Source organism: Lacinutrix sp. MEBiC02404, from assembly GCF_053601575.1.
This window is the reverse complement of sequence record NZ_JBSHNV010000165.1, coordinates 115343-173013: the sequence shown is the minus strand read 5'-3', so window position 1 is coordinate 173013 and position 57671 is coordinate 115343. Positions and strand designations below refer to the sequence as shown.

Sequence of the window (57671 nt, the reverse complement as noted above, 5' to 3'; positions counted from 1 at the left end):
CTGTCTTCTCACTCGTATTACGCTTGTACAAATCGATAGTAGTAGTACTTGCTAAAGCATTCAATTCACTAGAAGTACTAGACATTGCAGCACTTAAAATAACCGCCAATAATAAACCAATCAATCCTCTTGGTAAGTTGTTTAAAATAAAGTGAATAAACACATAATCTTTATCGTTGCTTTCCACTTTTACTTGTTGTGCTTCACCAGCTTTATCAATTAAAAGTTTTGCTTCGTTTCTAATATCATCACTTGCTTGATTTGCAAGATGGATGTAGTTTTTTAACTGTTCACTTTCTTCCGCAGTATATTTATTTATTAAGATTTGCTTGTCGTTAAATATTTTTTCTTGTTCTAGCTGAAGTCCTTTGTATGCTTCTGCATATTCCGAATTTAAAACGACCTCCGTTGCTGTCGGATTAAAATTCATTGGCGCAGGATTGAATTGATAAAACACAAATACCATCACACCAACTAGTAAAATAAAGAATTGCATAGGTACTTTTAATAGACCGTTAAAAATCAATCCTAATTGCATTTCTCTTAGCGATTTACCAGAAAGATAACGTTGCACCTGACTTTGGTCGGTACCAAAATAGGAAAGCATTAAAAAGGTTCCACCAATAATTCCAGACCAAAATGTATAGCGATTATTTAAATTGAAAGAGAAGTCTAAAACCTCCATTTTTCCGCTAGCTCCAGCAATATCTAAAGCTTTAGAAAAAGTAATATCTGCAGGTAGTTTATTAATGATTAAAACAAAAGCGATCACCATTCCTGTGAAAATCACAACCATTTGATGTTTTTGTGTTACGTTTACAGCACGTGTACCACCAGAAACAGTATAAATAATTACTAGAACTCCAATAATGATGTTTAGTAATAATAAATTCCAACCAAGTACCGCAGATAATATAATTGCCGGTGCAAAAATGGTGATTCCTGCTGCCAAACCTCGTTGTATTAAAAATAAAATTGCCGTTAGCGTTCTTGTTTTTAAATCGAATCTAGTTTCTAAAAATTCATAAGCAGTATAGACTTTGAGTTTGTGATACAACGGAATAAAAACCATGCAAATCACAACCATGGCTATTGGTAATCCAAAATAGAATTGCACAAAACCCATTCCGTCATTAAATGCTTGTCCGGGAGTAGAAAGAAAAGTAATAGCACTTGCTTGCGTTGCCATTACCGATAAACCAATGGTCCACCATTTAGAGGAATTTCCACCTTTTAAAAAATCTTGAACGTTTTTACTGCCACGCGTTTGCCATGTTCCATAACCAACAATAAGTAATAAAGTACTAATAAGTACAATCCAATCTAATGTTTGCATAATTTATAGTGCTTTGGTTATAAAGTAAAAAACAAGGATATAGATTGCGTTGGCTACAAGTACTAGTGTGTACATGTTACTCCATTTGTATTTTGGTTGGTTCATTACAGTTAGTTTTAAAGATGATTTGAAACGAAGTTATTCTAGGTCGCACTTGTTCAAAGTTTACGACAAGCTCATATGGAAATTTAGTGCTTTATTGCGTTTTCGGTATTCATATTCTCTTTACCAATACTCAACATATTTGCAAATAAGCGATACGCTCCAGAAACGCCAGCAGGAAATTCTCTAAAGAAACTCAATCCGGTGTATATATAATATCCTTTTCCGTGCTTGGCAACTAGTAAACTTCCTTTTTTTGCAGATTCTCCTTTATCATGCATCGATAAAATAGGGGTGAACTCCTTAGACCATTTGTCTGGGAAATATAAACCACGTTCTTGTGTCCAACCTTCAAAATCTTGTTCTGTTATTTTATTCGGAAAATTAAGTAACTCATGATCGGGTTTTAACAAAGTTACTTTCGCATTTTCGTCGGTTACACGATCTCTAGAAAGTTCTAAAGAATACGGAGCAAGTGCTTCGGTTTTTAATCTATGGTTCGTGTTGTATTGCACAATCATGTTTCCACCATTAGCTACAAAATCAAATAAAGCTTGTTGTTTAAATTTTAAGGTTTCTACCGTATTGTATGCTCTAATACCCACAACAACAGCATCAAATTTGCTTAAAGTTTCTGCGTTTATATCGTCTGGTTTTATAGTAATAACGTTATAACCAATTTGTTGTAAACTTTCTGGAACCACATCTCCAGCACCTTCAATATATGCAATGTTTTCACCTCTTTTTTGAATGTCTAAACGAACGATTTTACTTTCACTTGGTAATAGAACCGTTTGAAACGGAATGTGGTCATAGTCCATTTCAATAAGCTCTTTGGTGTATGTCTTTTCACCAACGTGAACCATCGGCGTTATTAATCCTTCACTTTGATTTTTTGGAGGAATAATAGTAAAAATTAAAGTCTGCTCTTGTCCTTTATACGTTATTGAGAATTTTTGTTTCTCCGGAAAAACGCTCCAATCTTTAGGATGTGCAATTTCTACAAATCCTTCTAAATTATCTCTTCCTGCGCGAACAACTACCGGGATTTCTTTTTGTGAATCATTTTCAAAAATGATTACTTTTTCTGTGATTTTAGCGGAAGCTTCGGGAGTGATTTCAAAAGGCTTATACACTTCGCCTTTTACAGGATCGTTGGTTTTGTAGATTATTGGCTTTGTGAAACTAATAGGAACATTATTAATATTTAAATTAAAAGTCACATTAAAATAACGTGGTGTTTCGGGCTTTCCAATGAGGCTTTTATCATCCACTTGATACATGCCAAGCGTTCCTTTTTTTGTTAACCAATATGGCGTGGTTACTTCTTGATTTGCTTTTACTGTAAAGGATTTTTTAAGTGCTAAATTTTCGTTTTTTGCTAATATTTTTTCTTCGGAAACAACAGCGTCCTCATTAATTTGTATCCCTTTTAATTGTACGTTTTCAGAAGCTCTATTAATAAGCTCCAAGTTTAAATTTACCGTTTCATTTGCTGTTGCGTGATTGTTTTCAGCTACTGCTTCTAAGTATAATCCTGCACAATTGTAGATGAGGTTTTTAATTTCTTCGGATTTAATTCGTTTCCAATGATTATCCTCTAATTTTTCAATTAATGTATATGCTTTTAGTAATTCTGGAATGGAAGCGGAAGGGTTTGTAAAATCGAAATCTTTTTCTACTTGGTATAAAATGTTTCCTATAGCATTTCCGCCAGTAATACGATTCCATGTGGTATCAATTCCTTCAAAAATATTGGATTTATCCGAAGGCATTTCCCCTTTAATCAATTCGATATATTCCATTTGGCTACCACGAGTTCCTGTGTTACCAAATCCTTGTGATTTATGCTGACTTCTACTTAAGGAAGCAATTTCAGTATTACTCAATCCGCTAGACGCATAATATGCACCAATATCAAAGTTTAAAAGTTTGCTTTTATCGGCTTTATCAAATTTTTCTTGACTTCCATAAAACCACCAAGAGGTATTAAAAAATACACGTTGTGCCTGCCAAACGCTAGTGTTATTTAGTTGGCTTGGGTACTTTGATTTGTCGTTTGTAATATCGAATGCCTCCAAGCTCAACATTGCAGAACTGGTATGATGACCATGTGTAGACCCTGGACTTCTGTGGTCAAATCGATTAATAATAATGTCTGGTTTAAATTGTCTAATAGCCAAAACAACATCACTTAAAACTTCTTCTTTGTTCCAAATAGCCAATGTTTCGTCTGGATGTTTGGAATACCCAAAATCGTTAGCTCTTGTAAACCGTTGTTCGCCTCCATCTATATTTCGTGCCGTAAGTAATTCTTGGGTTCTTATTACACCAAGAAGTTCTCTAATTTCTGGACCAATTAAGTTTTGTCCGCCATCACCTCGAGTCAGCGATAAGTAAGCAGTGCGTGCTTTTACATGATTTGCCATGTACGAGATTAAACGTGTATTTTCGTCATCTGGATGTGCAGCAACGTATAAAACAGATCCTAAAAAATTAAGTTTTTTTATAGATTCGAAAATCTGGGAAGCGTTTGGTTTTTTAGGTTGTTGTGCTTGTGAGCTTGTAACGGTAAATAGAGAAATAAAAAAATAGAGTAGTAGCTTGCGCATCATTTTAGTTAGTTTAGTAACCAAATATAAAAAAGATACTAGCGTGTAGAATGGTTTTAGTCTTTATTTAACTTAATATTTAGATTAGGTCAGAGCCATGTTCAAAATCTTCAATAGCATCTTTTTGAATTAGTGTTACCGCTTTTTGTAAGATGAGGTTATTGGGATAGGTTACTAAATCACCATTATCTTGTCTTAGATGTAATTGAAAAGCTCTAATGTCTTCTATAATAGCTTCTATTGGGAAATCTTTATCGTGAATTTGAATTTTATCTCCAACTTTATACGGAAAAGAGAAAAACATAATTACTCCAGAAGTAATATTACTTAATATAGACCAAATTGCAAAAAGGGCGATTCCTATTACAGCAAAAACAGAAGAGAATACTAAAGCGAGATCTTCTACTTGTGCACCAAAAATAAAAGATTCTATAAGTAATCCAATAAAAAATAAGGTTACCGAAGTATATCTATTTATTAATTGAATTCTAGCTTTGTTTATTTCTGATTTTCTTCCGATTTTACGAATAGAAATTTTTAAAATAAACGATAAGACTAGTAATAAGCCTATAACAATTAAAGAATTTATTAGTTGGTCGTTATAAGTAGCAAAAAAATCTTTCATTAAAATTTATATTTTATTTCCACGAAAGTGGTAATCCTTATTGAAAGGCAAAGATAATTCAGATTTTGTTCTAAAAGAAACAACTTGTGATTAGTTTACCATTTCAAGAAGTGTTTGATAAACCAAATGAAGTGGTAGTCCCATTACATTATAATGAGAACCTTCAATTTTTGTAATTCCGATGTAGCCAATCCAGTCTTGAATGCCGTAAGCGCCTGCTTTATCGTACGGTTTAAAGTTATCTAGGTAGTAATTAATTTCTTCATCAGACAACTTTTTAAAAGTTACTTTGGTGACATTACTTACTGTTTTTTCAGAAGTTTTAGTCGTAAAGCAAACCGATGTAATTACTTCGTGGGTTGCATTGCTTAAAGATTTTAATATTTGAAATGCTTCGTCTTTATCTCTTGGTTTTCCTAATGCTTTTTTGTTGTGCCAAACAATGGTATCACTAGTTACTAAAATATCTTTTTCTTGTAAACCTTCTTTAAAAGGAAGGGATTTTAATTGCGCTAAATAATCTGTGATTTCAAAATGGCGAAGTTTTTCGGGGTATTCTTCAATAACAGGTTTTAATTGTATTTGGAAGTCTAGATCTAAATCTTTAAAAAATTGTTGTCGTCTAGGCGAAGCAGATGCAAGAATTAGGTTGTATTTTTTTAGTTTTTCTTTCAGCATTATTTTAGAATTAAAGGATAAAGTAGCATAGAAAGCATTCCGAAAAGCATAACAAACTTTAAAATAATACTTATATGGGTGTAGTCTTTCTTTGCTTTAGCAGAAAATATTTTGATACTACTATAAATAAGAGGTGCTATAATTAGTAATAAAAAATAGGCTACCGCGAGTTCTTGTTTATATAAAAAGGTAGTGACGTAATAAACAACGGCAAGTATTGGAATTAACGAAAGAACAAAAATGATTTTATTTGTACGATCTCTTCCAATGGCAATTGGTAAAGTATTCATCTGTGCTTTATAGTCACCATCAATATCTTCCATGTCTTTTACCATTTCACGAATGAGGTTTATAATAAAAGCGAAAAAAGCGTAGTCTAAAATAATCTTGAAAAACGTGAATTGTGCATCTTTATTAGAAGCTGTTATGGCAGGAAGTAAATCGAATATACCAACAATAATTAGGCTTAAAGCGACTAAAATAGAAATCACAATATTACCAATAAAAGGGAGTCGTTTTAAATAAGAAGCATACATATAAAGCAGTGCTGAGATAATCACGAACAACGTAAAAAACGGACTTTTACCAACCATATGTGATAAGTAAAAGCCAAGACCAACACCTATAATATTAAGTGCAAAGAATAGATTGTATGCTGTTTTTTCTGAAATAGATGTACCAACAATTACGCGATTCGGTTTGTTTACTAAATCGGTTTCCACATCATAAATATCATTGATTATATTTCCGGCTGCAGCCAAACAAAGCGTTGCTAAAATTAATATAGAAATACCTAAACCGTGTAATGTAATGGTAACTCCGAAAGGCTCGAAAAGCGCATATTTAATGAGTAACTGTACTAAAAGGATCAGTAAAAGGTTTTTCCAGCGAATAAGGTTTAGAATGCTAAGCATTTAATGAAAAGTTAATAAGGAATAATTAATAATGTTGTCACTAATACACGAATGTTTTTTTTACTAAACACTAATCATACTTGGCATCAAAACTTCCATTCCATTTTCCTTGTACTTTAAGTACTTGCTCAATAACATCACGAACAGCACCTTTTCCACCATTTTTATGTGAAATATATTTAGAAATACTTTTAATCTCTGGAACAGCATCCTGCGGACAACAAGGTAATCCAACCAATTTCATAACTGGAAAATCTGGTATATCGTCACCCATATATAAAGCGTTTTCTAATTTTAAATCGTGCTTTTCTAGGTAATCGTTAAGTTGCTCCGTTTTATTATGCGCGCCAAGGTAAATATCTGTCAGGCCTAAATTCTCTAGACGTTTTCTAACACCTTCATTACTTCCGCCAGAAATAATGCATACATGATATCCTTTATCTACCGCAGTTTTTAAAGCGTAACCATCTTTAATATTCATGCGTCTTAGCATCTCACCAGAAGTAGTAATAGTTACTGTTCCATCTGTTAAAACACCATCTACATCAAAAATAAATGTAGTAATTTGATTGAGGTATTCTTTATAGCTTTTGTCTTCCATCGTATTTAATTTTTAATAGATTTTTCTGTTGATTTTACAGCAGGATTATGTGTTTTTTGTATCGATTTAGTAAGTAGTTGGTAAACTTCTTTGTGGTGTTTATCGGTTAGCGCTTTTAAATGTTTTTTTATCGTCTTTTTGTCATTGCGTTTTGCAGGACCAGTTTGCGCTAGAAAAGGAGAAACTTCATCTAGTTTCCTAGCAGTTTCTTTAATTAATGGTTTTAGAATTTCAAACTCTGCACCTTGAGATTCTGTGATTTCATGCGCTAATCTATAAATCTGATTGGTGAAATTATTCACAAAAACAGCAGCCAAATGCAAAGCAGCACGTTGATCACTATTTACTTTATGCGGCTGACTACCAATAGCTTTTGCCAATTTTTTTAATATTGGAAGGTCTTCTTTGTTTTTAAGCGCTTCTAGACATAAAGGAACATCCGAAAAATCTACATTTGCCGCTTTGCTAAACGTTTGCAACGGATAGAAAACACCTCGTTTGTTTTTTTTGTCAATAGCATACAAGCTTACACTACCAGAAGTATGCACCACTAATCTGTTTTCAAATGGAAGTTGTGAAGATAAATCGGCAACGGCATCATCGCTTACCGCTAAAATATAAATATCTGCTTCTACTAAATCCTCTAAATTATCTGTAATTGCAACTTTGGTTTTATACTTTTCAATAGTTCTTAAATTTCTATTGTACCATTGCTTTACAGTTACTTTCTCCGCGTTTGTAAAAGCCTTATATAAATGTGTTGCTACATTTCCTGCGCCAAGTAATACTATGTTAATCATTTTGCTAAAATAATAAGAATAATCAATTACTAATTAAGAATATTTAATTCCTTTGTTTAAAAATAAAGACTTAATTTCGAATACATGAATAAATCCGATATAAATACTCGAGAAGATATCTTTTTATTAGTTTCCAATTTTTATGAAAAAGTAAAAGTAGACGAAAAGCTTGGGCCATTTTTTAATGATACTATTAAAGATTGGGAAGCACATCTAGACCATTTAACTAGTTTTTGGGAAACCAGTCTTTTTATGACCAAAAAACTAGAAAAAAAATACCATGGCAATCCTTTAGCGGCACATGTTAAAGTGGATAAAAAATTTAATCATACTATTGATAATTTACACTTTGGCATATGGCTAAATTTATGGTATCAAACTCTAGATGAGTTGTTTGAAGGTGAAATTGCAGATAATGCAAAAAGAAGAGCGCGAAAAATGGGCACTTTTATGTATATGAATATTTTTGCTGCGAGAGGGAAGGAGTAGGCATTGTTGCTTAAATAGTATGCCGTATGTTATGATAAAATTCTTATTACAGATTTAGCGCCGCAATAACTACTTTGTGAATTTACATCTTTGGAAGTGCTTTAACTTCTATTTCATGTTTCAAATGATGTTACAGTTTTAACTTCAATTTTAACTTCATTATTGGTTTTAAACAAACAAAAATCTGTAAATTTGCACGAGCAAAAAAAAGCTTGTTATTATGTTAAAAAAACTCTCCAATATTCTGTTTTCAACTAGACTAACTGCTATACTTTTTATTCTATTTGCAACCGCAATGGCTGTTGGTACTTTTATGGACGCAGGAATGGATACCTCGCCAACGCCATACAGTAGAAATTTAGTATATAACACCTGGTGGTTTGAGGGAATTATGCTATTTTTTGTTATTAATTTTGTTGGAAATATTTTTAGATTCCGATTATATAAAAAAGAAAAATGGGCAACATTAATATTGCATTTATCTTTCATCTTTATATTATTAGGTGCATTTATTACACGTTATGCTAGTTTTGAAGGTATGATGCCAATTCGTGAAGGAGCTACTGAAAATAAATTCTTATCCCAAAAAACATACATTACAACTTATATTGATGGAGACTATGAAATTGATGGTATTCCACAACGATTACCAGTAGAACGTGCGGTAGATTTTTCGCCTCGTTTAGAAAATAGTTTTGAAGTAGATGTTCGTTATAATAACCAACCAGTTAGTATTTCTTTAGAGAAATTTGTTGGAGGAGCAGAAGAAGATATAATTCCAAATGAAACTGGAGAAGAATATCTTAAAATAGTGGAAGCAGGAGGAGAAGGACCTCATAATCACTTTTTAAAATCTGGAGAAGTACAAAGTATTCATAGTGTTTTAATAGCATTAAATAAGCCAACCAAAGGAGCCATAAACATTACGCAAGAAGGAGATCAGCTAAACATTAATTCGCCTTTTGAAGGAGAATATATGACTATGGCAACCATGGCAACAGGAACCTTAGTAAAAGACAGCTTGCAACCATTAATTTTACGTTCTCGTTATGTAATTGGTAGTATGCAAATGGTTTTTCCTAAACCTGTGGTAAAAGGAGATTTTGGTATTGTGCAAAAATCACAAATGCTAAAAGGTGATGAAGATGGTATTGTTTTAAAAGTAACTGCAAATGGGGAAACCAAAAATGTTGGATTACTTGGTGGACCATATAAAAATAATGCTTTTAAACAGGTTAAAATAGGAGGTTTAGACTTTGCATTCCGTTACGGAGCAAAGGTTTTAGAGCTTCCTTTTAATATTAAATTAAACGATTTTATAGCAGAACGCTATCCTGGAACAGAAAGAAGTTATTCTTCTTACGCTAGTGAAGTAACGGTTTTGGATGAAAATGGAGGGGACTTCGATTATAGAATTTTTATGAATAATATTCTAAACCATGGCGGTTATAAGTTTTTTCAATCAAACTTCGATCCAGATGAAAAAGGAACCATTCTTTCTGTAAACCATGATTTTTGGGGAACTTGGATTACCTATTTAGGATATTTCTTATTGTACTTTGGTATGATAGCTATATTCTTTTCTAAAGGATCTAGATTTGGAGACCTAAGAAGACATTTAGATAAGATTAAAGCGAAAAAAGCAAAATTACTTTCCGTAGTGTTTCTTTGTTTTGCAATGCAGACTTTTGCACAAGAAGAGCAACACCAAGCGCCTACAGGAGCACAAATTGATTCTATTTTAATCGCTAATGCGACACCAAAAGAACATGCCGATAAATTTGGACGATTAGTTATTCAGGATTTAAGTGGTCGTATGATGCCAATGAATACATATGCATCCGAGTTAGTTAGAAAAATACATCATAGCGAAACGTATGCAGGATTAACACCTAATCAAATATTACTTTCTATAAGCGAGAGTCCGTTGCTTTGGTATAACGTGCCAATTATATACCTAAAGCCAATGCAAACAGATTCGCTTAAAACTATTTTAGGTATTCCAAAAGATAAAAAATATGCAACTATTGTAGATTTCTTTGATGAAAACTTAAGCTATAAGTTGAATCCGTATTTAGAAGATGCGTATAAAACGAAATCACCTAACGGGTACCAAAAGGAATTAAAGTTAGCAGATCAACGCGCAACTATTTTGTCTAATGCGATTGAAGGATTAACACTAAAAATATTTCCAATTCCGGAAGACGATAATAATAAGTGGATCTCTCCTTTAGAATATAGAAAAGAAGGTTACAAAGAAAAAATTACAGATTCACTTTACGGAAACTTTGTGAATTCTGGATTTTCAGCATATTTATTTACTTTAAATAAAGCGAAACAATCTGGAGATTACTCGGAAGCTGAGAAATTATTAGAATCCTTTAATAAAACACAGCATAAATACGGAAGTACGGTAATGCTTAACGACAATAAGATAAGCGCAGAGATTAGCTATAACAAATATAATATCTTTAAAAAACTGTATCGTTATTACTTGTTAGCAGGATTTTTAATGTTTGTGTTTTTAATCACGCAAATATTAAGTAGTAAAAGAAAAGGTATCGATGTTGCTGTAAAAATTAGTAAGTGGCTAATTATAGCTTTATTTATTATTCATACTGTTGGTTTAATAGCACGTTGGTATATTTCTGGTCATGCACCTTGGAGTGATACCTATGAAACCATGTTATATGTAGCTTGGTCTGCAATGTTATTTGGTTTATTCTTTGGAAGAAAAAGTGACTTAACCATTGCTTCTACCGCATTTGTAGCTTCTATTATTTTGTTCTTTGCGCATCAAAACTGGTTAGATCCAGCGATTGCAAACCTGCAACCCGTTTTAAATAGTTACTGGTTAATGATACATGTATCTATTATTGTAGCTAGTTATGGACCGTTTGTTCTAGGAATGATTTTAGGAATCGTTTCTCTTATCTTAATGATTGCAACTACAGATAAGAATAAAGAAAAAATGTTAGTCAATATCAAAGAGTTGACCATTATAAATGAAATGGCTTTAACGGTTGGTTTAGTGATGCTTACTATTGGGAACTTTCTTGGTGGTATGTGGGCAAACGAAAGTTGGGGAAGATATTGGGGTTGGGACCCTAAAGAAACTTGGGCTTTAATTAGTATTATGGTATACGCGTTTGTAATTCACATGCGTTTGGTTCCTGGACTTCGTGGTCGTTTCGGTTTTAATCTGATGTCTATAATTGCTTTTGCAAGTATCATGATGACCTACTTCGGCGTGAACTTTTATCTAGCAGGATTACACTCTTATGCAAGTGGAGATCAAGTAATGAGCGTCAAAATTATAGGGATTTCTTGTGCAATGGTAACCCTATTAGGTTTCTTTGCGTATAGAAAGTATGCTAAGTTTTATAAGAAATAAACTATAAAATATTCCAGATGAAATTTTTAAAAGAGTTTAAAGAGTTTGCCGTAAAAGGCAATATGATGGATATGGCAATCGGTATTATTATTGGAGCATCTTTTAATAAAGTAATAGATGTGCTAGTAAAGAAGGTGATGATGCCGCCTTTGTCTTTAATGACAGATGGTTTAAACTTTCAAGATAAAAAGTATATCCTTCGGGATGCAGTAGTCAATAGTGAAGGCGTGATTACAACCAATGAGGTTGCCATGGAATATGGGACTTTCTTTGAAGTCTCTCTAGATTTTATAATCGTTGGAGTAACCGTGTTTTTAGTGGTAAAGGCGATGAATCGATTGCGCACAAAAGCGCACGACGAAAAAGACACAACAGTGGCTACTCCCAAAGATATTGAGCTTTTAGCAAAGCTCACCGATTTAATGGAGGAACAAAATAAATTACTAAAAGCTACTAAAAATTAAGGTAATTTAATAGGCTCTTTGTCTAGATTAAGATCGTCAAGCATATCTTGTGTAAACTTGTAATGACCACGACGTGTGATTACTTTAAATCTATCGTCTTTCATTCTCGTTAAAACATCTAAAAAGCGCCATTTAGATTTTAAAAGAGTAGGTTCTTCACTTTTTAAACCAATTTCAAAATAGTGTTTTCTTCCTGCTTTTTCGGCTACAATATCTGGCGTTATTATAGTATCCGTACCTTGACTTTTTTTGGTGTAAGACTTTGGAGTTTCATAACCTTCTACATCTGCTTGAATGTTATCAAAGCCTTTGTTTTCTAGGTATAAGATGCTTTCTTTTAAAAAATCTAAATTTACGTGTTTGTCTGCTGTTGTCATAACGTGCAAGATACAAAAAAATAATAAAAGAAACCCAATCTGTAAAATAATTAACAAAATATAATTCGCTGATATGCAGATGGTTAAAATTTTATTTTTAACCAAAAAAGGTAGTGATTTAATTGGGGATAGGGCTTAAAACTTTAATATTTAGAGGTCTATGTGCTAATTTTAAAATATTATTATTTTTAGTTAAATGGAAGAAAAGCAGCTTTAAAAGTTGTTTACTTCTTCTATTTCTCCAGCTTTTACTTTTAATAATACATCTCCAATTCGTATTCTTACCAAACGTAAAGTTGGGTAGCCAACTGCGGCGGTCATTTTACGTACTTGTCTAAATTTACCTTCCGTTAGTGTTATAGAAACCCAAGACATTGGTCCGTGTCTTGCATCTCGAACTTTTCTATCTGCTAAAGGAAAAGCATCTACTGTAGATATGCTTTTCACTTTACAAGGTTTCGTGGTATATTTTGCACCATGTATTCCAATTTCAACACCTTCTTGTAATTGTTTTATAGCTTCCCTAGTAATTATTCCATCCACTTGTGCGTAATATTCTTTTTCTACTTTAGCGCTTCGTATGGTTTCACTAACTTTTCCGTTAGTAGTTAAAAGTAGTAAGCCTTCCGAGTTTTCATCCAATCTGCCAATGGCCATTGTTCCTTCAGGGAAATCATATAATTCGCCTAACAAACGTTTGTTCTTCCGCTTATTTTGATTGTTTATTAACTGACTTAAATAACCATAAGGTTTGTGAAGTATAAAATGCTGATGTTTGGTGATTGCACTCAAATTAATGTAGTTTTCTTGTAGTAGCAATGTACTTACTTTATTTATAATGCTTAGATGTTTATTGCATAAAATAAAAGTTTATTGAAATGTGGGGAGCAAAAGGGTTTATTAAAAGCAAAAAATATTTTACATTTACATATGCCAAAACCTAAAGGATAAGGCAGAGCGTTAAGAAAGCCTCTAGTAGAGGCTTTTAGCGAATGAGCCAGCTGGCGCGAAGGAGAATTGCGTTAAAAAATATAAATATGCCTAAACCAAAAGGACAAAAAAACACAAAGAACAAGAAAAAGCACTCCAAGCTTATCGCTAGAAAAGTGAATAAGCAAAAAGCAGAAAAAGTGTTACGTAAAGAGCGTCTTAAAGAAATAGTGAAACGTGCTAAAGGAGAAGCGGAAGATTAAGCCGATTTGTACATTACACGATTCTTACTAAGGACTTTCTTTTAACCAACGGTTTGCCACAATTTTTCCATAACTTTATAGCATAAAAAGCACTGCAATTATGGAAAATAATAAACTAGGTATCAATACCGTTTGTACACATGTTGGCGAAACACCAGATACGCAATTTAAAGGAGCGGTTTCTCCAATGTTTTTATCTTCATCCTATGAGTTTATGGATGTGGATGTTAAGCGATATCCGAGATATTTCAATACCCCAAATCAAGAATATCTAACTAAAAAAATTGCAACTTTAGAGCATGCAGAAGCTGCAATGATTTTTGGTTCTGGAATGGCAGCTATTAGCACTGTTTTGTTAGCTTTCTTAAAAGCGGGAGATCATGTGGTGGTGCAAAATGATATTTATGGAGGAACACGAAATTTGATCGAAAAGCATTTTGAGGATTATAACATAGCATTCACTTTTACGAAAGATTTGAAAATTCCTTCCTTTAAAGATTGTATACAGTCAAACACCAAACTTATTTATATTGAAACACCTTCTAATCCGCTTTTAAAATTAGTAGATATGGAAGCTGTAGCGACTTTGGCAAAATCGGAAAATATTTTGTCTGTAATAGATAATACGTTTGCTAGTCCTATTTTACAAAACCCAGTAGATTTTGGAATAGACATTGTTTTGCATAGCGCAACCAAATATTTTGGAGGCCATAGTGATATTTGTGCCGGAGCTGTTGCAGCAACGCAAGTACATATAGATAGTATCTGGAGAACAGGAATTGCCCTTGGTGGAAGTCTGAGTGATTTTACTGTTTGGATGCTAGAACGAAGTATGAAAACCTTAGCCATTCGTGTAAAAGCACAACAACGCAATGCAAGAAAATTAGCCAAGTTTTTAGAGGCACATAAAGCGATTGAAAAAGTATATTATCCTGGTTTGAAAAGTCATGAAAATCATGAGATAGCAAAAAAACAAATGAAAGGTTTTGGAGCAATGCTTTCTTTCGAATTAAAAAAAGAAATAGATGCAGAAGCATTTTTAAAAGCACTTAAACTTATAAAGCCTTCTATGAGTTTAGCAGGAGTAGAAAGTACGATGTTACTTCCCGCAAAAACGTCACATTCCTTATTAACTGCCGAAGCTAGAAAAGAACAAGGAATAAAAGATGGATTGATTCGTTTTTCGGTAGGAATAGAGTCGAAAAAAGATTTGATTAATGATATGGAACAAGCTATAAAACAAATTACGAATGCATAAAAAGAACAAACATATAAAAGGGTACGATTTTGAAACACTTTTGAAGGAGTTTCCTAACTTAGAACCTTTTGTTTTCACAAATACCCACGGAACGCAAACGATAGATTTTGCAAATCCGGAAGCAGTAAAAACACTTAATAAAGCATTACTAAAAACGTATTACAATATTGATTATTGGCAATTTGCAGATGCGCATTTATGTCCGCCAATTCCTGGTCGTGTGGATTATATTCATCATTTAGCAGCGTTGTTAAAACCTTATAATTTTAAAAATGAAATACAAGCTTTAGATATTGGTACAGGCGCGACTTGTATTTATCCTTTACTTGGTTTTTCGGAATACCAATGGCATTTTGTAGGAACAGATGTAGAAAACGCTTCCTTGAAAAATGCACAAACTATAGTCGATAAAAATAAATTGAATGCTAATATTACTTTGCGTTTGCAAAAGGAAAAGGCACATGTATTAAATGGAATATTAAATCCTAAAGATGCTTTTATGGTTAGTATGTGTAATCCTCCTTTTTATAAAGACGAAGAAGAGGCGCTTGAAGCGACACAACGTAAGTTAAAAGGTTTAGGGAATGAAGGGAAACAAGCCGTTAGAAATTTTAGCGGAACCGCAAGCGAGCTTTGGTTTACTGGTGGCGAAAAAGCCTTTTTACACACCTATTTATATGAAAGCTCTTTACATAAAAATAATTGCTTTTGGTTTACAAGTTTGGTTTCCAATAAAGCTTTAGTGAAGTCTATGCAGAAATCACTGAAGAAGTTAGGAGCAACGGAAGTAAAGGTAATTAATATGCAGCTTGGTAATAAAATAAGTAGAGTAGTAGCTTGGACCTTTTTAACTAAAGAGGAACAAAGTAAGTGGTTGGTATAGATTTGTCATTCTGACTAAAATGGAGGAATCTTTAAGTAGATTTCTCGATAAGCTTGAAAGACGATGCAGTTATTCGTAAACAAATTTTTGAATTGCGACTAATACCCAAATAATATAATTAATTGTAATTTTGTAATAGTTTAAAATAAGGCGATTTCCGATTTCTCGCAAATAAAAAATAAATTTTCAATGAAACTAGATATATTAGCTTTTGGTGCACATCCAGATGATGTAGAATTAGGTTGTGGTGGTACTATAGCAAAAGAAATAAAAAACGGAAAAACGGTTGGTATCATAGATTTAACGCGAGGCGAATTAGGTACTCGTGGTACAGCAGTAACTAGAAAAGAAGAAGCTGCAAATGCTGCTAAAATTTTAGGCGTAACGGTACGTGAAAATCTAGGTTTTGCGGATGGTTTTTTTGTAAACGACAAGCAACACCAATTAGAAATAATTAAGATGATTCGTAAATATCAACCAGAAATTATTCTCTGTAATGCTATTGACGATAGGCATATTGATCACGGAAAAGGAAGTCAATTAGTTAGTGATGCTTGCTTTTTAAGCGGATTGATAAAGATTGAAACCAAAGTAGAAGGAAGCCTGCAAGCACAGTGGAGGCCAAAGCAAGTATACCATTATATACAATGGAAAAATATCGAGCCAGATTTGGTAGTAGATGTTTCCGGATTTGTAGATATTAAAATGGAATCTGTTCTGGCATATAGAACACAGTTTTTTGATGCCAATAGTAAAGAGCCTGAAACGCCTATTTCGAGTAGGAATTTTACAGATAGTGTAGATTATAGAGCTAGAGACCTAGGAAGATTGATTGGAGTAACACATGCAGAAGGCTTTACCACAGAGCGTTATGCCGCTGTAGATAGTTTGTTTGATTTAAAGTAATAGTAATCTTGCGTTTAGTTTTGAAATCCTATTCGTAAACAAGTAATGAATTGCGCTACTTAGTTTTAAATTAAGAATACATTTAAATACTTTTTTTCTTTTAAGAAAAGGAGTTGGAAAGGATATAAAAAAGGATGTGTTTTGTGAAAATGACTTCCCATTTTATGAGAAGGCTCGAATTTCTTTAAAACGGCATCCATTATCTGTAACTAAAGATAGGAGCAAGTTGTAACGCTATTGTGCTAACAACGAAGCTATAAACTAAAGTTTACTGTGGGTATGAATTCTGTTTTTTAAGGAAAGAAAAATAAGTTTATTTTTTTGTAATAATTTTGCAAAAAAATCTTTGCAGTAATTACTAAATGATTTACATTTGCACTCGCATTCTTAAAGAATGTTTATGGTGGTTCTACACTTGTTAGTTGGAACGTCCTTTTGGAAAACTTTTAAAGTTTGAAAATAAAATGGTTGCTTATTAACCCTTGTTGGTTAGAGCGTTCCTTTAGAGAAACTTTTTTAAAGTTTTAAAATAAAACAACATGGTGATTGTAGCTCAGTTGGTTAGAGCATCGGTTTGTGGTACCGAGGGTCGCGGGTTCGAATCCCGTCTTTCACCCAAAAGCAAAAGCTTCTCTTTTTTAAGAGAAGCTTTTTTTGTATATATAGATTGCTATTTTATAAACTATTAAAATTCTTATACCATGAAGAAAACAACGATACTCTTAGTGCTAACGCTCATGATCGCTTCCTTTTGTAATGCGCAAGAAATGGCATTTAAAAGACATTCCTTTACGGGATATACATTTTATGAGGATGGAAATAAATTAGCACTTAATGCCTTAATTGAAAAGGTAGAATCGAATGCCGAAGTTTTGCATTTAGTAAGAAGTGCGAAGTCTAAAAGTATTTTTGCTTCGGTAATTAGTTTTTCTGGAGGTGCTTTAATTGGATGGCCAATTGGTGATGCTATTAGTGGTGGTGATCCTAATTGGGTACTTGCAGGAATAGGAGCAGGATTGGTTATTGTTGCCATTCCTCTTGGATCTAGTGCTAATAAAGATGCTAAGAAAGCGGTGGCGTTATATAATGCGACTTTAAATGCGACGTCTTTTAAAACGTTTAAACCAGAATATGAAATTATAGCGAATGGCACCGGAATTGGTTTGGCTATGCGTTTTTAGTTTCTATAAAATAGCGTAAAAAAAAAGGAGATATAAAATAAAATTTTATATCTCCTTTTTTGCGTTAGCGATGGAACGGTTTGTTTGAGCTCCTCGTAGAGAGCGAGTAGTGAGAGCGCGACCCTTGGGTAACGCCCAAATACTAATTCGCTTTATCTACTGTTATTCTGTTTTCGCGATTTGCTAGTTCCCAAGCGGTATAGAAAATTAAACGCGTTCTGTTTTCTAATAAATCGTATTCTATTTTATCTGGTGTATCCGTTGGTTTGTGATAATCGGCATGTGTACCATTGAAATAAAAGATTACAGGTATGTTGTTTTTTGCAAAATTGTAATGGTCACTTCTGTAATAAAAACGGTTAGGATCATTGTCGTCATTAAAGGTGTAATCCAAATCTATGTTACAATATTTAGTGTTCATTGCTTCGGAAATGTCATGCAATTCGGTACTTAATTTATCGCTTCCAATTAGGTAAAGATAGTTTCTATTGGTTTTTTCACGTTTAGGATCTGTACGACCAATCATGTCTATATTTAAATCGGCAACGGTATTTGCTAATGGAAAAATTGGGTCTTGATCTGCGTAATATCTAGAACCTAATAATCCTTTTTCTTCTCCTGTAACGTGTAAAAATACGATAGAACGTTTTGGACCTTGCCCATTTTTCACGGCATTTTGAAATGCTTCTGCAATTTCTAACATAGCCACAGTACCAGAACCATCGTCATCTGCGCCATTGTATATTTCACCGTCTTTGATCCCTTCGTGATCTAAATGTGCGGATACTATTATATATTCTTCTGGTTTTTCACTTCCTTTAATGATTGCTACTACATTTTCGGATTGAAATTGGGAAACATCATTTTTAAAGTTTATATCCACTGATTTTGCTAATGTTTGTGTCTTTTCTGCCGTTTCTATATCGCTATATATTGCTTTAGCTAAATTGGTGTTTATTATAAAATAGTAAAAATCATCTTTTTTATCTACTAAGTCCATTCTTCCTCGAGAACTACCATAACGTCTGACTGCAAAATCAAAATTATCTGGGTTGTAAAACAGAACTGCTTTTGCTCCTTTGTTTTTTGCTACATCTCTTTTTGCTGCAAATTCTTGTCTGGTGTTAGACCATTTTGAAGAAGCGTCTGTACCAGAAATAGTATAGTTACCATCTGCGTTTTTAGGTTCGCCAGCTTTTATAAGTACTACTTTACCTTTAACGTCTAAGTCTTTGTAATTCGTGTAGTTTTCGTCATCGATACCATAACTTACAAATACAATGTGGTCTGCTTGAATGGTACCATCTGGACTAGAAGTTACAGAAACAAAATCCTCTAAAGCTGTGTAGGATGTGCCGTTTATTGCTAGTGCTACATTTGGTGTTTTCATTGTTTGTAATGGTACTTCTTGAAAGTAATCATTGTTTGGTAATGCCGAAGGAATACCTAAGCTTACATAATGATTTTTTAAATATTCGACTGCTTTCTTTTGTCCTGGTGCTCCTGTGTTTCTACCTTCAAATTCATCGGAAGCATAGGTGTAAAGCGCTTCTTTTAGCTCTGCGGAAGTGATACTATTTGCATAGGTTGTAACATCTACCGCTTTCGTGCTATTGGTAGCTGTTTTGTTTTGTGAGGTTCCACAGGAAATAAGTATCGTGGATATACCAAAAATGAAGAACATTTTTTTCATAAGATTTTGTTTTAGTAAAATGAGTTGGTTTTGATGTCTACTATTATAGATAGTAATCTACTATATTACGAAAAAGCGAAATAATAGCGGAAATAATCAAAAAGGTTTATTAAAATTTTAACAAGTAGAATTTAAAAATCGGTATTCATCAATAGTCTATTTTCTTGATTGGCAAGTTGCCAAGCAGTAGCGAAAATAAGTTTGGTTCTTTTTTCAAGAAGGGAGTAATTTATTTTATCTGGTGTATCTGTTGGTTTGTGATAGTCATCGTGCTCGCCGTTAAAATAAAAAATCACAGGAATATTATGTTTTGCAAAGTTATAATGATCGCTTCTGTAGTAGTATCTATTACTATCCTCTTCTTCATTATATTTATATTCTAAATGTAAGTTAGTGAGGTTCTTGTTTGCTTTTTGGTTTACATAATGTAGTTCCTTGCTTAGTCTGTCTGCACCAATAATATATATGTAATTCGGATTTTCTTTGTGGAATTTATCTACTCTTCCTATCATATCAATGTTAAGATTCGCAATGGTGTTTTCTAACTTAAATACTGGGTTTTTTGTGTAGAAAAGGGATCCTTGCAGTCCGATTTCTTCGGCTGTAAGATGTAAAAAGAGGATACTTCTTTTTGGCTTAAAGCCATGTTGTTCTGCTTTTTTAAATGCTTGCGCAATTTCTAACATCGCTACAGAACCAGAGCCATTATCGTCTGCTCCAAAATATATTTCTTCGTTTTCTGTTCCTAAATGGTCTAGATGCCCGGAGATAATAAGTACTTCTTCTGGTTTTTCACTTCCTTTAATATATGCTAATACGTTTTCGGATGCGTTTATACCTTCTGGTAAAAAATCTTTAGGTATAATTTGAAAATAAGTGCTATCCGAAATTGGAGATGCTATGCCTTGCTTTTTATAAAAAGTTACTAGAAAATTTGCTGCTTTTTTTTGACCTTCTTCTCCTATTGCCCGACCTTGAAAGTCGTTAGAAGCAAATTGGTGAAGATTTTCTTTTAATTCTTCAGCAGTAATTGTAGCAGCATATTTCTTTACTAAATCACCATCTACGATGTCTATACTTTCTTTTAAACTTTCAATTTTTGTAGCATATTTTTTTTCCGCACAAGATCCAATAAGTATAAAAGCAGAAAGTAGAAAGTACATCTTCATAAATCATCCATTTTTTTGAGCATCAAATATATACAAAATTAGATAATGATTATTCCGATATGTCGATACCTTCTAATTCTTCTATTGCATTGTCTTCTGCTTCTTGCACACGTACATCTAATGCTTCAGTATTACCAACTTCGGTTTCATTAAAAATTGCTTTGTAGGTAGAAAGTGATAAAGATACTAAAGTTAGTAAAAATATTAACTGCACGGGTTTTCTAGACTCGTTTTCCTTTTTAGATAAATAAAAGGCTATGATACCAAATAGTAAAGCTGCTATTGCTGGAATAAAAGCCATATTGAATAAAGGTAAAGAAGATAGAATAATTGCAATTATAGCTGCAATAATACCTAGAATTATAAATAATTTTCTCATAATATGTTTAGTTTTTTAAACCTGTTGCAGATTTTATTTTAAGTTCTCCGTTACCAACAGCAACTTTAAATTTTGCGTATACCGGGATTTTGTTTTCGTCTGCAGTTAGCCAAAGAATGTTAGCGTTGTTTCCTTTTAAAACATCACTACCATTAATGCTAATCGCTAGTTTGTAACATTCTTTTTTACCAATATTAGTGTTAATCGTTTCTTTTCCTAAAAGGGTAAAAGAAATTATTGTTTCTTCATTATCAAATAAGACCTTAAAAGAATCGGACGCTCCAACAGTTGCTTTGTGAATATCTAAATTTCTAATGTGGTAAATGGTGGTTACTAAATCTTTGGTTCCAGATTTAATTTTTACCACTTCATTTCTATCCCAAAACCCAGAATCGAAATTCTTGCTTTTTTGTCTTCTTAAACTTTTAACGGTATTTGTTTTGTGGTTAAAGTTGTACTTCACAAATTTATAATGTCCGCCTTCATCAATATCTCTTTGGTATAAATAAGGCGTAAGTGTTTTTGGGTTTACATAACTTTCGTAAATATCACGAATTTTAAAAAAATTATCCCATTTGCTATATGTTGTTGCTGTGCATTTAAGACGTAACAAAGTAGCGGTAGACGTTTTAACCTCGCTAGTTTCCATTCTAATCTCTGCAAGGTCTGTTAGCAACCCAGACATATTATAGGATGCTGTGAAGCTTAATTTTTCACCAGCTTGAAACGCATTGTTTTGTGCAAATGCAGATGCGCTTATGGTTAGCAAAAGGAGTACGATTATTCTTTTCATAAATTCTAAAAATTTTTCAAATATACAAGTTTGTAGCATTAATTATGCCGAAGCTAATATGTTAACAACATTTTGTTGCTTTTATTTTAAAACAATTATTTAAAGTTTTTACGAAGCGCTTATCTATTCCTTTTCTTTAAACTAATTCGGTATCTATTAAAACGTTACTTTGTAATGTTCTATGCACCGGACATTTTGAAGCTATTTCCTTTAATCGTTGTTTTTGTTTATCGTCTAAATCTCCAATAAACTTCAGCTTCTTTTGTAAATGGTCAAAGCGTGTTGGTTTATCCACTTCTATCCTTAAATCATCACTATGTTTTTTAGAATAGGTAATATAAACAAAAACCTCTTGCAAATCCCATTGTTTCCTTTCGGCATATAATTTTAATGTCATTACAGTACATGCAGCCAAACCAGCACTTAAAAAATCATAAGGCGATGGTCCAAAATCATCACCACCAGCAGCTATTGGTTCATCTGCTATCATGCTATGATTTTTTGTTTGAATGGTGGTTGTAAAGTTATCTTCTAAAAGATTTAAATGCCCAACCAATTGTTCTCCTTTGGTTTCTAGCATTTCATTTTCTACAGGTTCAAAATAACGTTGTGACCAAGTACCAATCATATTTCCGGCATAGACACTATCTTTTGAATTGCTTAATAAATGATCGGCGCCATCTAATGTTATAAAACTTTTAGGATGATGTGCATTATGATAAATTTCTTCCGCATTTTTAATTCCTACAATAGTATCTGTTGGAGAATGCATAACGAGTATTGGTTTGCGTAAGTTTTTTACAATCGTAGGCAAATCTGTTTTGTTAAAATCTTCAATAAAGTCCTGATTAATTTTAAAAGGTCTACCACCAATATTTACTTGGGCTTCTCCTTTTTCTTTTACTTCACTAATGCCGTGAGAAAATAAATGCGTCACATGATCTACCGAAGAAGGAGCGCCAATAGTTGCAATTGCTTTTACCGTTTCTAGTTTTGCTGCAGCAGTGATTACAGCAGCACCACCAAGAGAATGGCCGACTAATAGGGAAGGAGCTTGGTAATGCAATTTCATATAATCACTTACCGCAATTAAATCGTCAACATTGGCAGAAAAATGACTGTCAGCAAATTCCCCTTCACTTTTTCCTAATCCGGTAAAATCAAAACGTAGTACGCCAAAACCATGCGTAGTTAAGGCACGACTAATATTTTTTACAGCGCTTAAGGTACTACTGCAGGTAAAGCAATGTGCGAAAATTGCGTAATAATGTGGTTTCTGATTTGCCGGTAATTCCAGATGTGCTTGTAAAGCTTGTCCGTTTTTATTTTCTATTTTTAGTTTTGTGCTTTTCATATAAATTAGATTTATGGAGTAACAGGATATGCTTGTTTTTTAATAAGTTCCGAATACTTTTTAGAAAGGATTTCTAATTTCGGATGTATAAATTGTTTGCAAAACGGCTTTTCAGGATTTTTAATATAGTAATTCTGAATCGCTTCACGCGAAGCTTTAAATGCCGAAAAAGGCAATACTTGTGTGATTAATGGATTATCGAATGCCGATTGAAAACCTTCTAGTAATTGTAATGCTTCCTCTTTTTGTGCTTCGGAAAACGTATAGATTGCCGAACGGTATTTCTCTCGCATCGAATGATTGCTCGTGCTTTTATGCGTTATTAAATGTACTTCTGTTAAAATTTTTAAAGGGATTTCTTCCGGATTAAAATGCACAATAACCGCTTCCGAAAAACTCGTATTGGCTTCTGTGGAAGCTACAAAACCTTGTTCCACTTTTTCTACACCTTTTAAAGACTGAAAAACAGCTTCGGTACACCAATGACAACCTCCTCCAAATGCTATTTTAATCATAAAAAGTTACTTGTTTTTATTTAGTTCCAAGCTAATTGTTTTCTTTCTTGCCAATATGCCGTTGGGTCGACTTTAAAGCTTTTTAGCAGATTTATTTCTTCTTCCGATAAGGTTATTTTATCCACTTGAAGATTCGATTTTAATTGCTCGGTATTGCTTGCACCACTTAAAATAATACTTTTTTTAATGTTTTGGGCACAAAATTTTAAAGCGATTACATCTAATCCTACTTGGTGTTTTGTTGCTAATGCTTCTAAAGTATCGTATAATTTAGCGTACTGACCATAATTACTATTTCTAAAGATGCGACCATTTGCAACAGCTTCTTTAATAATGATTTTCTTATCTTGTTGTACTAGTTCATTCGCTATTGCTTCTAAACTCTGGTCTAAAATATTATAGGTAATCTGAAAGCCATCAAACAATTGTTTTCCTTCTACAGTAACATCTAGTGCTTTTTTTATTACTTCCAATTGGTTGCTTCCAGTGGTTGTAATTCCAATCTGCATGTTATGCTCGTTTTTTAAAAAGGCTAATTGCTTTAAAACATCCGTGTTATTTAGAATACCAGTTTCTAAGGTTGCAGAATGTATTTGATATATTTTTATATGCGGAAGAAATGCCCTAGATACTTCCCATTGTTCCTTTAGTTTTTCTAAACTGTGTTCTTTTACTTCATGCACTTTTGCATTTGCGTCAAAATTTGCGACATAGGTATAGCCCCATTTTGTTGCTATTTGAATTGTTGGGTCGTTTTTGGTTTGTAACCATTCCAATAATAAATCTTCTGCCAATCCGTAACCAGGAGCAGTATCAAAATACCGAATTCCTAATTGGTACGCATGCTCTAGCACATTAAAACTATTTTGTTTAAATACTTCTAGATGTGGATTTGCATTTTTATCCTTTCGTATATTGATGTATTGTGGTCTTCCTAATGCTGCAGTACCAAGTCCTAACATTGTATTGTTTTTATGGTTATAAATGCCTTCCGGATACCCTTTAGACAATTTGTGTATCTATTTAACTAAAAGTATTATGAACTACAAGATAACATAGAACAGCCGACTTTATTTCTTGCCCAATCCGGACGCTTAGCAAACCATTTTTCGTTTTCTGGCTGTTCGTTATACGGATTTTTTAATAGCTGAAATAATTCGTCAATTAATTTATAATCGCCTTTGTTTGCGTCATCAATTGCTAATTGCGACATATAATTACGAAGGACATATTTAGGATTCACCTCATTCATTTTTTGCTTTCGCTCTTCTGCGGAAAGACTTTCCTTTTGTAAACGATTTGCATACGCTATAAACCAAGTATTCCATTTTTCTTTTATAACCTCGGAAAGGTCCTCTGGTGTATAAAAAGCATCTTTTATGATTGCTAATCCTTCCGAAGGGTTTTCCGAAGAAAAATCGCTTAAGTTTCTAAAAAATATAGTCATATCGGTTTCCGTTAACTGAAGGATTTCGTCTAAACTAAAAATCAAGGACACATCATTTTCGCTTTCTAAAAACAATCCTAATTTACTTTGCATCATGGCTACGTATTGTTCTGCAGCCTTTTCGTTATAAAGATTTAAAATATTCTCTAAACCTTCTGCTTCACCAATTAAAGGATATAGTGCATTTGCTAGTTGAAATAAATTCCATAGACCAATTTCTAACTGCGCACCAAAACGATAGCGTTTATGTTGGTTATCTGTAGTGTTTGGTGTCCAATTGGCATCATAACCTTCCAACCAACCATAGGGTCCGTAGTCGATGGTTAGTCCGAGAATAGATAGGTTATCGGTGTTCATTACGCCGTGAACAAAACCAACGCGTTGCCAATGGATAATCATTTTTAAAGTATCGTTTAAAACCGTTTCAAAAAACTGTAAATAGGTTTCTTTACTTGGTTTTCCTAAATGCGAAAAATGATGTTTTATGGTATAATCTACAAGCGTTTTTAGAGTTTCATTGTCTTGTCTAGCAGCTAATATTTGATAGCTTCCAAAGCGTAAAAAACTAGGAGCGATACGTGAGACAATAGCACCTTTTTCGTAAGCAGCATTGCCGTCATATAGCATATCTCGCAATACCTGATCGCCAGATAAACTTAAAGATAAAGCTCTGGTGGTTGGCACGCCTAAATGGTACATGGCTTCGCTACATAAATACTCCCGAACTGAAGAACGCAAAACCGCCAAGCCATCTGCCGTACGCGAATATGGCGTTGCACCGGCTCCTTTTAATTGTATTGCCCAGTGTTTGTTGTTGTGTTCCACTTCGGTTAAATTAATAGCACGACCATCGCCTAATTGTCCAGCCCAATTGCCAAATTGATGTCCGCCATAACACATCGCATACGGTTTTGTATTTGGTAATACTTCATTTCCAGAAAAGACATTTAAAAAGTCCGTACTTTTTGCTTCTTCCAGAGTGATGCCTAATTCGGTAAGCATTTCTGGAGAAACATGTACGAGTTCCGGATTTGCCGTTTTTGTTGGTGTAACAAAAGAAAAACAAGCTTTTTCCACTTGTCTTCTGGTGTTTTCCAGAATGGCATCTGCTGGTAATTCGGTATTAAATCTATCTTGTATATTCAATTTCATTATTTCCCTTTCCTTAAACTTCTTATTTTAGTTTATCGCTGTGCAACTTTCTAAGCTTTGCTAATTTGGGGTCAATTACAAAAGAGCAATAGCCAAAACCAGGATTACTTCGGTAGAAATCTTGATGCTCTTTTCCTGCTTCGTAAAAAATAGGGAAGGCACTTATTTCTGTTACAATGGTATTTTCGTAATACGGAGCAATTTCAGAAAGCACCACTTCGGCAATTTCCTTTTGTTTTTCATTATGGTAAAAAATAACCGAACGATATTGCGTTCCGCGATCGGCACCTTGTTGATTTAAAGTGGTAGGGTCGTGTGTGGTCATAAAAATAACTAAAATATCTTCATAAGAAATCACATCGGCATCAAAGGTAATTTGAATCACTTCTGCATGTCCCGTTAATCCGGAAGAAATCTCGCGATAGGTTGGATGTCCAGGGACGGTTCCTCCAGCATAACCAGAGATTACTTTTTCTACGCCTTTTACTTCTAGAAATACAGCTTCTGTACACCAAAAACAACCACCACCAATAGTGGCTAATTGTAGGTTTTTAGTTTTCATTTGTTGTCCCTTTCTCTAATTGCATAGATTCTGAATTAACACAATAGCGCAATCCGCTAGGTTCTGGTCCGTCCGGAAAAATATGTCCTAAATGCGCATCGCAAGTATTACACATCACTTCTACGCGAACCATACCAAATGCGGTATCTTTTTCATACTTAATGGCGTTTTCATGTATTGGCTGTGTAAAACTTGGCCAACCAGATCCTGAGGTGAACTTAATTGTAGAATCGAACAAAGGCGTGTTGCAACAAATGCAATTATATTGTCCTTCGTCATAAATACTACAAAGCGCTCCACTATGCGGTGCTTCGGTTCCTTTTTGTCTGGTAACTCTAAATTGTTCTGGAGTTAGTAGTGCTCTCCATTCGTTTTCCGTTTTTTCGACTCTTTGGTCTGGCGTTGGATTTCCATTTACGGTATAGTTAATTACATTTTTCCAAGTAAGCATAATGTAGTTCCTTTCTTTGTTAAATTAATATATGCTTTTAAATATACATATTTGGACGCATTTTTATTAAAAAACTTACATCTATCTACTTTAAGCACTCAGTCTTCCTAAATACTTGGAAATATAAGTCTAGAGGAACAATAATTTTCTACCTAATACAGTTGGTATAGGAGCAAAATAAAAAGGAGTTACTTTTTCTTTTTAATCTAAATGATTCTTGGATCTATTACCCTAATTAATTTAGAATTTAATAGGATCAATAATTATATTTAAAGATCTATCAAAAAATCGGGACAGTAAATTGGAAGAATAAAAAACACAAAGACTAAAAACAAAATAGCCCAAAGAACCCACATTAAAAGCGGAAAAGTAATTAGGTTTCCTTTTGATTTCGGACGTAATGAATGTGCAATTAATCCATGGATACCAAGGCTCAATAGTAAAAAATCAAGACTAGAAATGATAATTAAAAAACTTTTGGAATGCGATTCTTTTGCTATAAAAAGGTAAACTCCTAATGCAACTGCTATCACAATAATGATTCTAAATATTCTTCTGGACATCTTATTAAATATTTAAGTGGTTAATTTTTATAAATGAAATATGCTATAATTTTTTGCGTTAAAACTCACCAAAGGAATCTTACCATAAGACGCCATTTTTTTAACTAAATCTCTATGAAATACATGTGATGATAGAATTTGATTTTCCCGTTCTAGCATGCCAATTAGATCTGCATTGCAAGTGCTAAAATATATTTTAAGGGTATTAAAAATATCGTCTGAATATAAAACATCTAGTACTAAGTTGGCATATTTAATACTTTTATGAATTTCATCCTGTAGTGCTTTTTCTTCCTCTATTTTTAATTTCTTATTTATAGGAAAAACATGAACAATTTTAATTGTAGCATGAAGAGGTTCTGCAATCTCTACTAGTTTATGGATGGCTCCTAAGTCTTCTTCTTCAAAATCTGTAGCATATACAATTGTTTTAATTTTGGTATGACTTGCATCTTCTGGAATAGTGATTACTGGACAAGATGCGCTTTTAAGAAGTTGTTTAGTAGTACTTCCCATAATAATTTCCTTTATAGCACTAACACCTTTCATTCCTGTAATAATAAGAAAAGCATCTAACGCATGTGCTTTTTTTGTAATCCCGTGAACTACAGATTTATCTTCTATAGCTTCCACTTTTACATGCGTCTTATCTAAATTGGCACCCAAATGTTCTTTGCAAAAAGCATTAAGTTTTAAGCTATGCTTTTTAATAGCATCACCTTCTATATCTGGAAATGGATCTTCGGCTTTTAAACTAAAATGATCTAACATGGTTGGATAATCAAAAACATGAATCACTTTTAATGTCGCTTGCATAACTTTACTCAGCGAATAGGCATATTTTAAAGCAGCAATAGAATTTTTAGAATAATCGGTAGCATATAGTATCGTTTTCATTTTTGCTTGTTTTTTATATATGAGGCTAAATTATAACCGATTAAAGTGTAAACAAATGACGTATATCAGTATGATGTTTTAAAAGACTGATGCAAGTCATTCTTTTTTAATTCTTTCATTTTTACTTTTACCTTTTTAATGTCTTTATTGAATTTTTTTTAAATAATACTAATATGAATGATTTCAGAATCAGACCCAAAGACAACTTTATTCACGAAGCAAATTGGGAACAGTTATATGCGCTTACCGAACATTGGAAATCGGATATGCTATTTTATAATGGCGACTTGAAATTTCTACATCATCTTATTGATAAATACTTTTTGTATCTATCCAAAAAGGAGAATATAGATTTGGTACTTGAAATTGAAGTGAATCTACTTCAAGTGGAGAAACAATGTAATACATTGTTAATTAGGATAAATAAACATTTCCATCATTTAGCGGAGTTGATAGCGGATCCTTTTATATATACATCGGATAAATTTAGAGAAGAACACGAACAATTGGAAGACGCTCTCTCGCAATTTGTAAAAGACTTCCGAAAAAACAGAAAAGAAGTTTTTGCAATTACCGAACATATGATTGCAGGAGAAGAATTGCTAAAGCAACTTAACATTTTACAGAAATAGATTTTAAGTTTTAACCATTAAAATTATTCTTAATGAAAGACCTACAAAAAGTATTATCAGAAATAACACAGTTAACTAATAAAATTGAAACCAATTATCCGGAGCTCTATCGATCTCTTGATGAAAACCCTTTAACGTTACCTGTTAGCAAACAGCCACATATGGATAAAAAAATAATGGCAGAATATCTAGAAAGTTTAAAGCAACTTTTAGGTCATTATATAGAGGAAGAAAAAATTAAAAACCAATAGATTTTATATTCAAATTATGGGAGAGATAGCTACGTCAAACAGACAAATAACAGTATACTATAGCTCAAAATCTGAGAGAGCGAAACAAACGTTAGCGTATGCTAAATCGGAAGGGTTTAAGGTGCAAGAAATAGACATATTAAAAACGAAGATTACGGGAACGCAACTTGTAGAGCTTGCCGAAAAATTGCACTTAGAAGTCGCAGATCTTGTGAATCAAGATAGTCCAGCGTATGCGTCTAGTTTTGAACATCACAATCTATCTACAGACGATTGGATAAAAATGATACAACACAATCCACAAATCCTTAAACAGCCTATTGCCTTAAGAGGTAATAAGACTATTCTAGTCGAGACGCCTACAGATATTCTTAAAATATAATAAAACTGGAATTTTAATTTTTGTTTCAAGACTGACATAAGTCATTTTAAACAAGTTTATAAAACGTAACCTTTGTGATATAATCTAAATAAATAAATAAATAAATAAATATCATGGAAAAGGAAATTTTATATAATTCGAATATGCATTTTGAACACCAGCAATGGGAAGGGGAACTTGATTTTTGGAAAGGGGAATTGAAGTTCTTTAATAAAAAATTAAGTGAACTAGTAATACGTTGGACAAACAAAGATGTACTTGCGCAATTAGAGCATTATCAAAATGAGTTTATTCTTCATGATGGCGTTATTGAAGACTTACAAGAAATCATAGAAAAGCATGAAGAACGCATAGCAGGACAAAGTGCAGAAGGAAAAGAAGCAATGGATGTGCAATTAGCAAAAGAGCATGTAGCATTTAGGGATAAAATGGAAACGCAACGCGAGGTATACGCAGACCTTAAAAAAGAATTTTTCAGGTTTCTAGAAAAGTATATGTAATAATTAATGCAATGGCATCAAGAAATAAATGAACTTGTAGGATCTTATATTCTAGGAGTTCTAATAAGTTTAGGGATAGGTCTTATACTTGGTCTAGAAAGAGAGTACGACAAACTCAAGGAAGATAAAGGTATAGCTGGTATAAGAACTTTTCCTATTGTAACTATTCTTGGATTTACATTAGGAAATCTTACAGAAGTTTTTACTCCTTGGCTACTAATTATTAGCCTGGGAGCTTTTATTTTATTTTTAGCATTTAGTTCCTATTCTCAAAAACAAGAAACACCAAATCAAAATTTAACCACCAATTTAGCCTTAATAGCAACCTTTGTTTTAGGCGTAATGGTTTCGGTAGCATATTACCGAGATGCAGTAGCAACAGCAGTTATTATAGTTACATTACTATCTCTAAAAACTAGATTTCGTTCCGTAATTCAAAATATTACTTCCGAAGAGCTTTTTGCATTCATCAAATTCGTAATCATAGCCTTATTAATTCTTCCTTTTCTACCCAACAAAACCTATGGTCCAGATAATCTATTAAATCCATTCGAAATTGGATCCATAATAGTAATCGTTTCCTTTTTGAATTTTATCGGTTATTTTCTTGTCAAATTTATAGGTTCAAAAAAAGGAATTATACTAACAGCAATACTTGGCGGACTCATTTCGAGTACAGCAGTCGCATGGAACTACGCATCCAGTAGTAGAGAATCACCAGAACTCTCCAAAAAGTATAGCGCAGGAATCATAGTTGCATCTGCCATTATGTTTCCAAGATTAGCTTTATTAGCATACATTTTTAACAGTAATATACTAATCCATTTAGCAATACCATTTGGTTTATTAACGTCCATTTGTGTTATAGCAACCTTGCTATTAATGCGAAAAGATGATCCAAAACCAGACACCAATATTAAATTAGGTAACCCATTGAACATGATGAATGCAATAGGTTTTGGAGTCGTATATGTTATCATTCTTTTTGCTGTTTTTTATAGTAATCAGTTTTTTGGAGAGAGTGGTTTGTACTATTCCGCCTTAATTGCAGGTCTGGCAGATACAGATGCCATTACAATAAGCATGTCCAAATTCTCTCTAGATGGCGACAAATTAACACTTGCATCTTCGGTAATTATTGCAGCGACCATCAGTAATATGTTAGTGAAATTAGGTATCACCGTTTTCAAAGGTTCTAAAGCAGCAGGGAAACTTGTTGGCTATGCTTTTGGAAGCGTTATTCTAATTGGTATTCTTTATATTTTGGTGATTAGAAGCTAACTTCATTTCTGTTTTTAAAAGTTGGGCGTGACCACAAGGGTCAGGCTTTTCATTACAATGCCTCGCATCTCCTGCGTCGAGCTGCGGGATTTTCATTGCAATCCTTCACGCAAATACGCAAAACCAAAACTTCATAAATAAATTTTATTTTTTCGTCCCGCTGACCTAGATCAGTGTTCGTATTCTTTCAGAAAAGTACTTTTATACTAGAAATTTTGACAGTGGTTTTATCCATTTTCTGTCCAATAAATTACAATACAATGAAAAAATTAAATGCACAAGAAGTAAAAGAAATTGGCGATAATCTTGGTGTCCCATGGACGGATATACCATTAGATGAATTCACAAAAGGAGTAAATGTTGAATTTGAACATGGTACAAGATATCCAGAAACCAATGTTACCAATAATGATAAAGCCTTAACAGGAAAAATAGCTTGGGCGCATTTAAAAGAGTTTCCAGATTACTATACACGCTTAGAAAAAATGGAAAATGAAGCAGAAGCTTATTGGAACAAAAAAAAGTAAACGGATTTAAATCAGTGTACTCACGCTGACCTAGATCAGTGTGTCTCTCGCCATAACATTCTAATTTTGAAGTCTAAACAGAAAACAAAAGGTAGCTGTTTAATAGCAAAAAATAAATTTTTTAAAGAGAAATAATATGAAAACGAAATCAGAATTTTTAAGCGAAGCAATGGTTAAGTTGCTAAATTATAGAGTAGAACAAGAAGAATTTTCTTCAAGAATATATCTAGCGATGTCTACTTGGTTAGATGATAAAGGATTTGTAGGAGCAGCAAAGCTCTTTAAGCAATATAGTAAGGAAGAGCTTGTGCATGCCGATAAAGCAAAAAAGATGCTTTTAGCAAATGGTATCCGACCAATCACTCCAGCTTTAAAACAACCAAAACAAGATTTTATTAGCCTTCCAGATGTTATTCTTTCGGCATTAGCACATGAAAAAGAAATCACCACACAATGCTATGCTCTTACCAAAGCAGCTCATACCGAAGAGAATTTTATGGTAGTAGAACTAGGTCTATGGTATTGTAAAGAGCAAGCTGAAGAGCTAAGTAAAGTACAGTATTTCGTAGATCGATTGGAAGCATTTGGTGAAGCGTCTATCATGTTAAGAGAACTAGATGAAGAGATGGGAGAATTAGCGGATTAATCCATTTCAAAAAACAAAAAACAACAATAAAATTATGTATTATGTACAATAGCAATAAAGATAGAAAAGCATATTTCATAGGTGGCGGAATAGGATCCTTAGCTGGAGCAGCCTTTTTAATACGGGATGGAGGAGTAGCAGGAAATAATATTACAATCTTCGAAAGTCTACCAGTATTAGGTGGTAGTTTAGATGCAGGTGGAAATCCAGAAGACGGCTATACATTGCGTGGTTCTCGTATGTTAACATTAAATATTTACGAATGCACTTGGGCTTTGTTCAAATCCATTCCGTCACTTACAGATCCTAACATATCTGTAACTCAAGAAACCATTGCGTTTAACGATAAAGTAAAATCATATGCAAAAGCAAGACTTATAGATAAAAATCGAGCAATTGTAGATGCGTCTAAGCTTGGTTTTTCTATGTCAGATCGTACAGAGCTTCTTAAACTAAGCGAAGCTAGTGAAGAAAAACTAGGTAATAGTTCGATTTACGATTGGTTTTCTCCTTCCTTTTTCGAAACTAATTTCTGGTTTATGTGGCGTACAAGTTTTGCGTTTTCACCTTGGCATAGTGCCGTAGAATTTAAACGTTACCTACACCGTTTTATGCAAGAGTTTCCTAATGTAGAAACCATGACAGGAGTGAAACGTACTGTTTATAACCAGTATGATTCTATGATTCTTCCATTAGAAGTTTGGTTGCAATCACATGGGGTTCATTTTCAAAAAGGGACTATCGTAACAGATATAGATTCAGCATATGCGCTAGATGCAAAAACAGAAACAGAAAAAGTAGTAGTAAAACATATTACCTATAAAAACGCTGGAAATATCGAAACTATTGAAATCAAAGATAGTGATTTAGTTTTCTGTCAAAATGGTTCTATGACAGATGCTTCTAGTTATGGTTCTATGACCAGTGCGCCAAAATTCTTTACAAAAGAAGATAGTCAAGGTTGGAGATTATGGGAGGAACTAGCGAATAAATATCCAGAGTTTGGTAGACCAGAAGTGTTTAATTCTAACATTGCAGAATCTTTCTGGGAATCTTTTACAGTAACATTAAAAGACACCGCTTTCTTTGATCAAATGGAAAAGTTTTCTGGTAATAAAGCAGGAACAGGTAGTCAAGTAACGCTTAAAGATTCTAATTGGTTTATGAGTTTCTCATTAAATCAACAACCACATTATAAAGACCAACCGTCTAATGTGCAAGTGTTTTTTACATACGGATTACATCCAGATCGCGTGGGTAATTTTGTAGGTAAACCAATGACAGCATGTTCCGGAGAAGAAATTCTTAGAGAACTTTGCGGGCATTTAAAATTCGATTATGATGTTGTGTTTGCAAACGCCATTTGTATTCCTTGTAGAATGCCATATATCACTAGTATGTTTATGCCTCGTTTAAAAACCGATAGACCACTTCCAGTGCCTAAAAATTCAAAAAATCTAGCATTTATTAGTCAGTTTGTAGAGATTCCAGACGATGTTGTTTTTACCGTAGAATATTCTATTAGAGCAGCACAAATGGCAGTGTATGAATTACTAGATCTGGATCTTGAAATCCCACCTATTACAAAATTCGATAAAACGCTAAAAGTGGAACTGGAAACAGTAGCGAAAGCATTTCACTAAATATAAATAAGTAGTAACCTTTAAAATCATAAAAAATGGCAAATATTATAGTTGTTCCTTTTAAGGAAGAGAAAAAAGCAATAGCAGCTTTACACAAAATCAAAGAATTGGATGTGTATGGAGATATTACACTCTATGAGCATATGATGATTCGTAAAATAGATAACAATGAATACGAAGTTTTAAATAATCAAACGGAAGGGGAAGGTTGGAGAACCTTTACAGGAATGGCTCTTGGTGGACTTGTAGGAGCGTTTGCCGGTCCTTTGGGGTTTGTTATTGGTCTATATACAGGCGTTGTTGCGGGCGCAGTTTGGGATATTAGCCGCTTTGACTTTGAAGATCAGTTTATTAAAAGAGTTAGTAATACAATGGCTGTAGGAACCATTGTAATTATTGCAGAAGTTGCAGAAGATAGTTCTATTTTTATTGATGATGCTCTAAAACCTTATAGTTCTGAGATTATTAGAAGTGAAGCAGGAATAGAATTCAATGACTTTATGGATGAACAAGTTGAAAATCTAGAAGTAGATATTGAAGACGAACGTCAAAAGCTTAGAAAAGCTACTGCAGAAGAAAAAACTAAAATTAAAGCGAAGATTGCCGATTTAAAAGCGAAGAGAAAAGCAGAAATGGCAGTATTAGAAACAAAGAGAAAAGCAGCTTTGAAAGACATTAAAAGCCAAACAAAATCCAGAATTAATAAGTTAGAATCTCGCTTGGATGGTGTTGAACATGCTATTACAGACTCTTTTGTTAAAGCAAGAAAAAACAGACTGAAAAAGAGAATTAAAAAAGAGGAAGAAAAATTATTCCAATTGCATAATGCTCTAGGTGAAGATATCGTGGATTAACAAGCAATTATATAGAATATTTCAAAATAAAAAAGAAGTGGGAAAGCTCATACTTGTAAGACACGGAAAAAGTATCTGGAATATAGAAAATATTTTTACGGGATGGACAGATATTGATCTGGCAACTCAAGGAATTGAGGAGGCCGAAATAGCAGGTCAAATTATAATGGATAATAATTTAGCTATAGATATCTGTTTTTCCTCTTATTTAAAAAGAGCGATTAGAACGGCTTGGATAATTATGGATACTGCAAATATGATGCATATAGACTTTTTGAAAAGTTGGAAGCTTAATGAACGGAATTATGGTGCTTGGCAAGGAAGAAATAAAGAAGAGGTGAGAAAGGAAGTTGGAGAAGAACTTTTCTTAAAAGTTAGAAGAGGCTTTAGTACTGCGCCTCCAAGTTTATCTAAAGAGGATGAAAGGAATCCGAAATTAGATCCCAAATATGCTAAACTTAATGTGTCAGAATTGCCATTAGGAGAATCCTTAGAGGAAACTAGACATAGAGCGGTGCAATACTTTTTTGAAGCTATTGTTCCAGAATTAGTAGAAGGTAAGACGGTTTTAGTTTCTGCGCACGGGAATTCCATTCGTGCATTAATGGGGCATATTGAAAATATTTCTTCTAAAGAAATTCCTAATGTGGACGTAAAAACCGGAGTGTTAAATATTTATGAGTTTGATACCGAAATGCATTTAAAAGCCAAATATGTATTGGCCTAATAAAGTTAATTGGAAATATAAATAATTTGATATGAAAGCTAAATTGTTATCATCGGCTGTACTAGTGTTTCTAATAGGAATTGGATCCATAGGTTGTAGTTCTACCACCAAGAAAAATTTGAAAGTAGCTAATGAAAACAGAAAGGATACTAAGCTAACTGTAAATCGGGTAAGAAAAGATTCTTCTAAGGTAATAAAGACGATAGCAAAAGTAGATTGGGAGAAATTTAAAAAAGATGCACAAATAGCTGTCAAACAAAGAGAGATTCAAATTGAAGATTTAAAAACAGAAATCTCCGTGATAAGTGAAGAGGATCAAAAATGCCGAATAGCACTAGATACATTAGAACAAAAAAAGAATAGTCTCAAAGATAGATTGCTTCAAATTAATAAAAAATTTAAGGCAGATATGGAACATCTTAATGAAAATGATGAAGCCATAAAAATAACTTTTGAAAAATCGTTTGTTCATGATATGAATGAACTTATAATGAGTATTAGAGATTTTTGTAAAAAAGAATAATATTAATAAATAGTAAATAAAATAATCAATTATGAAAAAAAATATTTTATCCTTAACCGTAATCGTATTTATGGCAGGAGTAGTTTTAACTAGTTGTGGACAGGCATCTAAACAAGATGCGAAAACCGTTAAAGAAGACGTAAAAGAACTTAATAAAGATTTAAAACAAGGTGCAAAAGACTCTAGTGAAGAGATTAAATCTTCTGTAACTTCAGAATGGAATAAGTTTGAAAATGCATCAAATACTGCCATTGAAAAAACAGAGAATAAGATACAGGAGCTTAGAGCAAAAATTGCAAAAGTGAATGAAAATGAAAAAGAAAAATGGACAAAAGAACTGGATAAACTCGAACAAAAAAATAAAGAGTTGAAAGAGAAATTAGCAAAAAGAGGTCAAGCGTTTAAAGATGATGTTATTTCTTTTAATGCGTCTACTGTAGCAAACGAACAGAAATTCGAGCGCGAGTTTAATCATGATATTACAGAACTAGGATCTGCTTTAAAAGACCTTTTTAAAAATAACGTCAATTAATAATTTAAAACTATAACGTTATGGCAACTACAATTTTAAGTTCCGCACAAGCTGCAGTAAAAAATTGGTGGATTTCACTTTTACTTGGTATTCTATATATTATTGCAGGAGTTTGGGTATTTCAAACACCATTAGCAAGTTACGTCTCATTAAGCATTGTATTTAGTATATTCATTTTTGCTTCGGGTATTTCTCAAATTGTATTTTCAATTTCCAATAAAAATGATATACAAGGTTGGGGTTGGTATCTAGCAGGAGGTATTCTAGATCTTATAATAGGAATATTATTAATATCACATCCATTAATGACCATGGCAATTCTGCCTTTTTATATAGGTTTTTGGTTATTGTTTCAAGGGTTTATGGCAATTGGATTATCGTTTCAGTTTAAATCTGCTGGAATACCCTCTTGGGGATGGTTATTGTTTTTAGGAATTCTGACATTACTATTTTCATTTCTACTATTAGCGAATCCAGTTTTTGCAGGTTTAAGTATTGTTTATATGACAGGAATGGCATTTGTAACTGCGGGTCTTTTTAGAATTGCTTTAGCTTTTCATTTAAAAAATAAAAATTCTAATTAAAACAGTATAAAGCATTGCTGTAATGGTAAAATAGTATTGTTCTATTTGTAGTTAACTCTATATCATTTTATGAACTAGAATGTTACATATTACTGCTGCTTTGCTTTTAAGTATTAAAAATTAAATCATGAGTAAAATAAAAAATAAAAATCCAGAAGAAGCTAAAGTATATCTTGTTGGTAGCGGAATAGCTTCTCTTGCAAGTGCCGTTTATCTAGTAAAAGATGCTGGTGTGCAAGGTAAGAATATTCATATTTTAGAAAAAGATAATATCCTTGGTGGAGCATTAGATGGTGCAGGAGATAAAGAGGAAGGTTATGTGGTTAGAGGCGGAAGGATGCACGAAAAACATTACGAGTGCTATTGGGATTTACTTTCCTATATTCCGTCTTTAGAAGATCCTAAAGTTTCGATAAGAGATGAATCGTTTGAATTTAATGAGAGATTTGTATCCAACGGACAAGCGAGACTTTTAAAAGAAGGGAAAATAATGGATGTATCTTCTTATGGACTATCACTAAAACAGCAAGCAGATTTCTTAAAATTAATAATGACATCTGAAACAGTATTAGAAAACAAAAGAATTGAAGATTGGTATGATCACGATTTTTTCGAAACTAATTTCTGGTATATATGGTCAACGATGTTTGCTTTTCAAAAATGGAGTAGTGTAGCCGAAATGAGAAGATACATGAGACGTTTAATTCATTTAGTGGATGGACTTTACCGATTAGGAGGTGTAATGCGTACAAAATACAATCAGTACGATTCCGTAGTTCGACCAATGAAAAAATATCTAGAAGATCGAGGTGTGAATTTTGATATGAAATGTGAAGTTGTTGATATTGATTTCGATCTTTCTTCCGATAAAAAAACAGCGTCCGTATTGCATCTTAAAGATAAGAATGAAATTGTACTTGGTTCAAATGATTACGTCTTTATTACCAACGGCTCTATTACCGATAGTACCAATAATGGCGCTTGGAATAGACCTGCAAAACTTAAAGGATTAGCAGAATCAGGATCTTGGAAATTATGGAAAAAAATCGCAAAAAAAGATAAGGCTTTTGGTAATCCTAGCGTTTTTTGTGATAATATCGATTTACAAAAATGGTATTCATTTACAGCAACCTTAAAAGATAGCACGTTCCATGATTATATGGAGAATTTTTCAGGAAATGTAGATGGTACAGGTGGTTTAGTAACCATGACCGATTCTAATTGGCTCATGTCTATTGTGATTGCGCGTCAACCACATTTTCCAAATCAACCCAAAGATGTAAAGGTTTTTTGGGGGTATGGCTTATATCCAGATAGAAAAGGTAATTATGTAAATAAAACCATGGCGGAATGTACTGGTGAGGAAATCCTAGAAGAACTATGGTATCATTTAAAAGTTCAGGATTTAATGCAGCCTATCGTTGCTGCAAAAAAAGTAAACTGTATTCCAACAGCCATGCCTTTTATTGATAGTTTATTTATGCCGAGAGCGTATGGGGACAGACCAGAAGTATTACCAGAAGGAACAACTAATTTTGCCTTTTTAGGTCAATTTGCTGAGGTGCCAAAAGATATTGTATTTACAGTAGAATACTCTGTTCGAACCGCACAAACAGCTGTGTATGGATTGTTTGAAACAGGTAAAAAAGTTATTCCTGTTTATCCTTCTATTCATGAGGCAAAATCACTTATTAAAGCAGCTAAATCTATAAGTGGCTAGTGGGTTTTTGAAATGCAACTTAATAATTTCATTTCCTATTTGTAATTAAGAATTATTTTAAAATGAAAATATATAGCAGTGTTATAACTGTAATCGGACATACGCTTTTTTGGTTAAGTTTGTTATTTGGTATCGTTTGGGTAAATTCCCTAATTGGTACAACAGACATTAAAAATTGGGGTATAGAAAATACGTTAACCGTTATTGCACTGCTTTTTTTAATTTTCACCTATTCGAAGTATCGTTTTAGCAATTATAGCTATTTTTTAATCTGTATTTTCCTTTGTCTACACGTGTATGGTTCGAAATATACCTATGCCGAAAACCTCTTTGGATATTGGCTGCAAGAGGTATTTCATTCTTCAAGAAATCATTATGACAGATTAGTACATTTTAGTTTTGGCTTGCTATTGTATTATCCTTTACAGGAATGCCTTTCCAAATGGCTTAAAATCTCAAGGTATTTAGCATTAAGAATTCCAATTTTAATTATTCTTTCGGCAAGTGCTTTATATGAAATTATAGAATGGTTAGTGGCTACCGTATTTTTTGTAGAAGAAGGCATTTCTTATCTAGGCACACAAGGAGATGTATGGGATTCGCAAAAGGATATGTCCGTAGCATTTTTAGGTGTTGTATTTGCTGCTATCGTATATCCTATCTATTCCGTATTAAAAAAATCTTAAAAATAGTCTATACTGACCTAGGTCATAATAATTATTTCATGCATCCAATACCTTTACCCAATAATTAATTAAAAATCACAAAGATGAAAACACCAAACATAGGAATTTCAGCAGAAAACAGACAAGCCATAGCAGATCAATTATCAAAAATATTAGCAGACGAATTTATATTATATTCAAAGACTTTAAACTTTCATTGGAATATTGAAGGTCCAGATTTTCATGCTGTACATCTTTATCTGGAAACATTATACGAAGAGCAACAAGAGGTTGTAGATACCGTAGCAGAAAAAATACGTATGATAGGTCATTATGTACCTGCAACTTTAGCAAAGTATTTAGAATTAACTCATCTCACCGAAAAAACAAAAGGTAAAAACGATAGCCAAAGTATCTTTGCAGAACTGCTAGAAGATCATGAAAGCATTATCGTTTTTATTCGAGAAGAAATAAAACCTATTGCAGAAAAATGGGGGGCAGACGGTATTAGTGATTACATCACAGGACTTATGGAACAACACGAAAAAACGGCCTGGATGTTACGATCACATTTAAAATAAGTAGTATAAATTTATACCTGTAATTCTATTAAAAACCCGAATGGTTTATGCTGTTCGGGTTTTTAATATTTAGATCTTTAATTCCGAAATAAAATCCCTTTGTTAAAGTTTTCAGAAAAAAAAAGCAGACTGATATAGGTCAGCGTCAGTGTTTTATATGGGATATATCTTTGTTGTATAATAATTGTTTAATTTAAATCATAGAAATTATGAGAACAGATTTAAGTATTAAAGAAGACATCTTAGACGAATTAGAATGGCAACCAAGTATTGATGAAACCCAAATTGGAGTCGTTGTAAAAGATGGTATTGTAACACTAACAGGAACTGTAAATAGTTATGTTAAAAAACGTGAGGCAGAAAAAGCTGCTAAAAGTGTAGTGGGTGTTAAGGCTGTAGCCGAAGAGATTGAGGTGCAATACAGTACTTCATCACACAAATCGGATACAGAAATAGCTACAGCTGCAGTCAACGCTTTAAAATGGAATATTTCGGTGCCTTCTAACAAAATTGAAGTTAAAGTAGAAGATGGTTGGGTCTATCTAGCGGGTGAAGTGATGTGGGATTTTGAGAAAAATGCGGCTAAAAAAGCGGTTGAAAATCTATCCAGCGTAAAATATGTAGTAAATAATATTACATTAAAAAACACCGTGGAAGCCGAAAATATTAAAGAAAAAATTAAAAAAGCATTCGAACGTTCTGCAGATATTGATTCTAAAGGTATTACGGTGAAAACCGAAGGTCATAATGTTAAATTGACTGGTAAAGTACATTCCTTAAAAGAAAAAGATGATGCAAGAAGAACCGCTTTTTATGCACCAGGAGTATGGAGTGTGGAAAATGAGTTGGAAGTGGAGTATTAGTATTTTAAAGTATAAAAAATAATTATAGTATTTTTTATAAGGAATCACCCTAACACCATTCGATGTGCTAGGGTGATTTTTTTTTAGCACTGACTTGCATCATTACAGGATATCTTGAACTGTAGTAATTTTAGACTAAATTAAGAATCAAACCATTTAAAGTATATGGATTATGAAAACAGATTTAGAAATTAAAAACGACGTTTTATCCGAATTATCGTGGTTACCAAATATAGATGAAACCGAAATTGGCGTAACCGTAAACAAAGGTATTGTAACACTTGTCGGAATTGTAAGTGACTTACCCAAAAAGACAACAATTGAAGATGCAATTAAACGCATATCTGGAGTGAAAGCTGTCGCAGAAGAGATTACAGTAAAATATACGGATAGCGATAAAAAGTCGGATGTAGAAATAGCAAAAGCCGCAATAAATGCTTTAGAGTGGAATGCATCTGTACCTTCAGAAGAAATTATTGTAACAGTAGAAGATGGGAAAATTTCTCTAACAGGTGAATTAGAATGGCCTTATCAAAAAAGTTTTGCGAAAAGAACTATTGAGCATTTGTGCGGTGTAAGGGAAGTGGTAAATCATATTCATTTAAAACCTAAAGTAACTCCGAAGGATATAGAAAATCAAATAAAAAAAGCATTTGCTCGTTCGGCAAATATAGATGCCAAAAATATTAGTGTAGCTATTGATAATCAAAAAGTAACATTATTGGGTGTCGTGCATTCTATTAAGGAAAAAGAGGATGCAGAAATGATAGCTTATAATGCCTCAGGAATTAATAAGGTGCGCAATGAATTGGAAGTAGATTATTAGCCAATGTATAAATAATATAGCAGTCGAGAAAACAAATAATCCATTAACCATAAAACCGTAAAATACTTAAAAGAGAATTTTATAGATAAAAATAAACTAGGAATCTTTACAGGGAAAGGGTTTTGTAAATATCTGAATCCTGCGTTTATGGATTCCTGTTTTTTAAAATAAAGCGGCATTATTTTTCATTATACGTAGACAAAGGTAGAGTAGTTTTAAGTACAAGTGCTTATGAAAAAACATAAAAAATTAAGTGAATTAGCAGCAACCGCTATATGCGGTAATGATATTAGCTCCTCCGTATTATATGTGTCTGCATTAGCGATCGCTTTTGCTGGACAATATGCTTGGATTACATTACTTATTGTGTCTTTGGTTCTCTTTTTATTTCGAAAAATTTATGGAGAAGTGGTTGGCGCATTACCTTTAAATGGAGGAGCTTACAACGCTTTATTAAATACAACAAGTAAGTTTATGGCCTCTTTTGCGGCCACATTAACCTTGTTGTCTTATATGGCGACAGCTGTTATTTCGGCTAATGAAGCGATTCATTATTTGCACCATTTAGTGCCAGCGATTTCTATTATAATTGCGACTATTGTTCTTCTTAGTTTTTTTGGAGCTCTAACCATTGTAGGTGTTTCGGAATCTTCTAAAGTAGCTATTGTGATTTTTCTTTTTCACTTGCTATCTTTTGTGGTATTAAGTGGTTTTATTATTTTCTTTTTGATTAATAATGGCGTTGGTTTATTTATAGAAAATTGGCATTTGCCTACGACTTCAGGAAGTATAACGAAAGCTATTTTTCTAGGTTTTGCAGCTTCTATGTTAGGCGTTTCTGGATTTGAAAGCTCAGCGAATTTTGTAGAAGAACAACAAAAAGGCGTGTTTCCAAAAACACTTAAAAATATGTGGATTGTAGTAAGTGTACTAAATCCGTTAACGGCATTATTTGCATTATCATTATTTGCAATACCTTTATTACAAAGTGATGCGTATCAAAACACGCTTTTAATAGAAATGGCTTCTCATGTTGGCGGTAATTGGTTAGCAATCTTAATTAGTGTAGATGCATTTTTGGTGCTTAGTGGAGCAGTACTAACTAGTTTTGTTGGTGTTTCTGGATTGTTGGAAAGAATGGCTTTGGATAGAATTTTACCTCAATTTTTTCTAAAGAAAAATAAAAGAGGAAGTTCTTACCGTATTATACTTGTTTTCTTAATCTTAACCATTTCCGTTTTACTTATAACCAAAGGGGATGTCAAACTATTAGCAGGGGTTTACACCATTTCTTTTTTATCGGTAATGACATTATTCGGAATTGGTAATGTACTTCTTAAAGTGAAAAGAAATAGCTTGCCACGTCCTGAAAAAGCAAGTTGGATTGCCATACTTATTGCTATTAGTGCTGTTGTTGTAGCGTTGATTGGTAATATTGTCATGCCAGCAATAGAAGGTGCTCCTAGTAATATAGCCGTCTTTTTAGATTATTTTATTCCTGCCATTATTTTTACAACCATAATGCTAAATAGAACCCTTTTATTAAAAGTGCTGTTAAAAATAATCCATACGGTTTTTGATCCGGTTCGTAGTTTTGTAATGAAAACAGATAGTAAAATATTGCAGGTAATCGATACCATTAACTCTCAGGAGTTTGTCTATTTTACAAAGGATGACGATGTAGAGACATTAAATAAAGTGTTGCTATATATTCAGCGAAATGAACATACAAAAAAATTGAAAGTAGTTACTGCAACTAAAAATGGTAATCTAATTACTGAGCAATTTAGGAACGATATTGATGTAGTGGATAGAGAATATCCTTTAATTAAAATCGAGTTTATAGAACTAGATGTTAATTTCGGACCAGAACTAATTACTAAATTATCTAAAGAGTGGAATATTCCAATTAACTTTATGTTTATCGGTTCACCAGGAGATCATTTTCCTTATAAAATTGAAGAATTGGGTGGTGTACGATTAATCATTTGATGTAAGGTTCAGTGTAAAAATATTCAAATCTTAAAAACGAATGTTTTACATTTATAAAATACTATTTTCTCGAAAATTTAAATGCAAACAAATAACTTTAACATAAAAGGATTAACGGATAAAGAAGTGCTAGCAGCACGATCTAAGTATGGCTATAATAAACTGGAAGCTAAAAAAGAGTATCCATTTTTTGAAGCTATTAAAAGTTTGGTAAAAGAACCTATGGTTATTTTATTATTGGTCGCTTCTTCCATTTACTTTATTAGTGGAAATATAGGAGACGGTATATTTCTAACGGCAGCTACAGTAATTGTAGCAGCTATTTCTTTATACCAAGATTCTAGAAGTCGCAATGCTTTAGAAAAACTAAAAACTTTTTCAGAACCAAAATGTAAAGTCATTCGTAATGGCAAAACCGAAGATATAAAAAGTGAATTATTAGTTGTTGGTGATCGTCTTATTGTAGAAGAAGGAGGAACTGTTGCCGCAGATGGATTTATTGTGCATTCCAATGATTTTTCGGTAAATGAATCTATTCTAACCGGAGAATCTTTATCCGTTTATAAAGACAAAACAAAAGTAGACCATCAGGTATATCAAGGAACATTAGTTTCTGGCGGATTAGCTATTGTTACGGTTACTGCGATAGGTAGTGAAACGCAATTAGGGAAAATAGGAAAAAGCTTAGAGGGAATACAAAAAGAAAAAACGCCATTAGAAGTACAGATTAACAATTTTGTAAAAAAAATGGCTATCATTGGAGCTGTTGTTTTTATAATTGTTTGGGCCATTAACTATTATCATTCTCACAATATATTAGATAGTCTACTGAAAGCTTTGACGTTAGCTATGAGTATTTTACCGGAAGAGATTCCAGTGGCTTTTGCTACGTTTATGGCTATGGGAGCATGGCGATTAATGAAATTGGGGGTTATCGTAAAACAAATAAAAACAGTGGAAACTTTAGGTAGTGCTACTGTTATTTGTACCGATAAAACGGGGACTATAACTGAAAACAGAATGAGTCTCGCGAGACTTTATACGTTGTCTTCTAACAAAATATTCAAATTAGAAGATCATTTAGGTACTGCTGAAAAAGAACTGATTAAAATATCCATGTGGGCAAGTGAACCCATTCCTTTCGATGCTATGGAAATAGCATTGCATACTGCTTATAAAAACACGAGTAAGATAGATGAACGTTCGCAATTTGCGCTTGTACACGAATATCCTTTAGGCGGAAAACCACCTATGATGACGCATGTATTTGAAAATAATCAAGGAAATCGAATTATTGCAGCAAAAGGAGCACCGGAAGCACTAATGGATATTTCAAATCTTTCCACTATAGAAAAGGAATATATAAATAATGCAATTAAAACCATAACAGCAGAAGGATATCGTGTATTGGGAGTTGCCGAAACTCATTTTAAAGGAGACAATTATCCTGAAAAACAGCAAGATTTTCAATTTGAATTTAAAGGAATCGTCGCTTTTTACGATCCACCAAAGAAAAATATAGCATCGGTATTTGAAAATTTTCGTTTGGCAGGAATAAAGGTAAAAATTATTACTGGTGACAATGCATTAACCACTAAAGCTATTGCCAAAGAAATTGGATTCAAAGGTTTTGAAAAAAGTATATCTGGCGACGAATTAATGCAACTTAATGCAGCGGAATTACAACAAAAAGTAGAAGATACTACCATATTTACAAGAATGTTTCCGCAAGCGAAACTAAAAATCATCAATGCTTTAAAAGCTAATAATGAAATTGTTGCCATGACTGGTGATGGTGTTAATGACGGACCTGCTTTAAAAGCGGCACATATTGGTATTGCTATGGGGAAAAAAGGAACTGAAATAGCTAAACAAGCAGCGTCGTTAATTCTATTGGAAGATGATTTATCCAAAATGGTAGATGCCATTGCTATGGGCAGAAGAATTTATGCCAATCTAAAAAAGGCAATTCAGTATATTATTTCTATCCATATACCAATTATTTTAACCGTTTTTATTCCCTTAGCATTGGGTTGGGAATTTCCAAATATATTTTATCCGGTACATATTATTTTTTTAGAATTAATTATGGGGCCAACATGCTCTATTATTTATGAAAATGAACCGATAGAAAAAAATAGTATGCTTCAAAAACCGCGTCCGTTTACGGTTACTTTTTTTAACGGAAAAGAATTAACCACCAGCATTATGCAAGGTGTAATGATTACATTGGGAGTGCTCATGGTATATCAATATGGCATACAGCATGAGTATAGCGAAGCGCTTACGCGTAGCATGGTATTTACCACATTAATCGCTGCTAATATATTTCTAACCTTGGTTAATAGGTCTTTTTATTATTCCGTTTTAACGACCTTAAAATATAAAAACAACCTAGTGCCTTTAATTATTGGTATTACCATTGTTATTACGGCTGCATTACTTTTTATAACACCATTCACAAACTTCTTTAGCTTTGAAACCTTAAACCTTCCGCAATTATTAATTAGCGCAGCAACAGGTTTTTTCGCTGTAATTTGGTACGAAGCTGTAAAGTGGTATAAACGTAAACAAGATCAAAAATAAAATAGACTTACATTACTTTTGGGCATTAGGACTAAAAGTGTCTTTAGGTCTAATAATTAGAAGTGTTGTAGTATAAAATAAATTGGAAGTAGTCTGTTAAACTAAAAAAAAATAATACGCTATATGAAAATTATTTCCTGGAATGTAAATGGTATAAGAGCGATAGTCAAGAAAGATTTTTTGGAATCTATAGCAATTTTAAACCCAGATATTTTGTGCTTACAAGAAACAAAAGCGCAGGATAATGAGGTGGAAAAAGCGCTGTTATCTTTGAGTGGCTATAAACAGTATTATAATTCGGCAGAAAAAAAAGGATATTCTGGTACAGCTATTTTGAGTAAAACGAAACCGTTATCTGTTCTTAATGATATCAATATTTCAGAACATGATACCGAAGGAAGAGTGCAATGTGCAGCATATGAAGATTTTTATTTGGTAAACGTTTATGTACCAAATTCGGGGCAGCAATTAGCACGATTAGAATATAGGCAGCAATGGGATGCTGATTTTTTTAAGTATTTAAAAGATTTGGAGAAAAGAAAACCAGTTATTGTTTGTGGTGATTTTAATGTTGCACATAAAGCTATCGATTTAAAAAACGATGCATCTAATTACAATAAAACAGCAGGTTATACACAAATTGAAATAGAAGGAATGGATCGTTTTATTAATTCTGGATTTGTAGATAGCTATAGATATTTACATCCCAACACTGTTGCGTATACCTTTTGGAGTTATCGCTTTAAGTCTAGAGAACGTAATACAGGATGGCGAATTGATTATTTTTTGATAAGTAATTCCTTTGTAGATAAAATAAAATCGTCCAAAATATTAACCGAATACTATGGTTCAGATCATTGCCCAATTAGCCTAGAAATCGCTTTTTGAAACACTTTCGTTTTCTAGTTTGCTTCATTAAGGAATTCTTTTAAAACATCTACTTGAAAGCGTCCTACAAGAGGTAAACTTTTATTTGCATTTAATATTACCAAGCCATATCCCAAATGAGAAAGTTTACAATCTTGAATGATTTCTTCATTTATTCCGCTATAGACCGGCATAAAATGTTTATTTGTTTCCATACCAGAAGTTTTTGCGATAGTAATTGCTGTTGCTACTGCATCTGTAATTTGGTCTGGAGATAAACCTTTTTTTAAAAGATCACTCGCTAAATGTGTCATGTGCAAACTGTGATATAAATCCATGAAATTATGAATTGCATCTGCCTCTCTATAATTTTTTGTATAAATTAACACTTCCATACTGGTTGTTTTTGTTGGTTTTTTTAAGAAAAAGAACTACTGAAGAATGCTCTTTATTTGGAATGCATTCTTCAGTAGTAGTATTTATTATAAGACTTTAGCGTAATCAAAAACAATTCTTTTGAATGTTTTAAAATCTTGTGCAAAAGTGTTTATTCTAGATAAAAGCTGTTGATGTTTTTCTCTGTAATCATTATCCGATAGTCCTTTTTCTGCCAGCTCAATTTTAGATAATAACTGTTCGTGTTCTACAACGCTTTCTCTTAAATCGTCGCATAAATCAGCGTGTACTTTATCCAGGTTTTTTAACATACTTTCGTATTCTGAATTATTTTTTGCTGCGGTTTCTTTTTTCTTTAATAAATCATTAAAAAATTTAATTTCATCTTTCCAAAAATCAATGGTATCTAACCATTCTCTACTTTCAAAGTGTAAAACATCTAGTCCTGCACCAAGTAAATATTGTGTTTTCGGATTTGTAGCTACGGTATTCATAATGGTATATTTAATTTTTGTTATTTATAAAAAGGATTTATTCCTGAAGGGAGTATCTATTGAAAAAACTGACTTGGATCGCTTTTTTAGCATCTTTTAAAAGTTGTTTTACTTCTTCTACTGTATTTTTTCGTATTTGTGCAATTTCTTCCAACTCTAGCTGTTGCATTGTAGATAGTTCAAAGACATTACGCATAGCATATGGTAAATTGTGTAACACCATTTGGATATGGTTTTTAATTTCTTCAGCACTTAAATCTGCATCTATTTTTTCAATCCAACCTTTTTCCTTATTCTCAATAAATACATGGTTTAACGTATAATCATTATGATTGTAAGACCTATCATCAAATTCTTCAATCAGTCGTAAATGGCCATCACCTTCTGCATCCGAGCTATACTTCTCTTGCATTGCATCCCATTCTGGTCTAGAATAGTCATCAATATTTTTAAAGAAAAAATCGTCAAACGCTTCTTCTACAACAATATCATCTAACAAAGCATTGGTTTTTTTATATAACCATAGATAGAAGTATTCCTCTTTTTCAACCTCTTCTATATGGTCGTAAATTTCAATAAATAACTGATCTATTATATCGTCAGCTTTATACTTGTTTTTTGAGAAATCACCTTTTCGAATAGCAGTATTTAATTGTGTATTAACATACTGTCTTATTTGAGGCATTATTTTTAGTACTAATGCATTAAATGATGTTTGATCTCCTTCTTTTTTTAATTCAATTAAATTTGTATAGGATTTTGTTACGAATAGTCGGAACTCCTTTTTATTTTCGAAATATGAAACATTTGTTTTCATGATATAGGTCTTAATAAGTTATATGTAAAGGTGGAAACTTAACAGGTATTATAAAATGACTTAGGTCAGCTCTGTGAAAAATATAAAACATTAATTGTTACGGTTTGATTCATAATCACTTAAAAACATAAGTTTTAAGTGCCCTTGAAGTGTCTTTTTAATAGGTCTTCTGTTCCTTTTTCGAAGCCTCTTAGTATAATTAAATAGTTTCCAAGTTGCAATGCTTTTAAAGACATTGTAGCACTTTCTTGATCAATTCCCACACCTCTTAAAATACCATAAGGACCAGTTAGCATGGCTCCAATTTCTTTGCGCTCTATTTCTTGTAAAAACATAGATACAAGAAATCCTGTAATAAAAATAGTGCCAATTTCAGGATTAGAAAGAATGCCAAAATCTATTGGATATGCAAATAGTGCCTTGCATTTTTTTTCCATTTCATTTTCTAAAGCGATTTGTTTTTTTCTATCCTCCAAATAATCGGGATTAAACTTCCCAATAATAGATACTTGCACGTCTTTATTTTGTGAAAGTTTCAATGCTTTTATTGTCTTTTCTATTTGCTGAAAATTTGGATATGATTTTAAAAAAACGCGCTTTTGGTTTGTTTCTTTAGTTTTCATTAATAACTACTTATTGTTCGTCTAAATTAATAATAACGGGATATAAAAGTGCTGATTTAAATCATACCGAAAATTTTTATCTGCGGATTAATTTTTGAATACATTGACCTAGGTCATTATTCCTATGCATTTGTTGGATTAATTTTGAGGTATAGAAATTAATTTATTAATCTTTAAATATAAAATTATGTCAAGTACTAAAGAAAATACATTTTTAGCATTATTAGCAGGAGCTGCTATAGGAGCAGGAATTGGTGTTTTATACGCGCCAGATAAAGGTACCAAAACAAGAAAAAAAATTAAACAAAAAGCGGAAGACACACAACATGATATTTCCGAACGTGTATCTCATGCCAAAGCAGACCTTACTAGATCTATAAATGAAAAAAAAATAGAAATGAAAGAAAAGTTAGATGAAACTATTTCTCATATGAACGGAAGGGCTGAAGACATCATTTCTAGTTTAGAACAAAAGTTGGAAGAACTAAAAAAAATGGAGCCTCAAAATAAATAATTATGGCTTTTGAAAAATGGATAGAAAACGTATTAGAAACCGATGTTCATATACACTCGTATTTAAAAAGTAGTGAAGATTATGTGAAGCTTAAGAGTTTTAAAGTACTTATGTTAGGGATTTCTTACCTCACTAAGGTTTTGGTTATTGGAGCCTTAGTATGTATCACTTTGCTAATATTGTCTTTTGCTCTAGCCTTTAAGCTGTCACAAGTTTTAGATAATACGTTCTATGGGTTTTTAATTGTTGGTTTATTATACATAATAGTGGTACTAGTTGTTTATTTTTTAAGAGATTGTTTTAATGGTCCACTATTGAGAAAGTTTTCAAAAAAATATTTTATAACAGAGGATGAAAAATAGTTACAATTCATTTGCGGAAATAGATCAGCAGCTAAAAATTATAAGCTTGCAAAAACAGATTTATAAACAGTATATAAAACGCGATTTAAAAAGCGTTAAAGGAAGTTTTAACGCTGTTAATATTAAAGAAGAATTGAAAAGTTCTTTACAAGAGCAGTTACTTCGTTTTATACTTAATAATTGGATTAAAAAGTTTAGATAAAAAAAAGAGTTTTACTAATTATAGTCAAACTCTTTTTTTCTATTACCCGAATTCTGCAACTTGTTTTAAACTTTCTTTATCTAATAAAACAAGCCTTCTATTTGTTTCTACATCAATTAATCCTTCGTGTTTAAATGCGGTTAGCATTCGTATTGCTGTTTCGGTTGCTGTACCAATTAGTCCCGCAAAATCTTCTCTAGGAATGCTAATACCTATATGCTCATTGTCTTTTATTAGTCCTTTATTATCTAACTCTAATAGTGCTTTAGCAGTTCTTTTACGCACAGTAGAGTAGGCCATGTCTACTAAATGCTCTTGCATATCTATAAAGTTGTTAGAGATGATACCTATAAATTTATTAGATACTTCTTTATTATCATATAAGAGTTTTGTAAAGTCTGCTTTTGGGATGCCGCAAATCTCAGCATCTTCTATTACACTTGCTGTTTCTATGTATAAACCTGTATCTCCAAGTAGCGATAATTGCCCTATAAATTCTCCTGCACCATATAAACCTGTAACAAATTCTTTTCCAGATTCTGTGGTTCTATACGTTTTTACGTTTCCACTTTGTATAAAATATAAATGATGTGCGGCAGATCCTTCCGTGAAGATACAGGTTTTGTTTTTATACTTTTCGAGATAACGATCTTTAGATAATTCTTCTAATTTTAAATAATCGGAAGCTTCATTGATAAAATCACTAATCCCTGCAATGTTTTTAGAGAACTCTTTCTTTAAGAAGTTGCTTTTTTTAATGCGACAAGTGATAACATCTAATAATTCGTCTTCTTCAAAAGGTTTGGTTAAATAATCATCTACACCAATATTCATTCCTTTTCGGATATCTGTTTTTTCAGATTTAGCAGAGAGAAAGATAAAAGGAATACTTGCTGTTTTAGGATTTTTAGATAAGGTTTCAAAAACACCATATCCATCCAATTCTGGCATCATAATATCACAAATAATAATATCTGGAAGATGCGCTATTGCTTTTTTAACACCTGTTTTACCATTTTCTGCAGTAATTACCGTGTAGTTCTCTAATTCTAGAATATCTGCTGTATTTTCCCGTACGTCTTGGTTGTCTTCAATTAATAATATTTTATGCATCTTGTTTTTGGTTTAGAGGAAATTCAATGTAGAATGTTGAGCCTTTATTTATTTTACTTTTAAAGTTAATTGTTCCACCCATTAATTCTGTATACTGCTTTACTATATTGAGGCCTAATCCGGTTCCTTCAATATTAGAAGCATTATTTGCACGGTAAAAACGTTGAAACATATTGTTTTGATCTTCTATTGGTATGCCAATACCATGGTCTGAAATTTCTATGCTTATTAACTCTTTTTTAATGGCTATTTTTATATTTATTTCTTGATCTCTTTCAGAGTATTTTATCGCATTAGAAATCAAATTGTACAGAATATGTTTAAACAGTTTGCTATCTAAAAATACAACAATGGAAGTTGGATCGCATTGTAAATTAATTATCTGACCCTCTTTTTTGACGCCTTCAATCTCTTCAATTAACGATTTAGAAAAATCAATTAAATTAAAATACTCTAGACGCGGAATTACTTTCCCTTCTTGTAATTTACTTAAAGATAGAAAGTCATTTAGGATAACGACAAGATTTTTGACATTAGATCTAATTTTACTGACGTATTTAATTCTTTTTTCTTCTTTGCCAGATTCATTTTGTTTTTCAATAAGTATTGCTGAAGATAAAATAGCACTTAAAGGGGTTCTAAACTCATGAGAAGCCATTGAGATAAAACGCGATTTTAGTTCGCTTAACTCTCGTTCTTTTTTAAGCGTATTTAAAATTTCAAGTTCGTTCTCTTTTTGATGTGTGATATTGTGATGAACCATCAGCACTTGATTAATTTTGTTTTCGGAATTGTATAAAGGTGTAGAATTTATTAAATAGGTTCTGTTTTGATATTCTACTTCGAAAGAGCAATGTTGGCCTTGAAACGTGTTTAGAATATTTCGTTTTACTTTTTCCTTTACATCATTAGGAACACCTTCTACATCATCAATTAAGGTTTTTGTACTTGCTAGACCATTAAAACCTAATTCGGCTACTTCTTCTCCTTCCACTAATAAAAGATTAAAATTAGAGTCACAAATGACAACAAATCCCTTTGGGAAGTTTTTAGAAACATTATCCAATAAAAAATTACTTTGTATCACTTTGTTTTCTGTTGCTTTGGTAACTAAAATTTGATCTTCCAAACTTAAATTAGATTCTACTAATTTTTGAACTGTAGTAGTGAGTTCTTTGGTTCGCTCTGCTACTTTTTCTTCTAATTCTATAGTGTATTTACGTAGTTTTTCTTCACTATCTATTAATTTCTCTTCAGCTTTTTTATGCTTGGTAATACTATTGGTAACTCCAATAACACGTTCTGGTTGTCCTTTTTTATTTTTAAAAACTTTTCCTTTTTCATGAAGCCAATGTACAGATTGATCGGGATGTATTATTCTATATTGTATGGTATAACTACTCGTTTTTTTTATGGCTTCAGCGATCGCTAACTCTACTTGGTTTCTATCTTCCAAATGTATTTTACTTAGAAAGTCTTTATAATTAGTAGTGTATTCTTCCTTATTCATGCCAAATAACGAATTCTGGAAGGCGTCTCTTACTATTTTATCGGAAAGCAAGTCCCAATGCCAAGAACCAAATTCACCTGCTTCTAATGTTAGCCGAAGTCTTTGTTCATTTTCTAAGATGCTTTTTTCTGCATTTTCACTTTCTGTAATATCTCGTATAATACATAGAAAGTTATTGGTGTCTGTTTTTACTATTCGAGATTCAAAATGAGTCTGCTTACCATTAATATCCAGAGTGTATTCTACAATCTGATTTATTTTTGTTTTATTACAATCAGAAAACCCTTTTCTTATTTTTTCGCAAACTTTTTTTGGAAGTATTTTATCAATATTATGACCTATATGGTCTTGATAAGGAGCTACAAGTGGATAGCCTTCTGGAGAATGCACCTCCAAATGGTTTCCATGTTTATCATATAAAATCACGACATCGGGTAAGGCTTTCAGTATGGCTTGTGTTTTTTCCTTGCTATTTTTTAATTTTATTTCAATTTCCTTGTGTCTTGTAATGTCTTGAATGGTGCCATACATTTCTTTTGGGGTACCTTTGGCATCATATATAGTATAACCTTTTGCTAGAATGTGTCTTATAGTACCATCTGGTCTAATAATTCTTTGTTTGTGTTTGTATTTTGTTTGGTTTTTTATTGCTTTAACTATTGCTTGTACTGTGTTTTTTCTGTCTTCTGGATGAATAAATTCTCTTATAGATTTAGTATTTAATACTTTATCTCCAGGCGATAGTCCAAGGATTCTATAAAATTCATCAGACCAACTTCTCTCATTCGTTTGAAAATTCCAATACCAATTTCCTAAATGAGCGATTCGTTGCGCTTCTACTAAACGACTTTCGCTTTGTACTAATGCTTGCCTCACGGCTATACGTTTTGTAATATCTATCACAAAAGCAATCACCATTTGCTTATTGTTAATTTTTGTTGGACTTAAGCTTATTTCTAATGGGAACTGAGAGCCGTCTTTTTTTAATCCCCACAAATCTAAATCCTGTCCCATACGCCTTGCGTTTAGACTTTTTCCATATTGGCTTCTATACGATTTGTGCTTTTTTTTAAATTTATCAGGAATAAGATCTTCTACTTTTTTTGTTATCAGCTCATCTGTTTTATAGCCAAACATTTTCTCGATAGCAGGGTTCGCTTTAATAATAACACCAAATTCGTTGCTAATCAAAATCCCTTCCACCGAAGATTGAAAGATGTTTTTAAAAAGGTTGGTGTCTTTTAATGCTTCCATCAGTTTTTATGGTTGTAAATGGTTATTAAATTTGCGCTTTTTATCACTTTTAATTTACTTTAAAGAAATATTTCTTAGGGTTTCTATTTGTCGGATTTTAGGCAGAGATGTAGGATATTTTTCTTGTATAAAAGCAATAAGTTGTTCTCTAATATCACAACGCATACTCCATGTTTCTGATGCATTTTTGGCACTAAAGCTAGCTCTTAATTCCATGGATTTATCATCGCTATTGGTAACTAAAAGGTTGCCTATTTTTTTATCCCAAAAGGGATGGTTTTTTAAAATAGTCATTAATTTTGTTCTTAAAACAGGTACAGGAAACGTGTAGTCTACATACAGAAAAACACTCCCAATTAATTCCGTAGCGTTAAAAGTCCTGTTTACAAATGCATTATCATTAAAATAATTAAGAGGTAAGACCAATCTTCTCCAATCCCAAGTTTTAATAACCACATACGTTAGTGTTATATCTTCTACAGTACCATATTCTCCTTCTATAACAACTTCGTCGTCAATTTTTATGGGTTGTGTAAATGCAATTTGAAAACCAGTGATTAAGTTAGCTATGGATTTTTGAGCGGCAACACCAGCTATAATCCCTATAACTCCGGCAGAAGTTAGTATGGTTGTACCTACTTTGCGTACTCCGGGAATATTCCATAAAATAGCGGCAATAGCAAGCGTAAAAATAATAACAATAGAAAGACTTTTTAAGAAACGGAGTTGTGTCAATACTTTTTTGTCTTTTGTCTTATGGCTTCCGTTAACGGTGAATTTTTCCTTAACTACTTCTTCGAGAGCATTTAGTAAAGCAATTAGTATCCAAGAAATATTAATGATAATTAAGCTTTCCGTAATTTTTTGCCATAAAGAGTTTAATTCTAAAAAAGTAAAAGAACTGTAAATAAATAATAGAGGCAGAAGAAATTTTGCAGGTGCTTTTAAGTGTTTTAGTAACTGTACTTTTAAAACGGTAGGTTTTCTTCGATTAGAAAGTTTAATAAACGAAAATATAATCCATCGAAAAAGAAGTCCTATTAGTACGCAGCATAGAAGGACTAGTAAATACTGGAGCCAAGATTCTAATTGTAGAGATACTATTGTTTTGTTACTATTCATATGAGCTAGCAAAGCTAAAGGAACCTATATGTGTTTAAAATGATTTAGATCATACTTTTAAACAGAAAATAATTTACGTATTAAATATGTTTTTGTTGGCCTCGAGAGCTTTCCTTGTGTTTGTATACCCTAAATTAAAAATGGCGTCTATACTATTCATATCAAAAGTGCCATAGTTAATTAGTTCTTCGGGATATATAATTAAATTGCAATCGGAGAATTTGGACATAGATTCAGAGGCAACCTTAATTTTATAGGCTCTTTCCACGACGCTATACGAGTGTTTTAAATCTTTAATGCTAATTTTTTTTAAAGGATTTACGTATACACCTATGATTTTTTCACAATCTTTTTTTAAAGGTTCTACTGGGAAATTGTTTAAAGTACCACCATCAATGTAGAATTTGCCATTAATCTCTGTTGGTGTGAAAACACCCGGAAAAGAGGCAGAGGCTATAATGGGTTTTATGAGTTGCCCTTTACTAAATATTTTTAATGAACCATCAATGACATTAGCAGCTGTAATAAATAGAGGTTTTTTTAAAGCATCAAAATTGTCGGTAGGAAAATAGGATTTAAGGTCGTCATAAAATTTTGCGGAGTTAATAAACCCTGGCTTATTACGTGCATATCGAGTGGTTTGAAAGATCGATATGTTTTTGAAGAAGTCTAACATTTCAGCCCAACCCACATTAGCGGCATATAAAGCGCCAATAATGGCTCCAGCACTTGTTCCTGATATGTGCGTTGGGGAAATACTGAATTCTTCTAAAGCTTTTATGGCTCCTATATGAGCAGCGCCTCGAGCTCCTCCTCCTGAAAGGACTAAACCTATATTCATTTGTAAGTTCTATTATTTAATATAAAATTAAGACATTGCTTTAAAGTAAAATATGATTAATATCATTGTACTATAAAAATAGTAATAAATACTTTAAGGATGCTTTCTTTTTGCCGTTTCATCTTAGTCTTTTAGCATAGTGTTGATCCACTGTCTTAGTGTTTTTTTTAATTGTTATGGAGTTCGTAATTCACTCTATTCGCTTTCCGTTTTTTCGACTCTTTTGTCTGGTGTCAGATTTTCATTTATGGTATAATCGATTATGTTTTTCAAGTAAACATTATGCGGTTCCTTTCTTTGTAACATTTGTAAATCTGCTTTTTGAATATAAATAATCGAAATACTGCTAAAACACTTACAAATGTTCTAGTAATGCACATATGTATAATGAATACATACTAAAACAGGGTTGTACTATATATTGTTTTAAATATTTTTCTAAATCTATGTTAA

At 32.6% G+C, this 57671-nt stretch carries 61 protein-coding genes and 1 tRNA gene (1 of these 62 cut by a window edge); 33 read left to right on the top strand and 29 right to left on the bottom strand.

The annotated features are described in order from the left end of the window. From ACVCXO_RS08675 to ACVCXO_RS08645, 7 genes are all read right to left on the bottom strand, one after another. Positions 1-1336: the 5' portion of a sodium:solute symporter gene (locus ACVCXO_RS08675; protein ID WP_452229192.1), read on the bottom strand. Its footprint begins 419 nt before the window's first position; only the first 1336 of its 1755 coding nucleotides appear in the window; it begins with the start codon at positions 1334-1336; its stop codon lies beyond the left edge, outside the window. A 188-nt stretch (positions 1337-1524) separates the two neighbouring features. Beyond that, positions 1525-4050 carry a PIG-L family deacetylase gene (locus ACVCXO_RS08670; RefSeq protein WP_452229200.1) on the bottom strand — a complete coding sequence of 842 codons (2526 nt, stop codon included), beginning with the start codon at positions 4048-4050 and terminating at the stop codon, positions 1525-1527. Positions 4051-4129: 79 nt separating this feature from the next. Continuing rightward, positions 4130-4675, bottom strand: a complete 546-nt coding sequence (locus ACVCXO_RS08665; RefSeq protein WP_452229191.1) for a mechanosensitive ion channel domain-containing protein — start codon at positions 4673-4675, stop codon at positions 4130-4132. Between the two features lie 90 nt (positions 4676-4765). Beyond that, entirely contained in the window at positions 4766-5353 is a 588-nt protein-coding gene (locus ACVCXO_RS08660) for a Maf-like protein (RefSeq protein WP_452229190.1), read from the bottom strand. After that, positions 5353-6267 carry a geranylgeranylglycerol-phosphate geranylgeranyltransferase gene (locus tag ACVCXO_RS08655; RefSeq protein ID WP_452229189.1) on the bottom strand — a complete coding sequence of 305 codons (915 nt, stop codon included), beginning with the start codon at positions 6265-6267 and terminating at the stop codon, positions 5353-5355. The genes ACVCXO_RS08660 and ACVCXO_RS08655 overlap by 1 nt, the downstream gene beginning before the upstream one ends. 70 nt (positions 6268-6337) lie before the next feature. Beyond that, complete coding sequence (locus ACVCXO_RS08650; RefSeq protein ID WP_452229188.1) at positions 6338-6868, bottom strand: KdsC family phosphatase; 531 nt, start codon at positions 6866-6868, stop codon at positions 6338-6340. Between the two features lie 5 nt (positions 6869-6873). Continuing rightward, positions 6874-7668, bottom strand: a complete 795-nt coding sequence (locus tag ACVCXO_RS08645; RefSeq protein ID WP_452229187.1) for a Rossmann-like and DUF2520 domain-containing protein — start codon at positions 7666-7668, stop codon at positions 6874-6876. A gap of 84 nt (positions 7669-7752) precedes the next feature. Between ACVCXO_RS08645 and ACVCXO_RS08640 the strand changes: the two genes are divergently transcribed. From ACVCXO_RS08640 to mscL, 3 genes are all read left to right on the top strand, one after another. After that, positions 7753-8157, top strand: a complete 405-nt coding sequence (locus ACVCXO_RS08640; protein WP_452229186.1) for a group III truncated hemoglobin — start codon at positions 7753-7755, stop codon at positions 8155-8157. Between the two features lie 220 nt (positions 8158-8377). Next, positions 8378-11551 (top strand): cytochrome c biogenesis protein CcsA, encoded by a 3174-nt coding sequence (ccsA, locus tag ACVCXO_RS08635; protein ID WP_452229185.1) that lies wholly within the window; start codon positions 8378-8380, stop codon positions 11549-11551. A 17-nt stretch (positions 11552-11568) separates the two neighbouring features. Further along, complete coding sequence (gene mscL, locus ACVCXO_RS08630) at positions 11569-12015, top strand: large conductance mechanosensitive channel protein MscL (protein WP_452229184.1); 447 nt, start codon at positions 11569-11571, stop codon at positions 12013-12015. On the opposite strand, the gene ACVCXO_RS08625 is transcribed toward mscL, so the two are convergent. After that, positions 12012-12392 (bottom strand): hypothetical protein, encoded by a 381-nt coding sequence (locus ACVCXO_RS08625; protein WP_452229183.1) that lies wholly within the window; start codon positions 12390-12392, stop codon positions 12012-12014. The two genes, mscL and ACVCXO_RS08625, sit on opposite strands and share 4 nt — an antisense overlap. A 213-nt stretch (positions 12393-12605) precedes the next feature. Continuing rightward, positions 12606-13175 (bottom strand): pseudouridine synthase, encoded by a 570-nt coding sequence (locus tag ACVCXO_RS08620; RefSeq protein ID WP_452229199.1) that lies wholly within the window; start codon positions 13173-13175, stop codon positions 12606-12608. 254 nt (positions 13176-13429) lie between these two features. Here ACVCXO_RS08620 and ACVCXO_RS08615 point away from each other — a divergent pair, with 254 nt between their 5' ends. The 6 genes from ACVCXO_RS08615 (at position 13430) to ACVCXO_RS08590 (ending at position 17813) form a co-directional block, all read left to right on the top strand. Continuing rightward, complete coding sequence (locus ACVCXO_RS08615) at positions 13430-13585, top strand: hypothetical protein (RefSeq protein ID WP_452229182.1); 156 nt, start codon at positions 13430-13432, stop codon at positions 13583-13585. Positions 13586-13685: 100 nt separating this feature from the next. Next, positions 13686-14843: a trans-sulfuration enzyme family protein gene (locus ACVCXO_RS08610; protein WP_452229181.1), complete on the top strand. Its 1158-nt coding sequence runs from the start codon at positions 13686-13688 to the stop codon at positions 14841-14843. Then, complete coding sequence (gene rlmF / locus ACVCXO_RS08605) at positions 14836-15726, top strand: 23S rRNA (adenine(1618)-N(6))-methyltransferase RlmF (protein ID WP_452229180.1); 891 nt, start codon at positions 14836-14838, stop codon at positions 15724-15726. Before ACVCXO_RS08610 ends, rlmF begins: the two co-directional genes overlap by 8 nt. A 189-nt stretch (positions 15727-15915) precedes the next feature. After that, a complete protein-coding gene (bshB1, locus tag ACVCXO_RS08600; RefSeq protein ID WP_452229179.1) occupies positions 15916-16632 on the top strand; it encodes a bacillithiol biosynthesis deacetylase BshB1 in 717 nt (238 codons plus the stop codon). 541 nt (positions 16633-17173) lie between these two features. Beyond that, a tRNA-His gene (locus tag ACVCXO_RS08595) sits at positions 17174-17249 on the top strand. Between the two features lie 84 nt (positions 17250-17333). Then, on the top strand, positions 17334-17813 hold the full coding sequence (locus tag ACVCXO_RS08590; protein ID WP_452229178.1) for a hypothetical protein: 480 nt from the start codon (positions 17334-17336) through the stop codon (positions 17811-17813). Positions 17814-17955: 142 nt separating this feature from the next. On the opposite strand, the gene ACVCXO_RS08585 is transcribed toward ACVCXO_RS08590, so the two are convergent. The 12 genes from ACVCXO_RS08585 to ACVCXO_RS08530 all read right to left on the bottom strand — a co-directional run bounded on the left by ACVCXO_RS08585 (position 17956) and on the right by ACVCXO_RS08530 (position 28788). Next, positions 17956-19506, bottom strand: coding sequence for a M28 family peptidase (locus ACVCXO_RS08585; protein ID WP_452229177.1), 1551 nt, complete (start codon positions 19504-19506; stop codon positions 17956-17958). A 131-nt stretch (positions 19507-19637) separates the two neighbouring features. Then, complete coding sequence (locus ACVCXO_RS08580; protein WP_452229176.1) at positions 19638-20675, bottom strand: M28 family metallopeptidase; 1038 nt, start codon at positions 20673-20675, stop codon at positions 19638-19640. A gap of 49 nt (positions 20676-20724) precedes the next feature. After that, a complete protein-coding gene (locus tag ACVCXO_RS08575) occupies positions 20725-21054 on the bottom strand; it encodes an FUSC family protein (protein ID WP_452229175.1) in 330 nt (109 codons plus the stop codon). A gap of 7 nt (positions 21055-21061) precedes the next feature. Beyond that, complete coding sequence (locus tag ACVCXO_RS08570; protein ID WP_452229174.1) at positions 21062-21847, bottom strand: DUF3108 domain-containing protein; 786 nt, start codon at positions 21845-21847, stop codon at positions 21062-21064. A 136-nt stretch (positions 21848-21983) separates the two neighbouring features. After that, positions 21984-23201 (bottom strand): bifunctional alpha/beta hydrolase/OsmC family protein, encoded by a 1218-nt coding sequence (locus tag ACVCXO_RS08565; RefSeq protein ID WP_452229173.1) that lies wholly within the window; start codon positions 23199-23201, stop codon positions 21984-21986. A gap of 11 nt (positions 23202-23212) precedes the next feature. Next, positions 23213-23716, bottom strand: coding sequence for a peptide-methionine (S)-S-oxide reductase (locus tag ACVCXO_RS08560; protein ID WP_452229172.1), 504 nt, complete (start codon positions 23714-23716; stop codon positions 23213-23215). Positions 23717-23736: 20 nt separating this feature from the next. After that, positions 23737-24726, bottom strand: coding sequence for an aldo/keto reductase (locus tag ACVCXO_RS08555; RefSeq protein WP_452229171.1), 990 nt, complete (start codon positions 24724-24726; stop codon positions 23737-23739). 26 nt (positions 24727-24752) lie between these two features. Next, the gene (locus tag ACVCXO_RS08550; protein ID WP_452229170.1) at positions 24753-26315 is read right to left on the bottom strand and encodes a protein adenylyltransferase SelO; all 1563 of its coding nucleotides are present in this window, start codon (positions 26313-26315) and stop codon (positions 24753-24755) included. 22 nt (positions 26316-26337) lie between these two features. Continuing rightward, positions 26338-26877 carry a peptide-methionine (S)-S-oxide reductase MsrA gene (msrA, locus tag ACVCXO_RS08545; protein WP_452229169.1) on the bottom strand — a complete coding sequence of 180 codons (540 nt, stop codon included), beginning with the start codon at positions 26875-26877 and terminating at the stop codon, positions 26338-26340. Next, positions 26867-27328: a peptide-methionine (R)-S-oxide reductase MsrB gene (gene msrB, locus ACVCXO_RS08540; RefSeq protein WP_452229168.1), complete on the bottom strand. Its 462-nt coding sequence runs from the start codon at positions 27326-27328 to the stop codon at positions 26867-26869. The genes msrA and msrB overlap by 11 nt, the downstream gene beginning before the upstream one ends. Positions 27329-27597: 269 nt before the next feature. Continuing rightward, on the bottom strand, positions 27598-27891 hold the full coding sequence (locus ACVCXO_RS08535) for a hypothetical protein (protein ID WP_452229167.1): 294 nt from the start codon (positions 27889-27891) through the stop codon (positions 27598-27600). A gap of 27 nt (positions 27892-27918) precedes the next feature. Continuing rightward, positions 27919-28788, bottom strand: a complete 870-nt coding sequence (locus ACVCXO_RS08530) for a universal stress protein (protein ID WP_452229166.1) — start codon at positions 28786-28788, stop codon at positions 27919-27921. A gap of 173 nt (positions 28789-28961) precedes the next feature. On the opposite strand from ACVCXO_RS08530, the gene ACVCXO_RS08525 reads away from it, so the two are divergent. The 21 genes from ACVCXO_RS08525 (at position 28962) to ACVCXO_RS08425 (ending at position 47991) form a co-directional block, all read left to right on the top strand. After that, positions 28962-29420: a hypothetical protein gene (locus tag ACVCXO_RS08525; protein WP_452229165.1), complete on the top strand. Its 459-nt coding sequence runs from the start codon at positions 28962-28964 to the stop codon at positions 29418-29420. Positions 29421-29452: 32 nt separating this feature from the next. Continuing rightward, positions 29453-29671: a hypothetical protein gene (locus ACVCXO_RS08520; protein WP_452229164.1), complete on the top strand. Its 219-nt coding sequence runs from the start codon at positions 29453-29455 to the stop codon at positions 29669-29671. Positions 29672-29687: 16 nt separating this feature from the next. Then, entirely contained in the window at positions 29688-30053 is a 366-nt protein-coding gene (locus ACVCXO_RS08515; RefSeq protein ID WP_452229163.1) for an arsenate reductase family protein, read from the top strand. Between the two features lie 113 nt (positions 30054-30166). Next, positions 30167-30553, top strand: coding sequence for a hypothetical protein (locus ACVCXO_RS08510; RefSeq protein WP_452229162.1), 387 nt, complete (start codon positions 30167-30169; stop codon positions 30551-30553). Between the two features lie 6 nt (positions 30554-30559). Further along, complete coding sequence (locus ACVCXO_RS08505; protein WP_452229161.1) at positions 30560-31834, top strand: MgtC/SapB family protein; 1275 nt, start codon at positions 30560-30562, stop codon at positions 31832-31834. 260 nt (positions 31835-32094) lie between these two features. Next, a complete protein-coding gene (locus ACVCXO_RS08500; protein ID WP_452229160.1) occupies positions 32095-32361 on the top strand; it encodes a DUF5661 family protein in 267 nt (88 codons plus the stop codon). Between the two features lie 136 nt (positions 32362-32497). Continuing rightward, positions 32498-33007 (top strand): ferritin, encoded by a 510-nt coding sequence (locus tag ACVCXO_RS08495; protein ID WP_452229159.1) that lies wholly within the window; start codon positions 32498-32500, stop codon positions 33005-33007. Positions 33008-33048: 41 nt separating this feature from the next. Continuing rightward, positions 33049-34650, top strand: a complete 1602-nt coding sequence (locus ACVCXO_RS08490) for an oleate hydratase (RefSeq protein WP_452229158.1) — start codon at positions 33049-33051, stop codon at positions 34648-34650. A gap of 35 nt (positions 34651-34685) precedes the next feature. Next, entirely contained in the window at positions 34686-35504 is an 819-nt protein-coding gene (locus ACVCXO_RS08485) for a DUF1269 domain-containing protein (RefSeq protein ID WP_452229157.1), read from the top strand. Positions 35505-35541: 37 nt separating this feature from the next. Next, positions 35542-36231: a 2,3-bisphosphoglycerate-dependent phosphoglycerate mutase gene (locus ACVCXO_RS08480; protein WP_452229156.1), complete on the top strand. Its 690-nt coding sequence runs from the start codon at positions 35542-35544 to the stop codon at positions 36229-36231. 31 nt (positions 36232-36262) lie between these two features. Continuing rightward, the gene (locus ACVCXO_RS08475) at positions 36263-36754 is read left to right on the top strand and encodes a hypothetical protein (protein ID WP_452229155.1); all 492 of its coding nucleotides are present in this window, start codon (positions 36263-36265) and stop codon (positions 36752-36754) included. Between the two features lie 31 nt (positions 36755-36785). After that, on the top strand, positions 36786-37286 hold the full coding sequence (locus ACVCXO_RS08470) for a hypothetical protein (protein ID WP_452229154.1): 501 nt from the start codon (positions 36786-36788) through the stop codon (positions 37284-37286). Positions 37287-37306: 20 nt separating this feature from the next. Next, the gene (locus tag ACVCXO_RS08465) at positions 37307-37870 is read left to right on the top strand and encodes an HdeD family acid-resistance protein (protein WP_452229153.1); all 564 of its coding nucleotides are present in this window, start codon (positions 37307-37309) and stop codon (positions 37868-37870) included. A 127-nt stretch (positions 37871-37997) separates the two neighbouring features. Next, positions 37998-39590: an oleate hydratase gene (locus ACVCXO_RS08460; protein WP_452229152.1), complete on the top strand. Its 1593-nt coding sequence runs from the start codon at positions 37998-38000 to the stop codon at positions 39588-39590. Positions 39591-39652: 62 nt separating this feature from the next. Beyond that, a complete protein-coding gene (locus ACVCXO_RS08455; RefSeq protein WP_452229151.1) occupies positions 39653-40276 on the top strand; it encodes a DUF2238 domain-containing protein in 624 nt (207 codons plus the stop codon). An 83-nt stretch (positions 40277-40359) separates the two neighbouring features. Continuing rightward, positions 40360-40836: a Dps family protein gene (locus tag ACVCXO_RS08450; protein WP_452229150.1), complete on the top strand. Its 477-nt coding sequence runs from the start codon at positions 40360-40362 to the stop codon at positions 40834-40836. 209 nt (positions 40837-41045) lie between these two features. Then, a complete protein-coding gene (locus ACVCXO_RS08445) occupies positions 41046-41699 on the top strand; it encodes a BON domain-containing protein (protein WP_452229149.1) in 654 nt (217 codons plus the stop codon). Between the two features lie 172 nt (positions 41700-41871). Further along, the gene (locus tag ACVCXO_RS08440) at positions 41872-42525 is read left to right on the top strand and encodes a BON domain-containing protein (RefSeq protein WP_452229148.1); all 654 of its coding nucleotides are present in this window, start codon (positions 41872-41874) and stop codon (positions 42523-42525) included. Between the two features lie 231 nt (positions 42526-42756). Continuing rightward, positions 42757-44517: an APC family permease gene (locus tag ACVCXO_RS08435; protein ID WP_452229147.1), complete on the top strand. Its 1761-nt coding sequence runs from the start codon at positions 42757-42759 to the stop codon at positions 44515-44517. Positions 44518-44598: 81 nt separating this feature from the next. Further along, positions 44599-47103 (top strand): cation-translocating P-type ATPase, encoded by a 2505-nt coding sequence (locus ACVCXO_RS08430; RefSeq protein ID WP_452229146.1) that lies wholly within the window; start codon positions 44599-44601, stop codon positions 47101-47103. Between the two features lie 123 nt (positions 47104-47226). After that, positions 47227-47991: an exodeoxyribonuclease III gene (locus tag ACVCXO_RS08425; RefSeq protein ID WP_452229145.1), complete on the top strand. Its 765-nt coding sequence runs from the start codon at positions 47227-47229 to the stop codon at positions 47989-47991. Positions 47992-48005: 14 nt separating this feature from the next. Here the strand turns inward: ACVCXO_RS08425 and ACVCXO_RS08420 are convergent, their stop codons facing one another. The 4 genes from ACVCXO_RS08420 to ACVCXO_RS08405 form a co-directional block, all read right to left on the bottom strand. Next, complete coding sequence (locus ACVCXO_RS08420) at positions 48006-48365, bottom strand: hypothetical protein (RefSeq protein ID WP_452229144.1); 360 nt, start codon at positions 48363-48365, stop codon at positions 48006-48008. 87 nt (positions 48366-48452) lie between these two features. Then, entirely contained in the window at positions 48453-48860 is a 408-nt protein-coding gene (locus tag ACVCXO_RS08415) for a hypothetical protein (protein WP_452229143.1), read from the bottom strand. A 37-nt stretch (positions 48861-48897) separates the two neighbouring features. Further along, positions 48898-49677: an RNA polymerase sigma factor gene (locus ACVCXO_RS08410; RefSeq protein ID WP_452229142.1), complete on the bottom strand. Its 780-nt coding sequence runs from the start codon at positions 49675-49677 to the stop codon at positions 48898-48900. Positions 49678-49811: 134 nt separating this feature from the next. Then, positions 49812-50300, bottom strand: coding sequence for a hypothetical protein (locus ACVCXO_RS08405; protein ID WP_452229141.1), 489 nt, complete (start codon positions 50298-50300; stop codon positions 49812-49814). 187 nt (positions 50301-50487) lie between these two features. Between ACVCXO_RS08405 and ACVCXO_RS08400 the strand changes: the two genes are divergently transcribed. The 3 genes from ACVCXO_RS08400 to ACVCXO_RS08390 are packed head-to-tail and all read left to right on the top strand — an operon-like array spanning position 50488 to position 51378. Beyond that, entirely contained in the window at positions 50488-50814 is a 327-nt protein-coding gene (locus ACVCXO_RS08400) for a YtxH domain-containing protein (protein ID WP_452229140.1), read from the top strand. Positions 50815-50816: 2 nt separating this feature from the next. Continuing rightward, a complete protein-coding gene (locus tag ACVCXO_RS08395; protein WP_452229139.1) occupies positions 50817-51176 on the top strand; it encodes a hypothetical protein in 360 nt (119 codons plus the stop codon). Further along, on the top strand, positions 51166-51378 hold the full coding sequence (locus ACVCXO_RS08390) for a DUF6327 family protein (RefSeq protein ID WP_452229138.1): 213 nt from the start codon (positions 51166-51168) through the stop codon (positions 51376-51378). Before ACVCXO_RS08395 ends, ACVCXO_RS08390 begins: the two co-directional genes overlap by 11 nt. Positions 51379-51420: 42 nt before the next feature. On the opposite strand, the gene ACVCXO_RS08385 is transcribed toward ACVCXO_RS08390, so the two are convergent. The 4 genes from ACVCXO_RS08385 to ACVCXO_RS08370 all read right to left on the bottom strand — a co-directional run bounded on the left by ACVCXO_RS08385 (position 51421) and on the right by ACVCXO_RS08370 (position 57218). Next, positions 51421-52491: a response regulator gene (locus tag ACVCXO_RS08385; RefSeq protein WP_452229137.1), complete on the bottom strand. Its 1071-nt coding sequence runs from the start codon at positions 52489-52491 to the stop codon at positions 51421-51423. After that, the gene (locus ACVCXO_RS08380) at positions 52484-55255 is read right to left on the bottom strand and encodes a sensor histidine kinase (protein ID WP_452229136.1); all 2772 of its coding nucleotides are present in this window, start codon (positions 55253-55255) and stop codon (positions 52484-52486) included. The genes ACVCXO_RS08385 and ACVCXO_RS08380 overlap by 8 nt, the downstream gene beginning before the upstream one ends. A 54-nt stretch (positions 55256-55309) precedes the next feature. After that, entirely contained in the window at positions 55310-56377 is a 1068-nt protein-coding gene (locus ACVCXO_RS08375) for a mechanosensitive ion channel family protein (protein ID WP_452229135.1), read from the bottom strand. Positions 56378-56450: 73 nt separating this feature from the next. After that, a complete protein-coding gene (locus ACVCXO_RS08370) occupies positions 56451-57218 on the bottom strand; it encodes a patatin-like phospholipase family protein (protein WP_452229134.1) in 768 nt (255 codons plus the stop codon). Between the last annotated feature and the right edge of the window lie 453 nt (positions 57219-57671).

Excerpts from the sequence above, each read along its gene's own strand:
- mscL (WP_452229184.1), top strand. The coding sequence starts at position 11,569 with ATGAAATTTTTAAAAGAGTTTAAAGAGTTTGCCGTAAAAGGCAATATG.
- ACVCXO_RS08370 (WP_452229134.1), bottom strand. The coding sequence starts at position 57,218 with ATGAATATAGGTTTAGTCCTTTCAGGAGGAGGAGCTCGAGGCGCTGCT.
- ACVCXO_RS08390 (WP_452229138.1), top strand. The coding sequence starts at position 51,166 with ATGAAAAATAGTTACAATTCATTTGCGGAAATAGATCAGCAGCTAAAA.
- ACVCXO_RS08565 (WP_452229173.1), bottom strand. The coding sequence starts at position 23,201 with ATGAAAAGCACAAAACTAAAAATAGAAAATAAAAACGGACAAGCTTTA.
- ACVCXO_RS08590 (WP_452229178.1), top strand. The coding sequence starts at position 17,334 with ATGAAGAAAACAACGATACTCTTAGTGCTAACGCTCATGATCGCTTCC.
- ACVCXO_RS08570 (WP_452229174.1), bottom strand. The coding sequence starts at position 21,847 with ATGAAAAGAATAATCGTACTCCTTTTGCTAACCATAAGCGCATCTGCA.
- rlmF (WP_452229180.1), top strand. The coding sequence starts at position 14,836 with ATGCATAAAAAGAACAAACATATAAAAGGGTACGATTTTGAAACACTT.
- ACVCXO_RS08410 (WP_452229142.1), bottom strand. The coding sequence starts at position 49,677 with ATGAAAACAAATGTTTCATATTTCGAAAATAAAAAGGAGTTCCGACTA.
- ACVCXO_RS08650 (WP_452229188.1), bottom strand. The coding sequence starts at position 6,868 with ATGGAAGACAAAAGCTATAAAGAATACCTCAATCAAATTACTACATTT.
- ACVCXO_RS08460 (WP_452229152.1), top strand. The coding sequence starts at position 37,998 with ATGAGTAAAATAAAAAATAAAAATCCAGAAGAAGCTAAAGTATATCTT.
- ACVCXO_RS08615 (WP_452229182.1), top strand. The coding sequence starts at position 13,430 with ATGCCTAAACCAAAAGGACAAAAAAACACAAAGAACAAGAAAAAGCAC.
- ACVCXO_RS08445 (WP_452229149.1), top strand. The coding sequence starts at position 41,046 with ATGAGAACAGATTTAAGTATTAAAGAAGACATCTTAGACGAATTAGAA.
- ACVCXO_RS08515 (WP_452229163.1), top strand. The coding sequence starts at position 29,688 with ATGGGAGAGATAGCTACGTCAAACAGACAAATAACAGTATACTATAGC.
- ACVCXO_RS08665 (WP_452229191.1), bottom strand. The coding sequence starts at position 4,675 with ATGAAAGATTTTTTTGCTACTTATAACGACCAACTAATAAATTCTTTA.
- ACVCXO_RS08490 (WP_452229158.1), top strand. The coding sequence starts at position 33,049 with ATGTACAATAGCAATAAAGATAGAAAAGCATATTTCATAGGTGGCGGA.
- ACVCXO_RS08405 (WP_452229141.1), bottom strand. The coding sequence starts at position 50,300 with ATGAAAACTAAAGAAACAAACCAAAAGCGCGTTTTTTTAAAATCATAT.
- ACVCXO_RS08465 (WP_452229153.1), top strand. The coding sequence starts at position 37,307 with ATGGCAACTACAATTTTAAGTTCCGCACAAGCTGCAGTAAAAAATTGG.
- ACVCXO_RS08450 (WP_452229150.1), top strand. The coding sequence starts at position 40,360 with ATGAAAACACCAAACATAGGAATTTCAGCAGAAAACAGACAAGCCATA.
- ACVCXO_RS08380 (WP_452229136.1), bottom strand. The coding sequence starts at position 55,255 with ATGGAAGCATTAAAAGACACCAACCTTTTTAAAAACATCTTTCAATCT.
- ACVCXO_RS08470 (WP_452229154.1), top strand. The coding sequence starts at position 36,786 with ATGAAAAAAAATATTTTATCCTTAACCGTAATCGTATTTATGGCAGGA.
- ACVCXO_RS08580 (WP_452229176.1), bottom strand. The coding sequence starts at position 20,675 with ATGAAGATGTACTTTCTACTTTCTGCTTTTATACTTATTGGATCTTGT.
- ACVCXO_RS08500 (WP_452229160.1), top strand. The coding sequence starts at position 32,095 with ATGAAAAAATTAAATGCACAAGAAGTAAAAGAAATTGGCGATAATCTT.
- ACVCXO_RS08640 (WP_452229186.1), top strand. The coding sequence starts at position 7,753 with ATGAATAAATCCGATATAAATACTCGAGAAGATATCTTTTTATTAGTT.
- ACVCXO_RS08610 (WP_452229181.1), top strand. The coding sequence starts at position 13,686 with ATGGAAAATAATAAACTAGGTATCAATACCGTTTGTACACATGTTGGC.
- ACVCXO_RS08425 (WP_452229145.1), top strand. The coding sequence starts at position 47,227 with ATGAAAATTATTTCCTGGAATGTAAATGGTATAAGAGCGATAGTCAAG.
- ACVCXO_RS08510 (WP_452229162.1), top strand. The coding sequence starts at position 30,167 with ATGGAAAAGGAAATTTTATATAATTCGAATATGCATTTTGAACACCAG.
- ACVCXO_RS08495 (WP_452229159.1), top strand. The coding sequence starts at position 32,498 with ATGAAAACGAAATCAGAATTTTTAAGCGAAGCAATGGTTAAGTTGCTA.
- ACVCXO_RS08560 (WP_452229172.1), bottom strand. The coding sequence starts at position 23,716 with ATGATTAAAATAGCATTTGGAGGAGGTTGTCATTGGTGTACCGAAGCT.
- ACVCXO_RS08420 (WP_452229144.1), bottom strand. The coding sequence starts at position 48,365 with ATGGAAGTGTTAATTTATACAAAAAATTATAGAGAGGCAGATGCAATT.
- bshB1 (WP_452229179.1), top strand. The coding sequence starts at position 15,916 with ATGAAACTAGATATATTAGCTTTTGGTGCACATCCAGATGATGTAGAA.
- ACVCXO_RS08585 (WP_452229177.1), bottom strand. The coding sequence starts at position 19,506 with ATGAAAAAAATGTTCTTCATTTTTGGTATATCCACGATACTTATTTCC.
- ACVCXO_RS08645 (WP_452229187.1), bottom strand. The coding sequence starts at position 7,668 with ATGATTAACATAGTATTACTTGGCGCAGGAAATGTAGCAACACATTTA.
- ACVCXO_RS08535 (WP_452229167.1), bottom strand. The coding sequence starts at position 27,891 with ATGTCCAGAAGAATATTTAGAATCATTATTGTGATAGCAGTTGCATTA.
- ACVCXO_RS08530 (WP_452229166.1), bottom strand. The coding sequence starts at position 28,788 with ATGAAAACGATACTATATGCTACCGATTATTCTAAAAATTCTATTGCT.
- ACVCXO_RS08625 (WP_452229183.1), bottom strand. The coding sequence starts at position 12,392 with ATGACAACAGCAGACAAACACGTAAATTTAGATTTTTTAAAAGAAAGC.
- ACVCXO_RS08430 (WP_452229146.1), top strand. The coding sequence starts at position 44,599 with ATGCAAACAAATAACTTTAACATAAAAGGATTAACGGATAAAGAAGTG.
- ACVCXO_RS08575 (WP_452229175.1), bottom strand. The coding sequence starts at position 21,054 with ATGAGAAAATTATTTATAATTCTAGGTATTATTGCAGCTATAATTGCA.
- msrB (WP_452229168.1), bottom strand. The coding sequence starts at position 27,328 with ATGCTTACTTGGAAAAATGTAATTAACTATACCGTAAATGGAAATCCA.
- ACVCXO_RS08415 (WP_452229143.1), bottom strand. The coding sequence starts at position 48,860 with ATGAATACCGTAGCTACAAATCCGAAAACACAATATTTACTTGGTGCA.
- ACVCXO_RS08670 (WP_452229200.1), bottom strand. The coding sequence starts at position 4,050 with ATGCGCAAGCTACTACTCTATTTTTTTATTTCTCTATTTACCGTTACA.
- ACVCXO_RS08520 (WP_452229164.1), top strand. The coding sequence starts at position 29,453 with ATGAAAGACCTACAAAAAGTATTATCAGAAATAACACAGTTAACTAAT.
- ACVCXO_RS08435 (WP_452229147.1), top strand. The coding sequence starts at position 42,757 with ATGAAAAAACATAAAAAATTAAGTGAATTAGCAGCAACCGCTATATGC.
- ACVCXO_RS08660 (WP_452229190.1), bottom strand. The coding sequence starts at position 5,353 with ATGCTGAAAGAAAAACTAAAAAAATACAACCTAATTCTTGCATCTGCT.
- ACVCXO_RS08655 (WP_452229189.1), bottom strand. The coding sequence starts at position 6,267 with ATGCTTAGCATTCTAAACCTTATTCGCTGGAAAAACCTTTTACTGATC.
- ACVCXO_RS08550 (WP_452229170.1), bottom strand. The coding sequence starts at position 26,315 with ATGAAATTGAATATACAAGATAGATTTAATACCGAATTACCAGCAGAT.
- ACVCXO_RS08505 (WP_452229161.1), top strand. The coding sequence starts at position 30,560 with ATGCAATGGCATCAAGAAATAAATGAACTTGTAGGATCTTATATTCTA.
- ACVCXO_RS08385 (WP_452229137.1), bottom strand. The coding sequence starts at position 52,491 with ATGCATAAAATATTATTAATTGAAGACAACCAAGACGTACGGGAAAAT.
- ACVCXO_RS08485 (WP_452229157.1), top strand. The coding sequence starts at position 34,686 with ATGGCAAATATTATAGTTGTTCCTTTTAAGGAAGAGAAAAAAGCAATA.
- msrA (WP_452229169.1), bottom strand. The coding sequence starts at position 26,877 with ATGAAAACTAAAAACCTACAATTAGCCACTATTGGTGGTGGTTGTTTT.
- ACVCXO_RS08525 (WP_452229165.1), top strand. The coding sequence starts at position 28,962 with ATGAATGATTTCAGAATCAGACCCAAAGACAACTTTATTCACGAAGCA.
- ACVCXO_RS08395 (WP_452229139.1), top strand. The coding sequence starts at position 50,817 with ATGGCTTTTGAAAAATGGATAGAAAACGTATTAGAAACCGATGTTCAT.
- ccsA (WP_452229185.1), top strand. The coding sequence starts at position 8,378 with ATGTTAAAAAAACTCTCCAATATTCTGTTTTCAACTAGACTAACTGCT.
- ACVCXO_RS08455 (WP_452229151.1), top strand. The coding sequence starts at position 39,653 with ATGAAAATATATAGCAGTGTTATAACTGTAATCGGACATACGCTTTTT.
- ACVCXO_RS08375 (WP_452229135.1), bottom strand. The coding sequence starts at position 56,377 with ATGAATAGTAACAAAACAATAGTATCTCTACAATTAGAATCTTGGCTC.
- ACVCXO_RS08440 (WP_452229148.1), top strand. The coding sequence starts at position 41,872 with ATGAAAACAGATTTAGAAATTAAAAACGACGTTTTATCCGAATTATCG.
- ACVCXO_RS08475 (WP_452229155.1), top strand. The coding sequence starts at position 36,263 with ATGAAAGCTAAATTGTTATCATCGGCTGTACTAGTGTTTCTAATAGGA.
- ACVCXO_RS08400 (WP_452229140.1), top strand. The coding sequence starts at position 50,488 with ATGTCAAGTACTAAAGAAAATACATTTTTAGCATTATTAGCAGGAGCT.